The organism is Acinetobacter sp. YH12116 (assembly GCF_013418895.1).
Taxonomy (GTDB): domain Bacteria; phylum Pseudomonadota; class Gammaproteobacteria; order Pseudomonadales; family Moraxellaceae; genus Acinetobacter; species Acinetobacter indicus.
The window spans coordinates 57,672-115,342 of sequence record NZ_VPBE01000001.1; the positions used below are offsets into that span (position 1 = coordinate 57,672).

Sequence of the window (57,671 nt, forward strand, 5' to 3'; positions counted from 1 at the left end):
CAATCCGGTCTGGTACGGACTATCTTTTGGCATGGGCGCTATTGCCGGAATTGCCGGAGACAAATATAGCTTAGGTTTTGTCGCTGAAACTGAGCGTCAGGTCAGCCTGCATTTAGAAGATCATATTCGTCAATTGCCGGCACATGATGAACGCTCGCGCAAAATTCTGGAACAAATGAACGAGGATGAGCTGCATCATCGTGATACGGCGCTAAATGCAGGCGGGGTTGATCTCCCTGCGCCTGTACGTATTGCTATGACCGGTATTTCAAAACTGATGACCAAGACTAGTTATTATATTTAAGCGTTTTATCTTCATCATGTTTGATGAAAGATTCCAAAAACAGCCTGCATCCTCGCAGGCTATTTTATCATGCGTGTGCAAGCTTAAGTAAAATCAACACGACCAATTTATCTACTTAATTTAAAAAGCCCGGTATAAAACCGGGCTTGCTGATGAGTCATGTCATCTTCACGCTGAACATTGAATCACAGGAAATGGATGGGGCTGGTGGGCAAATGCCGCATTGTGCCACAGCTCAAACATCGGGATTTTTACATCCAGCGCCAGCGGTAATTTCTTTGGATTAAATTGCATTTGCTCTAGGCTTGTCCCCCAAGCAATTAAATCCACATCTAAACTGATTTGATGTGAAGGTCGTACCCGCCCGGAATCTGCTTCTAACTGTTTTAGCAAGGCCAGAATCTGCTCGACACTGTGTTCACTCTTGAGCAGACAGGCGGCATTCCAGTAATCCGCACCAATCCCATCCCGGCACGGAATCAGATAAATCGAGGAACACTGCAAACGCCCCAAACGCGACAGCGCAGCAAATGCCTGTTGAAAATGCTGTTCAGGATGAGAATTACTCGCCAGTGCTAGGGCGAAAATCGTTTCGGTGGCGTTCAAGACGAATTCCTACAGATTGGGCTTGCGGGATAATGGCAGGCTTGCGGATGCTAATCATAATCGATTCAACTGTAGGATAGTGAGCAAAAAGTGCATCCAGCACCAGCTTTGCTGCATGTTCAATCAATTTTGGCTGAGCGGCCTGAATCACTTGCGCAGAAATTTCGCAAATTTCGGCATAGTTCAGGGTATCTTCCAGTTCATCAGAACAGGCAGCCTGCTCCAGACTGCACTGAATGCTTAAGTCCAGCAGCAAAGGCTGGATAATCTGACGCTCCCAGTTAAAACAGCCCACCACTGTTTCGACCTTTAAGCCTTCAATAATAATTGCGTCCATCGGATTACTCGGGCGTGTATAACGTGAATCATCACCTGCTTGCTACATCAGCATCACGTGTGTCGCTTTGCGATGTAGCAGCAGCTTGCTTGTTATATAAAAGCTGGGCGATGTCTATAAATTAATGTTTGAGCAGCAGATTTGGGTCCATACTTTGTACCATCTGCAAGCGCTGGTCGGCATAAATGTCGGTATACGGCGCCAGGATACGCATGAAACGGTCAAAGTACAGCATTTGCTTGAACAGCAGCGCGAAATCACGCGGGAAACGGATGCCATGACGTTCACCAACCGCCACCATATCCATCATGATGTCATTTAAATCGGCCGGATTTGAACTGAGGATTTCCTGTGGATCGGCCAGCAGTACACCACTAAACAGACGTTCCAAATCTTGCGCCAGCACTTGGGTGTTAATCTGGGTATCGGTCATGCCCATTTTCAGCATGTTTTCCGCCATCAGCGTGTAGTCGGTATTCTGCAAGGCATCCATAAAGGCGATACAGGCCGTCCAGACTTCAGGCTTCAGCTGCCCGACAATACCAAAATCAATAAAACCGACGCGGCCATCTTCCAGCAGCATCAGGTTGCCAGCATGCAGGTCGGCATGGAAACTGTTACACATCATCAGGCTGCCAAACCAGGTATTCATGGCGGTAATTAACACCTGCGACGGGTCTTTGGCATACTGTTTTACCACTTCAAAATCGGTTAAAGGCACCCCGAAAAGACGCTGCATGGTCAACACCCGGCGAGTGGAATACTGATGATAAACCTTCGGCGCTGTTGCAGCCTGATTCTGGGTCAGGTTCAGATAATTGACAAAATCATCCAGGTTTTTGGCTTCTTCAATAAAGTCGACTTCGCGCACCATACGGACTTTAATTTCTTCGACAATATCGGCCAGAGAGGCGAATTTTACTTTTGGTACGGCTTTTTCCAGCAGCTTGGTGGCCCAGTGCAGCACATTCAGGTCAGTATATAAAATGGTTTCCACACCCGGTTTCTGGACTTTAATCACCACATCTTCGCCCGAGACCAGCTTGGCAGCATGCACCTGGGCAATGGAAGCCGAAGCCAGCGGGGTTTCATCAATCGAGGCAAAAATTTCGCCTAAATCACGCCCGGCGAATTCTGAAGCCAGCACCTGCTGTACATAGCTAAACGGCAATGATGGAGTTTGATCTAAACAGCCCTGAAACTCTTCCACATACTCACGTGGAAACAAAGACGGCGTGCTGGCAATAAACTGTCCCAGCTTGATATAGGTTGAACCGAGCGATTCAAAGGTTTCACGCATCAGTTTGGCATTGCTGGGTTTTTCAGTCGCATATTTCAGGCCGGCTTTGGCCGCCACGACCGCCGTTTCGCCCATACGCGCCACGGAACGAAGGCCATCTAACCAGATATTGTTTTTCATAATGTCTTCGATGAAATTAAATTTGAGTCAGTGTAGCAAAAAATTGATGTCAGATAGATTTATCTTGCCTGACAGCATGGGCAATTTCGGTCTTTTTCAAACGCCAGCAGGCGCTGTTTTAAACTCAGCCCATCCCAGAGCAGCAGCTTCTGTTTTAACGCAGCAATTCCCAGACCTAAATAGATCAAGGTATGATGCGCCTGTAAACTGGCCATCACATTCGGAGTCGTGGCCAGCACACCAGAATCGGCGCAGCGCAGGCTTTCATTGGCCTGATCTTCTTTTGGAAACAGGCATTCATAGCAGGCCGAATCACCTTCTACCATAAACAACTGGCCCTGAAAACCAATGGCCGAGGCACTAATCAGCGCCACCTGATGCTGCACACAAACACGGTTGACCAGATAGCGGGTACTGAAATTATCGCAGCCATCTAAAACCAGATCCTGCTGGGCAATCAGTCCGATAGCATTGCTGTCATCCAGTTTGGCTGTGATGGCCTGTACCTGAATATGCGGATTAATCTTTTGCAGACGCTTGGCCAGAATGTCGGCCTTATAGAAGCCTAAATCTTCTGCGCTATAGGCAATTTGACGTTGCAGGTTACTGATTTCAATCGTATCTGCATCAATGAGGGTGATTTTTCCGACCCCGGCGCGCGCCAACAGTTCAGCACTGCTACAGCCGATACCACCACAGCCGACAATCAGCACATTGGCCAGTTTTAATTTTTCCTGCGCTTCGATGTCCCAGCCATCCAGCAAAATCTGGCGACTATATAAATGCATTTCTGCATCGCTCAGTTCCTGCCAGTTATCCTCAAGTGTCACCATTTATCTTCCTGTTTTTTGCTGGCTATAGTGTAATTCGATTGATTTTTTTTAACAGCCTTACCCACCGTTTTTTTGGTTTTCGCCGCCCTTCGTTTTATATATGACCTCTTGGTCTGGATGATATGTAAACAACTGTCTTGCCTGATGCGCTTTTGTTGAGCGCAGATATTGTTTTACCCTGAATCTGTATGAGTTAGGTGAGACCGCTACGCGAAGCACAAAAATCGTTTTACTCTGCTTGTGAATGAGTTCTTTTGCGTAAAAGCGCATTTACTGACATCAGGAGCAAAGCACATGAACGATCAACATAACCGCGACAAATTATGGGAACTGATTAAAGATGTACGCTTCACCATGATCAGTCACCACACCGAAACCCAAGAAATTCATGCACAGCCAATGACCATGCTCAATTCTGAAAAGCTGCATGAACGTCAGAATTTGTATTTTATTTTGCGTGACAGCAATGATCTGGTTACAGCTGTGACCAGCGGCCGTAACCAGATTGGTCTGGCGTTCTCCAAACCCTCAGACGGGATTTATGTGTCGATGAGTGCACATGCACAAATCAGTACAGATCGTGCCCTGATTGATCAGCTCTGGAATCCATGGGCGGAAAACTGGTTTAACGGCAAGGATGATCCTTCGGTGCGTGTTCTGGTGGCAGAAGCGATTAGTGCCGAATACTGGAATGTCACCGACAATAAAGTCACCCAGTTATTTAAAGTACTGAAAGGCAATCTGACCGGTAAAACTGGTGAACCCAATTCTGAACACCAGAAAATGGATTTATAACAGCCACATATACGCCTTGAAATAGCCATAAAAAAAGTCACGCTTTGACCTGTATTTTGCAGATTCTTGCGTGACTTTTTATAGATAAAAATAAAACTGATAAAAATCAATACCAAGAAACCAAATGTAATGACATACAAATTACATAAATTAAATAATTTTAATTGTCTTCTATCTCCTCTTAACTGACTTTTTCCAACAGTATCTGTTTATCAATTTCCTGCTGCTTAAGGATATTGCGTTGAATCTTGCCGCTGGAGGTTTTGGGTAAAGCCTCGACAAATTCAATCTCTTTCGGATAAGCATGTTTGGATAAACGTGAACGCACATAATGCTGTAGTTTTTGTTCCAGTGCCGGACTTGCAGCAAATTGTGCTTTTAGCACCACAAAGGCTTTAACGATTTCAGTACGCGCCGGGTCCGGTTTACCCACCACGGCTGATTCCAGCACTTCCTCACATTCCAGCAAGGTGCTTTCGACATCAAACGGTCCGACCCGATAGCCCGAAGTTGTAATGACATCGTCTGCACGCCCAATAAAATCAATTCCGCCCAGCTCATTTAAACGCACCGTATCACCGGTTAAATAGTACTGGCCCACAAAGGATTTACGGTTATGTCCGGCATAGCCTTTAAACCACATTAATGGAGATTGTGATTCATCCAGCGCCAGCGTGCCAATTTCACCCGCGGCAACTTCCTGATGCTGTGCATTTAATACCGCAAAACGATGTCCCGGAATGGCATAACCGGCCGAGCCCACTTTTTTGTGATGTTCCAGCGCATGATGATTGGCAATCACCATGCCCAGTTCAGTTTGTCCGTACTGATCGTAAACATTGACCTCGAGATCCTGTTTAAACCAGTGAATAACTTCTGGGGTTAGTGGCTCACCGGCACTGCTGACCACGCGCAAGGTTTTAGGTACACCGGCAAATTTTTCTTTAAAGCCAAAGAACATACGAAATGCTGTTGGTGAACCGGCCAAATTGCTGACCTGATATTTTTGAATGACTTCCAGTGCATGATCGACACTAAATGGTCGTTCATCCATGATAATACTGTGCCCCAGACTGAGCGGCCCGGTAATGCCATAATACAGCCCATAGGCCCAGCCCGGATCGGCCAGATTCCAGAACGAATCTTCAGCACGTAAATCGACCGCATACTGCATATAACCTTTAAAGGCCAGCAAGGCTTTTAAAGGCACCGGCACCGATTTTGCCAGACCCGTGGTGCCCGAAGTAAACATCATCAGGAAGTCATCTTCAAAGCTGCGCAGTACCGGCTCAAAACTGGCAGAATGCAGATTCAGCTGCTGCCAGAAATCGGCATCACTTGTTCCAGCGGCTTCGGCACCGACGGTTAATATACCAATCTGCTGCAACGAACTGAGTTTGGCGCGTTGCTCGGTATGGGTCACAATAAAGCGGGTATTGGCAGTCTCCAGTCGATGTCCAATCGCTTTCGATTCAAATGCCGTAAATAGCGGCTGATAGACCGCGCCCATCCGCCAGGTGGCCAATACGGTAATCAGTAATTCCGGAGTACGTGGCAGCAGACCGGCAATACAGTCGCCTGCTTTTAAACCCTTTTCTTGAAAATAATTGGCCAGCTTGCCTGAAGCCTCAGCCAGCTGATCAAAGCTCCAACGGGCTGATTCACCCTGCTTACCCTCCCAGATCAAAGCGGTGTGCTGCTGTCCAGAATATCGACCACAGCATTCGGTATAGGCATTCAGCGCCTGTGCCGTTCCCTGTAACTGGGTAGCAATCAGTTGTTCCAAATTAAAATCTTGATAGGCGTCTTGCAACGTTTTCATGGGGGCAACCTCTTATCCTTCGGGGCGATTGATCTGCAAAAACATCCGTATTGCAGAACGTGTTCCTTGTTGTTTTCATGCCATCGGGCTGATGGTCTGCAGTCCATCCGACTGCAGGGTTATTTCTTATACTGCTGTTTTTAGGTTGTGCCCATGCAAAGTGGTCTTCACATGGGAGATGGGTTAGATGATGAATAACATCTTATGCTTCAGTTCAGCATAAGGACGGCGCGACTGCAATTTCCATTGGCCTCAATCGTGATGCCGTGTTTGAACATATTGCTGTATCAACGCCGGTTTAAGGCTGGGTCACAGCCCGGGCAATCACCAAACGCTGAATATCCGAAGCACCTTCATAAATCTGGCTAACCCGAACATCGCGGTAAATCCGTTCTACCGGGAAGTCGGACACATAACCATAACCACCATGAATCTGGATGGCATCGGAGCAGACGCGCTCTGCCATGGTTGAAGCAAACAGTTTGGCCATCGAAGCCTCTTTTAAACACGGTAAACCGGCATCTTTTAAGCTGGCTGCATGCAAAATCAACTGACGCGCCGCTTCAATTTGCGTGGCCATATCGGCCAGACGAAAAGCCACTGCCTGATGTTGCACGATCTCAACCCCAAAGGCTTTACGTTCATTGGCATATTCCACGGCGGCATCTAAAGCAGCACGCGCCATCCCCACCGATTGGGCAGCAATCCCGATCCGGCCTGACTCCAGATTGGACAAAGCAATTTTATAGCCTTCGCCTTCCTGACCGAGCAGATGATCAGCTGGAATACGGCATTGATCCAGCACAATAGTCGCCGTATCGGAACAATGCTGCCCCATTTTGTCTTCTAAGCGCGACACGATATATCCGGGGTTCTCGGTCGGGACCAAAAAGCAGGAAATGCCTTTTTTGCCGGCAGATTTATCGGTCACGGCAAAGACTAAAGCCAGCTGGGCGTGTTTACCGGTGGTAATAAACTGCTTGGTGCCATTTAATATCCAGCTGTCACCATCACGTTCAGCCTTACATTCGATGGCACTGGCATCGGAACCGACTTGCGGTTCGGTCAGGCAAAAACAGCCTAACCATTCACCGGTCGCCAGTTTGGTCAGATAATGCTGTTTTTGCGCTTCAGTGCCATAGCGCTGGATGATGCCGCACGGCAAGGAGTTTTGCACACTCACAATCGTCGAAATCGCACCATCTCCTGCGGCAATTTCCTCTAAAGCCAGCACCAGCGAAATATAGTCCAGACCGGCACCGCCCCACTGTTCCGATACGGTCATGCCCAGTGCACCTAAAGCGCCCAGCTCTTTCAGTTCCTGTGCCGGAAACTGTGCGGTTTTATCGCGTTCGGCCGCGGTCGGTTTCAATTTCTCCTGCGCATAGCTACGCATCATGTCCTGAACCATTTTTTGTTGTTCATTTAAAATCATTGCTTTCTCGTTCTCATTACGTTGGATTCGGCTGAAGTACGCTGGCTGATCTAAAAACTTGGGGGATGGTCTAGCTGCAGCATCAGCACGACAACCAGACCAGATGGGTTTATCTTATTTTTATTTACTTAGGCTATTTATTTAACCCAGCAAAGGGCTGCTTTTTTAAGCATTGTACTTATTTAGGCTGCATCCGGATCGCACCATCCAGACGAATCACCTCACCATTCAAATAGCCATTTTCAAAAATCTGTCCTACCAACTGGGCAAATTCATGTGGCTTAGCCAGACGCGGTGGATATGGCACCATCTGTCCTAAGGCATCCTGCACATGCTGTGGAAAGGCTTTCAGCATTGGTGTTTCCATAATCCCCGGTGCAATGGTCATCACGCGGATCGATTCACGGGCCAGTTCACGCGCTAGCGGCAAAGTCATCGCCACAATTGCACCTTTGGACGCAGAATAGGCCGCCTGACCAATCTGTCCTTCATACGCCGCCACTGAAGCGGTATTGACAATTACACCGCGCTCTTCTTCACCAGCTTGCAGTTGATATTTGGCCATCAGCTGCGCAGCAAAACGAATCATGTTAAAGCTGCCACTGACATTAATGTCCAGCACTTTCTGGAACATGCTTAAGCTATGTAAGCCTTCTTTGCCCAGCACTTTGGCTGAAGGTGCGATGCCGGCACAGTTGACCAGACCATTTAACTGGCCATAGTGCTGCTCAATCTCGGCAAAGAATTGCTCTACCGCGGCTTCATCGGTCACATCCAGCGCCTTAAACTGGGCTTTTTCACCCAATTGCTGTGCCATTTGCGTACCCAGCTCCTGATTCATATCGACCAGAATGACATTGGCCCCCTGCTCCACCAGATACTGTGCAGTAGCAGCGCCCAAACCAGATGCACCACCGGTAACCACACATACTTTTCCTTGAATCTTCATTTTATTTTCCCAAATAGTTTTGTTATCAATGACACATACTCGACTTAAGATGCAGAGTAATCAGACTCCAGCTTGAGTACAATTTCCAAATACAGCATCCTGCATGATGCCTTTGAACAATAGCATTTTTAACATAATTTTAAATTGAATAGACACGCGATGACGCCATCCCATTTGCATTATAGTAAAGGCACCATTTCTATTGCACTGGTGCATGAAGCACTGCAAGCCGCCCAGCAGCAAGGGGTGGAAATTCACTCCATTCTGACCCGGGCCGGTATTCCGCTGGAGCTGATGCATTCGGCCAAAGCGCGGGTGTCGGTGCTGCAATATGGGCAGCTGTGGATTGCCCTGGCCGATGCCATGAATGATGAGTTTTTTGGTATGGACAGCCATCCGCTGCGCCGTGGCAGTTATCGTTTATTGTCCAAATGGGTCTACTCTGCCGATACCATTGAAACCGCACTGAAAGAGATTCTAAAGTTTTTCAACCTGATTCTGGATGATCTGCGCGGGGAACTGCAGCTCAACAAAGATGCTGCTGTGCTGACCCTTCATGATCGGGCGCAGCCCAAAGCCATGTTCAGTTATGCGACTTATTTAATGCTGGTGCATAGCCTGATCTGCTGGCTCAGTGGACAGCGCATTGCCATTCAAAAAATCGAACTAAAATGCCCGGCTCCAAGCGATGATGCAGATTATCGGGTGCGCTTTTGTGAAAACATTCGCTATGAACAACCCGACAACCGAATCTATTTTGATGCGCAGGCTTTGGGTCTAAAAATCAAGCAGGATGAGCGCAGCTGGAAACGCTTTTTACAGCAAACCCCGTATAACCTGCTGGTGCGTTTTAAAAATCCGCATGCGTTAAGCACGATGATTCGCAAACAACTGATGCAGCGTCCGCCAAGTGAATGGCTGGAACTGCATGAACTGACCCGACAACTGAATATGTCAGGCGCCACTTTTCAGCGCCGTTTAAAACAGGAAGGTACCAGCTATCAGCAACTGAAAAATGAAATCCGCCGCGATACCGCGATTGAACTGCTCTCGAAAACCGAGCTATCGCTACAAGATATTAGTGAACGGCTGAATTTTCATGATCCAAGTGCCTTTCACCGAGCCTTTAAAAAGTGGACTGGCTTAAATCCGGGGGCCTACCGGCAGAATCAAAGCTAGCCGTTATTTATGCTGATATTTTTAACTCAGAACTTTTAAATATAAGTTGCAATATGAAGCACTTGGCATTTCAAGTGCAGTATTTGAACCGGTCATTCATCGTAACAGCATTGCCAATCACACCAAAATAGATTAATTTTCACTCAATTTATCGCATAGATTCTATGCAATTTTGGCTGTAATCCCTCCTCCTCCTTGTTGTACTCCATCTTTAGAGGTTCCCATGCTTAAGATGATTGATGTGCTTGCACAAAATCTGGTTCAAAATTTTAATCACGCACTTTCTACTCCTTCAGAGCAACTTGATGAATTGCTGAATCAAGGCATTCTCAACACCTCTGAAGATCAGTTACGTAATGCGATGGCGGCATTTTTTGATCGTGAAGATGCGCTAGAAGCGGCACAAGCCTTAGATATTCCTCAGGAAGATCTGCACGCCTTACAAGCAGGCTTAGCACTTAAAGATGAAAACCTGAGCGAAACGGCAAAAATTGTAGCGCTGTGTCTGGCTTTAGAAACCGATAGCCTGGCTCAAGTGGAAGTATCTGACTGTCTGCAAGATTACCCAATGTAAATCTTGGACAGTTACCCAACGCTCTATTCAAGTGACGCTACGGTGTCACTTTTTTGCTTGGATTATACTGAATCATCCCAACGTATACGGCTTGCATTGCCTTGTCCGGCTATGGAACACTACGGCTGAGCATCCGGGCAGAAGCACTATGATTATTCGGGATAAAAGCAACAGTTTCGCATTACTTTTTGCATGGTCAGGCACCATCTTGCCCAAGGTCATGCCGGCCTTAATGATGGTGGTGTTCATTTCCACCGTGCTGGTCTATCTGTCCTCGCATCATTATGTACAGGCGCCGGCTGTGCCCGCAATTGGCTTTACCATTTTCGGGGTAATCCTGTCGATTTTCCTCAGTTTCAGAAATACCGCCAGTTATGAACGCTGGTGGGAAGGCCGCAAATTATGGGGTCAGCTGATTGCCACCTCACGCCATCTTGCCCGTGATTCCTATGTGTTGCCGCCCGCCGAACGTCAGGTGCTGATGTATCGGGTAATGCTGTTTAGCAATTTACTGAAAAACCGGCTGCGCACCCAGAATGAGCCGATTGATTTTTATCATAACAAGGTCAATTTAAGCCCAGCCGATTATCAGGCGCTGTTTGGGCATATCAATGCCGCCCAGTTTATTCTGGAACAGATTCAAAAAGATCTGGTCAAGGTCCTGCACAGCGGCGAACTGTCAGATATTGTCTATCATGGTCTAAACAAGCACATTATTGCCTTGGGGGATATTCAGGCTGGCTGTGACCGAATTCTGACCACGCCGTTACCGTTTTCGTATTCGGTACTGCTACACCGTACCGTGTACTGTTTCTGCTTTATTCTGCCTTTTAGTTTAGAGGCGAATTTAGGTATCTGGACCCCCATTCTGGTGGGATTAATTGCCTATCTGTTTTTGGGTTTGGATGCCTTAAGCGAACAACTGGAAGAGCCATTTGGCCTGCAAGATAATGACCTGCCACTGAGTGCCATGGTCCGGCTGATTGAACGGGAAATGCTTAGTGCCTTGGGTGAGGAGTTACCTCCGGCCATTCAGGCGATTAAAGGCAACCTGACTTAATCGCCGAGTTGGCCGATAGTCACCCGATCATTACCGCCATAATCCAGAATGGTGCGTACCGCAACAAAACCGGCATCGTTAAAGATATTTTGCACAGCTACTGCCTGATCATAACCATGCTCTACAGCAATCCAGCCTTGCGGTTTTAACCAGTGCTTGCCTTGCTGAATAATAATCTCAAGATCAGATAAGCCCTGCTTGGCCGCCACTAAGGCCCGTTCAGGTTCGGTGGCCAAATCTTTCATATGTACATCATCAGCCGCAATATACGGTGGATTCGACACAATCAGATCAAACCTCGGCTCGGCAGGAACGCCTAAAGCAGCAAACCAGGCGCCCAGCTTAAACTCTACCCGCTCCAAGTTATGCGTCTGCGCATTTTCTTTGGCAACCGCCAGAGTCGGCGGATAAATATCGGTTGCAGTCACCTGCCAATCCGGACGTTCCGATGCCAAGGCCAAGGCAATCGCACCGGTGCCAGTTCCCAGGTCGATAATCGCCGCTTGTGCCGGTAAATCCAGTTGCAAACAGCTTTCTACCAGTACTTCGGTATCTGGTCTTGGCACCAGGGTATCTGGTGTGACTTTTAAATCCAGTGTCCAGAATGGCTGTGAACCGGTGACATAGGCCAAGGGTTCACCTGCTTCAATCCGGGCAATACCCGCAAGATATTGCTGTTCCTGTTCTGGGCTTAGCTCACGATCGGCCTGATATTTCAGCGCCAAGGCAGATAAACCTAGAATATGCTCCAGTAGCCAGAGATTTTCCTGACGTTCGTAGCTGTCTGCTACGCCACGAATGGCCAGTGCATCGGCAATTTTCATTAGCCACCATTTTGCTGGGCAAGTAACGCCAGCTGATCGGCCTGATATTCACGGTGCAGGCTGTCCAGCAATTCGGTTAAATCACCTTCCATCACTGCATCTAACTTATATAAAGTTAAGTTAATACGATGATCGGTCATCCGCCCTTGCGGATAGTTATAGGTGCGAATACGCTCGGAACGGTCGCCGGAACCGACCAGGTCACGACGCATTTCCGAAGTGGCGGCATCTGCTGCGGCACGTTTGGCATTTTCCAGACGCGAGGCCAATAAGGCCATGGCTTTGGCTTTGTTCTTGTGCTGCGAACGCTCTTCCTGACATTCCACCACCGTGCCGGTTGGAATATGGGTAATACGCACCGCAGAGTCAGTTTTGTTGACGTGCTGACCACCGGCACCCGAAGCGCGGTAGGTATCAATACGTAAATCTGCCGGGTTAATATCCACCGTGGTATCGACATCAATTTCAGGCAAAATAGCCACGGTACAGGCGGACGTATGTACACGGCCTTGCGATTCAGTTGCCGGAACACGCTGGACACGATGTGCGCCACTTTCAAATTTCAGGCGGCCATAGACCCCGTCACCATTAACCAGACAAATCACTTCTTTATAGCCGCCGTGTTCGCCTTCGTTTTCTGACAGCACTTCAATACGCCAGCCTTGAGATTCGGCATATTTGCTGTACATGCGGAATAAATCGCCGGAGAAAATTGCTGCTTCATCACCACCGGTGCCGGCACGAATTTCCAGATAGGCCGAGTTGGCATCATTCGGATCTTTAGGAATCATCAGGATGTTTAAATCCGCTTCCAGCTGTTCAATCAGTGCCTTGTTTTCCTTGATCTCTTCCTGCGCCATCTCTTTAAAGTCAGGATCGGACAGCATTGCTTCAGCCGTTTCAATATCGGCTTCGGCCTGGGTATATTTGCCCCAGACTTCGGTAATTTCGCTCAGGTCATTGTGTTCGCGCGACAGCTGGCGAAAGCGTTTGTTATCGGAAATGACTTCAGCATCGGCCAAGAGTGCTGTTAATTCTTCGTGACGGTCAGAAAGTTGATCTAATCGTAAACGTAACGATTCTTTCATTGTGCAAATTATCTCAATATACAGGCTGTCGCCCTAATTCAATAAGGCCAGCGAAATCAAAAAATTGCCATAGTTTAACGATTCTGGCCAGCAAATAACATCTTTATTCGTAGCAGAAACTGCGTGGTTGATGGTCAAATCCGGCAAATACGCTACAGCGTGCAAGAGATGCATCCTGCCTCTTTCAATTTAAAGTCTGGGCTGCCGATAAAATCGACAGTTTTAATACAACTTATACAAAGCCGAAACCAAAGCACTGAATTATGAAGGTGCCTCTCCATATTTGCAGGGAATCCTTTTGTTACATTTACTGCCATCAAATGACATTAAAAAGTCCGCTCTTGGACATGGAGTGAATATGAAACTCAATGCTGTTTTATTAAGTGCAACGCTTGCTGCCACTTCTTTCATGACGGTGAATGCACATGCTGACAATGCGACCCGTGTAGCTGCAGCCAGTGCCTTAGGTAGTGTCGCAGGTACAGCCTTAGGTAAAAACATGGGCGGTACCACGGGTGCAACCATTGGTGCGGCTTTAGGTGGTGCAGGTGGCGCAGCTGTAGCCAGTAACAAACGCCATCGTACTGAATCTGCCATTGGCGGTGCCTTAGGTGGCGGTGCGGGTTATACCGTGGGTCAGAACATGGGCGGTACGAATGGTGGTTATATTGGTGCAGCACTTGGTTCAGCCGGTGGTGCAGCGCTGGGTAACAAAATTTCCAAAGATAAAGAATACGACCGTTACCAGGAACGTAAATGGAAGAAAAAACGTCGTCGTTAATTCTCCCCTTGTAAAAAAGCATCTTCAGGATGCTTTTTTTACGCCTGGGATTTCATTTTTTCAGTAGATGGATGAGGAGGCAATTATGAAGAGATTCGACAGAAAAATTACACAGCGTTGACCAAAATTAGCATTTTGACACCTGTGCCCTCCACGATCTTTTCTCAAAGTTTTTCTACATTAAAGTCAAGACAAATTGAATGTGCTCTTTGGAGTGTAACCATGAAGATCAACAAAATTTTATTGAGTACAGTACTGGCCAGCTCAGCACTTATGATGGGTACAGCACACGCCGATAACAACACCCGTGTCGCAGTAGGTTCGGCCTTGGGTGGTGTGGTCGGTGCAGCCATTGGCCAGCAAATGGGCGGCTCAACCGGTGCATTAATTGGTTCGGCCTTGGGTGGTGCCGGTGGTGCAGCGGTCTCTGCCGATAAACGTGACCGCAATGGTGCAGCCATTGGTGCCGCTTTAGGCAGTGCCGGTGGTTATAGTGTCGGTAAAAACATGGCCGGCAGCAATGGCGGTTATATTGGCGCAGCCTTAGGTGGTGGCGCCGGAGCAGTGTTAGGTACCAAAGTCAGCGAAGATCGCCGTTATGATGACCGTTATGACCGTCGCTACGACAGCCGTGGCTACCGTTACAACGATTACCGTTATAATGACCGTTACCGCGGTGATAATGGCTTGCATCTGGGTCATTACAAAAACGGGAAACGCCGTTAATTTCAAAGTTCAGAATCTGAACCTATCACAAGCACCTTCGGGTGCTTGTATTGTTTTACACGCTAAAACTTTATATCGAAAAAAAACGATATACAAATACCGGGACACAACGTATGCTGTGAGCCATATATATGTGAATAGAGAACGCCAATGCGCAGTTTAAAAGACACACAATTTTCCATTCTGGAACTGGCACCGGTTCGTGACGATAAAACCATTCAATTTTCCCTGCATCATGCGCTAGAGCTGGCGCAACGGGCAGAAAAACTGGGCTATGCCCGCTTCTGGCTGGCTGAACATCATAATATGGACGGAATTGCCAGCTCGGCCACAGCGGTGCTGCTCGGCTATATTCTGGCCAACACCCAGACTTTAAAAGTGGGTTCTGGCGGGATTATGTTGCCCAACCACGCCCCTTTAGTGGTGGCAGAACAGTTCGGTACACTGGCTACACTCTATCCGGACCGGATTGAGCTGGGTCTTGGTCGTGCGCCCGGCACCGATCAGACCACCATGCGTGCCTTGCGCCGTGGCCGTCAGGAAACTGAAGACCAGTTCCCGCAAGATGTGCTGGAAATTCTGCACTATTTCAAAGAACCTGAACCGCAGCAACGCATTGTAGCGACGCCGGGACAAGGCACCCATGTTCCGGTCTGGTTACTCGGTTCCAGCCTGTTTAGTGCCCAGCTGGCAGCCCGATTGGGTCTGCCCTACTCGTTTGCCTCACACTTTGCGCCGCGGATGCTCGGTCAGGCCATTCAGCTGTATCGGGATAACTTCCAGCCGTCTGAATATCTAGATCGGCCTTATGTATCGATGGGCGTGCCAACGGTCGTGGCGGCCACCGATGAAGAAGCGCAGTTTTTGGCTACCAGTGCCTATCAGCGGGTCTTAGGTTTAATGCGTGGTCAGAGCCTGAAATTAAAAGCGCCAGTCGCCAGCATGGACGGTTTATGGTCACCGGCTGAAAAAATGTCAGTCGATAACTTCTATGCCATGGGGCAAATTGGCTCACCGGCGACTGTTAAAGCCGGCTTAGAACAGTTATTGAGCCGTTATGAGGTCGATGAGTTTATCTTTACCTGTGATGTCTATGACACTGAAAAACGTCTGCAAAACTTTGACTACCTGATGCAGCTCAAATAAGTTTCATCGAGCTGTGATGGCGCCTGTAAACCATATGGATTTGCAGGCTTTTTTATTGTGATGGTGAATCTATTCTCGCCCCATCCTGCACCGATATTTTAGTCACCGTGACCGAAATGACTGGCCAGATAGTTAAAGCGCTTTACCTTCCAGCAAGAGCTGACTAAAAATAGAGTAAAACATCTAAATTGATAAAACCAAGAATGAAAGGATGCCCTCATGGTCGTTAAACAGCAGGATACCGGCAAAAGCGTATTTGAAAATTGTGCAGCAGACTTTCATGCCTTTCAGGGGCTTTGCATCAGTGCCAAAGACAGTAAACAGCATGACTTCAGTCAACGCAGCGTGGCGATTATTGGTGCCAATCAGGACAGTGTCTCGCAGCTGGACAAAATTGCCCAGGTCGCCAGTCAGGTCAAAGTCTTTCAGATTGAACCGCACTTTGTATTACCAGGTACCGAACGCGGTATCCATCGTTTAATCAGCCATCCGCTGGTATTTAAAAACCGCCGGCTGTTTAATAACCGGGTCAAGAATATTCTGGCCTTGCGCTTTTTAGATGCGCAAGTGGTAGATACCTGGCTAAAACGTCAGCTGACCCCGAATATTGCCGATACCCAGCACGCCTATTTTAAATCGGACAGTTATTATGCTGCGCTGCAACGCGACAACTGTCAGTTAATTACCTGGCCCATTGCCCGAATTGCAGAACACAGTATTTATACCATTGATGGCAGTGAATATAAGGTCGATGTAATTATTACCACCCACCGTAATCCAGAAAAGTAAATACAGGTACAAGTAAATTAAAAGAGCGGTAAATTAAGAGAAAAGTGTTATTAATTTTCAAGTCGATTAGAGCAGTGGATGAAATAGGATTTTAGACCGTTTTTTTAGTTTTTGAATTTGATTTCAGTCTAATATCCACTGGAATACTGCAGCCTGCAGTATTCCAGTGTTAACCACAATTACTTAACCAATACGACGTTTCAGACCGGTCATTTGCAGGACACGGGTCGAAATTTCTTCAATCGACATTTCAGACACATTCAGGTATTTAATCCCTTCAGAAATATAAATGCCTTCAATGGCGCGTAATTCCATCTGGCACTGGTTAAAGCTGGCATAACGGCTATTGGCCTTACGTTCGGTACGAATTGCCACCAGACGCTCGGCATCAATCATCAAACCAAATAATTTATGTTTATGTGGGCGCAACACGGCTGGCAAACGGTTATCATCCAGATCTTCTTCGGTCAGTGGATAGTTGGCCACACGTATACCAAACTGTAATGACAAATAAATCGAGGTTGGGGTTTTACCGGAACGGGATACGCCAATGAGAATCAGATCAGCTTTGTCATAGTGACGGGTACGCGCACCATCATCATTGTCCAAAGCAAAATGCACCGCATCAATACGTGCTTTATACGATTCTGAATCAGTTACAGCATGGGTCTGCCCCACCAGCGTGGTTGGCTGTGTGCCCAGCACATCGGCCAGTTTGCTGATCAGCCCCTCAAATACGTCCAGATTGACGGCATTGGCGGTGTTGATAATATCGCGCACATACGGATCGACCAAAGTATCAAATACCAGTGGCGGCTGACCATCTAATTCGGCACGTCGGTTAATTTCTGACACCACATCGGTGGCTGCTTCTTCCGAGCTAATATAGGGAATAATATGAATGTCAAAATCGACATTCGGAAACTGCGCTAAAAGGGAGTGTCCCAAGGTTTCGGCTGTAATTGCGGTTCCATCGGAAATAAAGAACACACTCCGCTTAATTTGTTTACCTTCGGACATTAAAATTCTCCTTAAACATTTGTCTTAGTGCTATATAATCTTTATAGTAAACTGATCTTACATGACTGTCGCTTAGTTAAATTAAAAAGCTAAGCATATTCAATATAATTTCATGACAAGATAGTGATTAATACTGCAAAAGTGGAGTAACAACTTTGGAAGCGCGCGTAATTGGTCTAGAAAAATTAGGGAAACACGACGTTGAGCTCGTAGGTGGGAAAAACTCATCTCTGGGCGAAATGATCAGCCATTTGTCTAATGCTGGCGTCTCTGTACCAGGTGGCTTTGCGACAACGGCTCAAGCTTATCGTGAATTTCTCGAGCAAAGTGGCCTAAACGCTAAAATTCAAGCCGAGCTTAAAACGTTAAATGTAGATGACGTCAATGCTCTTGCTGAGACAGGCGCAAAAATCCGTCAATGGATTGTCGACACTCCGCTTACGGCAGAACTTGAAAAAGAAATCCGCGATGCTTTCGCAGAACTTTCTAACGGCAACCCTGACATCGCGGTTGCCGTTCGTTCATCTGCTACCGCAGAAGATTTGCCAGATGCTTCTTTCGCGGGTCAACAGGAAACTTTCCTGAACATCCGTGGCATCGACAACGTCCTGATTGCCATTAAAGAAGTATTTGCCTCTTTGTACAACGACCGCGCAATTTCTTACCGTGTACACCAAAACTTTGACCATGATGTTGTTGCCCTGTCTGCTGGCGTACAACGCATGGTGCGCTCAGAAACAGGTGCCGCAGGTGTAATGTTCACCCTGGATACAGAATCTGGTTTCCGTGATGCAGTCTTTATTACGGCTTCTTACGGTCTGGGTGAAATGGTGGTACAAGGTGCGGTCAACCCGGACGAATTCTATATCTCTAAGCCACTGTTAAGAGCAGGTAAACACGCAGTTCTACGTCGTAACCTCGGTTCTAAACACCAGAAAATGATTTATGGTGAAGAAGGTGCGGCTGGTAAATCTGTGGTTGTGGTTGATGTTGAAAAAGCCGACCGTCAACAGTTCGCCTTAAACGATCACGAACTGCAAGAACTGGCAAAACAGGCGTTAATCATTGAAGAGCACTACGGTGCACCAATGGACATCGAATGGGCCAAAGATGGTGATGACGGTTTAATTTATATTGTTCAGGCGCGTCCGGAAACAGTGAAAAGTCGTCAAAACGTGGGCACCATGGAGCGTTACCTGCTGAAACAACGCGGCACGGTATTGTGTGAAGGCCGTTCAATTGGTCAGCGTATCGGGTCTGGTAAAGTTCGCATCGTAACCTCGATTAAAGAAATGGACAAAGTCCAAGACGGTGATGTACTGGTTTCTGACATGACCGACCCGGATTGGGAACCAGTGATGAAACGTGCCGCTGCCATTGTCACGAACCGTGGTGGTCGTACCTGTCACGCTGCGATTATTGCGCGTGAATTAGGTGTTCCTGCAATTGTGGGTTGTGGTAATGCCACTGAAGTCTTGACTGACGGTCAGGAAGTGACAGTATCTTGTGCTGAAGGTGATACCGGTTTCATTTACGAAGGTGCTTTAGATTTTGAAGTACAACGTAACTCAATCGAGTCGATGCCTGCGCTGCCGTTCAAGATCATGATGAACGTGGGTAACCCGGACCGTGCGTTTGACTTCGCGCAAATTCCAAACGAAGGCATTGGCCTGGCACGTCTTGAGTTCATCATTAACCGTATGATTGGTGTGCATCCAAAAGCACTACTGAATATTGACAGCTTGCCACGTGAAACACGTGCAGCCGTAATGGCACGTACTGCGGGTTATACTTCTCCAGTTGAATTCTATGTGGAAAAACTGGTGGAAGGTATTTCAACGCTGGCAGCCGCGTTTGCAGACAAGCCAGTCATCGTGCGTATGTCTGACTTCAAATCAAACGAATATGCCAACCTGATTGGCGGTAAGTTATACGAGCCGGAAGAAGAAAACCCGATGCTGGGCTTCCGTGGTGCAAGCCGTTATGTATCAGACAACTTCCGTGACTGCTTCGAGCTTGAATGTCGCGCACTGAAAAAAGTCCGTGATGAAATGGGCTTGACCAACGTACAAATCATGATTCCATTTGTACGTACTGTGGCTGAAGCGAAACGCGTGATGGAACTGCTGGCACAAAATGGCCTGAAACGTGGTGAAAATGGTCTGAAAGTGATCATGATGTGTGAATTACCAACCAACGCCCTGTTGGCTGAGCAATTCCTTGAACACTTCGATGGCTTCTCAATCGGTTCAAACGACTTGACCCAGTTAACCCTTGGTTTAGACCGTGACTCAGGTATTGTTTCTCATCTGTTTGATGAACGTGATGCAGCGGTAAAAGCCCTGCTGTCGATGGCGATTCATGCTTGCCGTAAAGCCGGTAAATATGTCGGCATCTGTGGTCAAGGTCCTTCTGACCACCCTGACCTGGCAAAATGGCTGATGGAACAAGGGATTGAATCTGTATCGCTGAACCCAGACTCAGTATTAGACACCTGGTTCTTCCTTGCTGAAGAAAAAGCTCAACAAGCTTAATAAAACATGTTAAAAAAGACCCATTCATTGGGTCTTTTTTATTTATAGATTTGAGATTTAAACTTTATGCAGATTTACTTGGCACGAAATAATCAACAAGCCGGTCCATATACCCTGGAGCAAGTAAACCAGATGCTTGCCAGCCAGCAAGTGTTACTGACAGATCTTGCATGGCATCAAGGGATGACAGAATGGAAAGCTTTAGGTGAGCTCACCCAAGGTAAACTTGTATATCAACCTGAAGGCTATGAGCCTGCGCCGGCCGCACCGGAAGCATCACCGTTTCAGCAGCCGCAGAATACTGCCAGCTATAACAATTCAAGCCTGAACCAGCCGCAAGCAAAAGCCGCTCAAACCGAACTGGCCTCTATCGGCACCCGTGCACTGGCGAAAATTATTGACCTGTTGCTGTGGTTACCGGCTGCCGCCATTCCATCTTTCTTTTTAACGCAGGACCAGTTTGGTCAACTGTCTGAACTGCAACAAAAAATGCAGTCAGCCACCAGCTCTGATCAGGCCGTGCAACTACAGTCGGAACTGTTTCGCCTGATTCCTGCCGATGCCTGGCAAATGATGGCTATTTACCTGCTGATTATGCTCGGGATTCAGGCATTTCTACTGGCCAAAAGTGGCCAGAGTATTGGTAAACGTTTAACCAAAATCAAGATTGTTGATGCTGAAGACCATAGCAAAGTAGGCCTGACCCGCGTGTTCGCCCTGCGTACCCTGGTTTTCATTATTTTGAATCTATTATTCATGCCGTTTATTACAATTGCCGATTATATCTTCGCTTTGGGTGAAAAACGTCAGACCTTGCATGACAAACTGGCCAAAACCAAAGTCGTAAAGCAAGAAAAATAAAAGATCAAAAAAAGGGATGAAATTTCATCCCTTTTTTATTCATTACATTGATATACAAATAAAAATATTTCGTAAAAAAGTTAATTCCGAGTGACAAAATCGGTTTTTATTACAGTCCTTTAAAGGCGCTTTTTGAGTAGCTTAGTTTGTCGATATCAGGCATAATGCCCTACAACGTAGCGGTGTATCATGATTGACAAGGATTTTTGCGTCAAAAAAAACTTATCAATCATGCGACACTATAATCGCTATCCCATAATTAAATTAGGGAATGGGACTCTTCACCGAGGTTGTAAAATGAGACAAACGATTTTAGCTGTATTGTCTTTATCTACGATGGCTGCACTCTTAACCGGGTGTGGCGGTGATATGGTACTTCTAAACTCGCAAGGTCCAGTTGCTGAAGGTCAATCGAACCTGATGATGACTGCGATCTACTTGATGCTATTAGTGGTGATTCCTTCAATCATCATGGCATTATGGTTTGGTTGGAAATATCGCGCATCAAATAAAGATGCAGACTATAAACCAACATGGGCACACTCTACTGCGATTGAAATCGTGGTTTGGGGTATCCCGGTTATTATTATTGGTATTCTAGCTTGGTTAACTTGGTGGGGTTCCCACAAGTATGACCCATACCGTCCAATCGAGTCAGATAAGGCTCCATTAACTGTTCAGGTTATTGCTGAACAATTCAAATGGATCTTCATCTACCCAGAACAGAACATTGCGACTGTTAACGAAATCCGCTTCCCAGAGCAAACGCCGGTAAGCCTTCGCTTAACATCCAACTTTACAATGAACTCGTTCTTTATCCCTGCATTGTCTGGTCAGATTTATGCAATGGCGGGTATGCAGACTCACCTGAACCTATTAGCGAACAGCACCGGTCAATACCGCGGCTTCTCGTCTAACTACTCAGGTTACGGTTTCTCTCAAATGCGCTTCCTTGCTCACTCTGTAACTGAAGCTGATTTTGATCAATGGGTAACTGCGGTTAAAGCCGGACAAGGCACAACGATCAATCCTGAAGCTGTTCAAAAAACAGTTCTAGATCAAGCTGAATTTGCATCTTTACGTGACGGTAACCGTTCACAGAAACAAATTGATGCAATGGTTCGTAACGCGAAAACAGAACTAGAGAAAAAACTTGCTGCAACTGCTGAAGCAGAAGGTCCTTATAAGACTCAGCCACATCCTGTGACTTATTACTCTTCTGTAGAGCAAGGCTTGTTTGAATCTGTGATCAATAAATACATGAGTAACTACCATGGTGCAGACCATTCAGCTCAAGCTGAAACTGCGCTTGAAGCGCCTGCTTCAGAAGCTCATGTAAACGTTGAACATGCGACTGCTTCTGTAGAGGAATAAGACATGTTTGGTAAGTTAGGACTAGATGCAATTCCGTACGATCCAATCGTACAGGCTACAGTTGTAATGATGATCCTGGGCGGTCTCGTTCTTGTTGCGGGTATTACCTACTTCAAGAAATGGGGTTACCTGTGGAATGAATGGTTCACATCTGTAGACCATAAAAAAATTGGTATCATGTATATCATCGTGTCTGTGGTCATGCTGCTGCGTGGTTTCGCCGATGCGATCATGATGCGTCTTCAGCAATTCCTTGCACGAGGTGGTGGCGAAGGTTATTTACACCCTGAGCACTACGACCAGATCTTCACCGCGCACGGTGTGATCATGATCTTCTTCGTGGCAATGGGTCTTGTAGTAGGCTTGATGAACATCTCTGTACCTTTACAGATTGGTGCTCGTGACGTTGCCTTCCCATTATTAAACTCTTTAAGCTTCTGGCTGTTCGCTGGTGCTGCGGGTCTAATCATGGTTTCACTTGCACTTGGTGAGTTCGCTGCAACAGGCTGGATGGCTTATCCTCCACTGTCAGGTATTGAATACTCTCCAGGCGTAGGTATGGACTACTACATCTGGGCATTACAGATCTCCGGTTTAGGTACGCTTCTAACGGGTGTTAACTTCTTCGTTACCATCATCAAGATGCGTGCGCCTGGCATGAAATTAATGGACATGCCGATCTTTACCTGGACATCTTTATGTACAGCGGTACTGATCATTGCTTCATTCCCAGTGTTAACTGCAACAATTGCAATGTTATCACTTGACCGTTACTTCGGTTTCCACTTCTTTACAAACGATATGGGTGGTAGCCCAATGTTGTATGTAAACCTGATCTGGACTTGGGGTCACCCTGAAGTTTATATCTTGGTATTACCAGCATTTGGTATTTACTCAGAAGTTGTTGCGACGTTCTCTCGTAAAACGTTGTTCGGCTACAAGTCAATGGTGTATGCAACTGTAGCAATTACTGTATTGTCTTTCGTTGTATGGGTTCACCACTTCTTTACCATGGGTGCAGGTGCCAACGTTAACGCGTTCTTCGGTATCATGACCATGATTATTGCGATCCCGACGGGTGTGAAAATCTTCTCTTGGTTATTCACCATGTACAAGGGCCGCATCACCTACACAACTCCAATGCTGTGGACACTTGGCTTCCTGGTGACTTTCGGTATCGGTGGTTTAACAGGTGTATTAATGGCAGTTCCACCAGCGGACTTCCTGGTACACAACTCTTTATTCCTGATCGCTCACTTCCATAACGTAATTATTGGTGGTGTAGTATTCGCGATGTTCGCAGGTATCATTTTCTACTGGCCAAAAATGTTTGGTTGGAGACTGAATGAAACTTGGGGTAAAGCTGCATTCTGGTTCTGGTTCTTAGGTTTCTACTTTGCGTTCATGCCGCTGTATATCCTTGGTTTCATGGGTATGACGCGTCGTCTGAACACATATGACAACCCAGATTGGGACCCATATGTCATGATCGCGATGGTGGGTTCGGTAATGATTGCCATTGGTATTGCATGCTTCTTGATGCAAATCATTGTTGGCTTCTTGCAACGTAACCAGCGTCTTGACCACACTGGCGACCCTTGGGATGGCCGTACCCTTGAATGGGCGACTTCATCTCCTGCTCCGTTCTATAACTTTGCGCATCTTCCAAAGATCAATGGCATTGATACTTTCTGGACTGACAAAGAGAATGGCGTAGCTTACGCGAAACCAGCGAAGTACGAAGACATCCACATGCCAACCAACCGTGCTGCGGGCTTTGTGATTGCTATGTTTATCACAGTAATGGGCTTTGCACTTATCTGGCACATCTGGTGGTTAGTAGTTGTAACGTTTATCGCGTCTATCATTTCGTTCATCGTGAGCTCGTTCACGAAGAAAGTGGACTACTATGTTCCTGCAGCAGAAGTAGAACGCATTGAAAACGAACGTTATGCCTTACTTGAAAAACACTTGAAGAAGGACTAAGACAATGGCTGAGGTACTTCATCACGACAACCACGGACACGATGAGCATCATCATCACGATGATACTGACATCACTGTCTTTGGTTTCTGGACTTACTTGATGAGTGACTTGATCATTTTCGGTACACTCTTCATTGCATTCGCTGTATTAAGCAGCCACGTTCCAGTTGGTACTCCAAGTGCAAAAGATCTTTTTGGCGAGTCTTTAGGTTTCGTTTTAACTGAAACCTTCGCCCTGCTGATCTCTTCAGTAACCTTTGGTTTTGCAGTTCTGGCTGCATACAAAAAAGATGTTGCTAAAGTTTTAACTTGGTTAGGCATCACATGGATCTTCGGTGCGATCTTTATTGGCATGGAACTATATGAGTTCAATCATTTAGTTCACGCTGGTCATGGCCCAAGCGTTAGTGCGTTCTTATCTGCGTTCTTTACTTTAGTTGGTACGCACGGTATTCACGTTACTTCTGGTCTGGTATGGATGATCGTGTTAATGATTCAAATCAAGAAATATGGTTTGACTCTACCTAACATGCGTCGTCTTGCTTGCCTAAGCTTGTTCTGGCACTTCCTTGACATCGTATGGATCTGTGTATTCAGCGTCGTTTACTTGATGGGAGTTCTATAATGGGTCACGATCACAACGCTGCTGGCGCATCACACGGTAACTTCAAGCAGTACTCTGTTGGCTTTATCCTGTCTGTTATTTTAACCGTTATTCCTTTTGGTATGGTTATGGCAGGTGGTTTTAGCCGCAGTCTGCTGGTCACAGTTATTGCGATTACTGCGGTTGCTCAGGTTCTTGTACAGTTAGTTTACTTCCTGCACATGAACTCGTCTTCAGAACAACGCTGGAACGTGATTGCGTTTATTTATACAATCCTCTGTATCGCTATTCTGTTAGTCGGTTCAGTATGGATTATGAACTACCTTCACTACAACATGATGATCTAAACTGGTTGTCATGCTGAAAAAGTATTTATTCCTGACTAAGCCAGGAATTCTCTTCGGTAACTTCGTTACCACTTTGGGTGGCTACTTTGTAGCCACTCAAGGTTCTGTAGATTTCCTTCTCCTGCTTCTTACCCTTCTGGGCACTACCCTGGTAGTGGCATCTGGATGTGTGGTTAATAACGTAATTGACCAAGACATCGACCAAAAAATGCAACGTACACAAAATCGTGCGATGGTAAAAAAAACCATTTCAGTTCCGGTTGCTTTAGTGTTTGCTTTAGTGCTGGGTGTACTGGGTTTTAGCATTTTATGGTTTGGGGTAAATGCGTACGCTTTCCTTTTTGCCGTGATTGGTTTTGTAGTTTATGTCGGCTTTTATAGCTTATGGACCAAACGCACCACCATTCATCAGACCATTATTGGTAGTATTTCGGGCGCAAGCCCACCAGTTATTGGTTATACTGCGGTTGCAAACCAGTTTGACCTGGCTGCCCTGCTTATTTTTCTGGGCTATGCACTGTGGCAAATGCCGCATTCCTGGGCGATTGCCATTTACCGCTTCGATGACTACAAAAATGCAGGTATTCCAATTTTACCTGTGGCGCGTTCTGTGTATCGCACCAAAGTAGAGTCGCTAATTTATGTGATTCTGTTTACGGTGGTCATGAATGCCTTATTTGTATTTGGATATGCCAACTGGTTATATCTGCTGATTTTAAATGCCCTGTGTATTTACTGGCTGTACATTGCCATCCTCGGCTTTAAAGCAGAAAATGATCAGCTGTGGGCAAAACGCTTTTTCCTGTTCTCTGTAATTTTAATTACCGTGATCAGTTTAAGCTTCAGCATTACTGCACAAGCTCCTGCAAATTCAATCATCCTCTTTTAAAAGATAGAGCCCTCTCTATCTTTTAAGATGGAACTCCCCTTCTAATTCCAGTTTTCTTTTCTTCGATCTCTTTTTCTGATTTATAGATACTTACTCTCTATTAGTAAGCTTATTACCATAATTCCCCCACCTCACTCTTTTGTTGAAATAAGTGATCAAGCTCTTTGTTCAATGGCTTGTATTTCGTTAGCAAAAGCACTAAAATTCACGCTTCGCAATTTTGCGACACAACCCTGGTTGTGACTCCTTGCTTCTGGCTATTTGGTCAGGGGCTGCATAAACCGTAAGGAGCTGACAATGCGTCACTACGAAATCGTACTTTTGGTACACCCAGACCAAAGCGATCAAGTTGTGGGTATGGTAGAACGTTACCTGACTCACATCAAAGAAGCTGAAGGTCAAATTCACCGTTTAGAAGATTGGGGCCGTCGTCAATTGGCTTACCCAATTAACAAAATTCACAAAGCGCACTACATTTTAATGAACGTTGAATGTGGTCAAACGACTCTTGATGAACTTGAAGAATTGTTCCGTTATAACGACGCGATCCTTCGTAGCTTAATCATCCGTCGTGAAAACGCTATCACTGAAGAGTCTTTACTGGCTAAGAGTGCTGAAGAAAAACGTGCGCGTAAAGCTCAACGTGAAGAAGCACAACAAGTTAACCAAGACTCTGCTGAAGCATAAGGAGAACATCAATGGCACGTTTTTACCGTCGTCGCAAGTTCTGCCGCTTTACAGCTGAGAACGTTACGTACATCGACTACAAAGATATCGATACTTTAAAACAGTACATCACTGAAAACGGCAAGATCGTTCCTAGCCGTATTACAGGTACTAAAGCTCGTTACCAACGTCAATTAGCGCTTGCGATCAAACAAGCTCGCTACTTAGCGTTGATCCCTTACACTGACAATCATAAGTGAGGTTGAGCTGTGGATATTATCTTATTACAACGCATTAAAAACCTTGGTAAATTAGGCGATAAAGTATCAGTTAAAGCTGGTTACGGCCGTAACTTCCTTATCCCTCAAGGTAAAGCAGTTGCTGCGACTGAAGCAAACACTGCTGCTTTTGAAGCTCGTCGTGCTGAACTTGAGAAGCAAGAAGCTGAAGTATTGGCTGCTGCTCAAGCACGTGCTGACCAACTGAACGAAGTAAATATCGTAATCACTGCGAAAGCGGGTGACGAAGGTAAATTATTCGGTTCAATCGGTACTCGTGACATCGCTGACGCGTTAACGAACGCTGGTTTAGAAGTAGACCGTTCAGAAGTTCGTTTACCAAACGGTGCGCTTCGTCACACTGGTGAATTCAACATCGCAATCCAATTGCACCATGATGTTGTTGCTGAAGTTCTCGTTACTATCGTATCTGAGTAATTTCTCGCAAGAAAAAAGGGCATGCCTTGGCATGCTCTTTTTTTATTTCTGTAAAAATCTTCTCACCTTTTTTGTAAGCTATCCGTTCTTAAAATCTGCTCGCTTTTTTTGCCAGAGCGCGTATGATTTGTGGTTACACCGTTTATTGAATTCATGCTATAAGACCACCGGTTTTATTTGGTATTCATCGTATTAAAATCAGGGAATTATATGTCACAGGCGCTGGCCAACACCAAACCAACTCCAGTCAAAACAGAGAGTTCCAGCAACGATTCCGGTGCACTCAAAGAGTTTCGCACCCCGCCGCATAACCTGGCCATTGAGCAGGCCGTTCTGGCTGCCCTCATGACCGTGGCCGAATCACTGGAACAGGTCGGAGATGTATTACAGGAATCCGATTTCTACGCCACGCGACACAAATATATTTACCGTGCCATTGATACCCTGGCCAAAGAAAACTCCCCTTATGATGCCGTTCTGGTCAATGACTGGCTGATCAAGCACAATCTGCTTGATGCCATTGGTGGTGAAGAATATCTCATGCAGCTGATGGCCGATTCACCATCGAGTTTCTATAACCTGGAAACTTATGCGGCTAAAATTAAAGAGTTTTCGACCTTAAGAAACATGATTAAAGTCAGCTCGGAAATTCTGCAAAATGCCTATGACACCAAAGGCCGCACTGTCAGTGAAATTCTAGACCTCGCTGAAACCAATATTTTCCAGATTGCCGAGCAGCACAATAACAACAAGAAAAATGCCGGTCCGAAAGCCATTAATACCGTCGTGGCCGATGTCTTCGACAAGTTAAATGAACTGTCGCAAATGGATGGCAATATTACCGGTCTGACCACCGGCTTTGTCGAGCTGGACAATAAAACTTCGGGGATGCAAGCTGGCGACCTGATTATTGTTGCGGCCCGTCCGTCAATGGGTAAAACCACCTTTGCCATGAACCTGGTTGAAAGTGTACTGTTCAATAACGACCTGCCGGCGCTGGTTTACTCCATGGAAATGCCAGCCGATTCAATTGCCATGCGTCTGATTTCCTCGTATGGCAAAGTGCATCAGGGGAATTTACGTTCCGGCAAACTCAGCGGCGATGAATGGTCCAAAGTCACCGGCACCATTTTACAGCTACAAGAAAAGCATTTATATATTGATGACTCATCAGCACTGCCTCCAACCGAAGTACGTTCGCGTGCACGCCGAATTGCCAAACAGCACGGCGGCAAACTCGGCTGTATCATGGTCGACTATTTGCAGCTGATGAAAGTACCGGGCATGGGCGATAACCGTGTCGGCGAGATTTCAGAAATTTCGCGTAGCTTGAAAGCCCTGGCCAAAGAAATGCAATGTCCGGTCATTGCCCTCTCTCAGCTCAACCGCTCGCTGGAAAACCGTCCCAACAAACGCCCGGTAATGTCCGACTTACGTGAATCGGGTGCGATTGAGCAGGATGCCGACTTGATCATGTTCATTTACCGTGATGAGGTCTATAACAAGGAATCTAAAGAAGCCGGTACTGCCGAAATTATTATTGGTAAACAGCGTAACGGCCCGATTGGCACCGTGCGTCTGGCGTTTGAAGGCCAATACACCCGCTTTAGTAACCTTTCCCCTGAGTTTTATGCTCAGTACGATGATGATGAATAATTCAGCCATCATTGCCTTTTCATGACCCTGTAGGAGTAAATAAGGGTGCGCCAAGCTACAGTTTATATTGATCGCGCTGCGCTTCAATATAATTTAAACCGTGTCAGACAACTTGCCCCGACTGCCAAAATTGTCAGTATGGTCAAAGCCAATGCTTATGGACATGGCGTTAAAGACTGCTTAGCAGCCTTACAAAACAGCGATGCCTTTGGTGTCGCCTGTTTACAAGAAGCACTAGAAATTCGTGAACTGGGGTTCCAGCAACCCATCACCTTGATTGAAGGCGTGTTCACTGAAGATGAAATGCCAATTGTCATTGAACAGAATATCGAGATTGTGGTGCATCAGCCTGAACAGGTTACATGGCTCATTGCGCACAAAGATGCCTATATCTCTAAAAATCTGAAAGTCTGGGTTAAGCTCAACAGCGGCATGAACCGTCTGGGCTTTAAACTTGAGGTGATTAAAGAGGTCATTCAGCAATTAAAATCGGCCGGCTTTACCTGTGTTCTGGCGATGCACTTTGCCAATGCAGATGCTGATCATCCACTGAATGATGAACAGATCCGTCAGTTTCTGGAAGTAAAAAACGACTGCGCACCGATTTTAGCTTCGTGCTGTAATTCTGCTGCTATTTATAAATATCCGGAACTGCATTTTGATTTTGTCCGTCCCGGCATCATGCTTTATGGCGCAACTCCGTTTGCAGACCGAGATATTTATGCACTAGATTTAAAACCGGTGATGACCTTTAGCGCAGAAATTATTGCCTTAAATGAGATTCAGGCCGGTGAACAGGTTGGTTATGGCTCGACCTTTACTGCCGATAAAGCTATGCAACTGGCTATTGTGTCCATTGGCTACGGTGATGGCTATCCACGTGCCTTCTTTGCGCAGAATTTTGTCGCCATTAAAGGCCAAAAAGCAGCTGTAGTCGGTCGTGTTGCCATGGATATGATTGCTATTGATGTAACTGGATTGGATGTTCAGTTAGGCACGGAAGTCGAGCTTTGGGGCAAGCAACGATTAGTGGATGATGTCGCAGCAGCCAATGGCACCATTGGTTATGAGCTGTTGTGCCGCTTAACCCAGCGTCCGGACCGTAAAGTTATTTAATCTTTTCAATAAAAGAGAATCTCAATGGAGGTTCTTTTTTTATTCTTTTTATAACGCAGGCAGCAGATTTAAGCCACCTCATCTACCACCGAATGATTTAGCGCCTCATATAGCACCTGAAGCAATCCATCAACCTGTGTGGCATTTAATTGATGCGGTAAAAATTGCGCATGACCGAGTTGCTGAAAATAGGCTTTGATCTCGCTATTACGCATCACATATTTCATGGCCCAATCCTGAAAACGCTGCTGGGCAACATGATTCTCGGTAAAAATCTGGATATTCTGATGACGCGGATCACCAACAATCCCGGCAAAAATTTCCTGAACGGCCTGTTCATCACCTTGCAGACATTGAAAAAAATAACCCTCTGCATAGCACAGCACACCCGATACCTGATGCTGGGTATTAGCATTGCGCGCTTCGATCAGAATATTGCGTAAATCTTGCAGTAAATTTTCAGCCGTCGAGGTACTCTGGCTGGCATAGCAAAGCTGAAACATATTCAAGTCCTTATCATGATCTGTACGAATATTTTTTGATTTTCTTAAGGATTTATCATTCAAGGAAAACTTGATTAAAATAAAGGGACTGAGCTTTTAAGTCAAATAATCTTCGGTTGGCACCGGCAATTCCTGCAACCCGCGTCTTAAGGTATCGGACCACTGCTTGCTAATATATTCAAAGTACGGGTCTTCTTCGCAAATACGTTTGCCCAAAGGAATATGCAGGCTGTCTTTATGATAAACCATACAGTCCAGCGGCATACCCACGGACACATTGGAACGTAAAGTGGAATCAAAAGAAATCAGGCCGCAGCGTAAGGCATCTTCCAGCGACATATCATAGCGTAAGGCCCGGTCAAGAATTGGTTTGCCATATTTGCTTTCTCCAATCTGGAAAAACGGCGTATCACGCGTGGCGCAAATAAAATTCCCTTGCGGATAAATATGATACAGTTGCATCGGCTCGCCTTTAATCTGCCCGCCCACCAGTAAATTGCAATAATAATTATGCTGCTCGTCTTTATCGTCGGTAACATCCTGAATGACTTTTTTCAGCAAACAACCCACCAATTCTGCCACTTCAAACATGGTTTTGACACTATATAAATGCGGTTCCTGGTTTAAAGTCAGATGATTTTTTAAATGACCGATGACTGCCTGTGTGGTCGCTAGGTTGCCCGAGGTCTGAATGGTAATCAGGCGCTCGCCTTCCACCCCAAAGGTATACAGCTTGCGAAATACCGAAATGTGATCGACCCCGGCATTGGTACGCGAATCACTAATAAACACCAGACCATCTTTTAAACGCAGCGCACAGCAATACGTCATAGCATTATCCTTTTAATTGTCATCCATTACTTAGCAGGCCAGAACCTGCACCATGGTCTGCATGTGCTCGATGCCGCCTTTTTCTCTTACGCCACGGACCGGCGCCACATCCCAATAATCCCGCCCGACGGCCAGATAGACATGCGAGTCTGGCTGAAAAGCCAGATTGCTGACATCAAAACAGTACCAGTGCTGTTCTAAAAATACCTCTACCCAGGCATGGCTGGCAAGATGTGAACTGTTGCTGCTATATAAATAACCGGAAACATAACGTGCCGGGATGCCTAAAGATTTACACATGGCAATCAGCACATGGGCATGGTCCTGACAGACGCCCTGTTTGGCCTGAAAGGCTTCAATGGCGGTGGTCTGCACCGAAGTTTGGGCCGGACGGTATGGCATATGGCTTAAAATCGCTTCTGACAAACGGATCAGGTTGTCACGATTCACCTGCAACACATACTGCCGTGCAAAACACTGCATTTCAGGGCTGCACAGCGTGCTGGCTGTTGGTTGTAAAAATAGATAGGGATTCAGCTGATCTTGCAGGCCCCATCGCATCTGCGGACGCAACTCGACAATGCCCTGCGCCATAATACTCAGACTTTGATAGCTAAAGCGCTGGGTGCTGGTCATCCAGATATTCTGAAAAGCATCCTGTTTAATCTCGGATTCCCCTGGCACACTAATCGCCCAATGATGAACCTGTTGATGGGCATTGTTCGGCGGGGTCATTTTAATATATTGAATACTGTTACAGGCCGGTGCCGAATAATGATAATGGGTCTGGTGATTAATCATGAGCCTCATGCATCGGCCTCGAACAGTTGCTGGATATGGTCACTAAACTGGTAAAAATGCATGCTGTCGGGCTGCTGCTTCAGCTTCATCCAGATTTCGGATAAAGAATCCCAGCCGGCTTGGGTCAATAATCCCACCACCACTTCAATATAATAGACCGTGCCCTGAATATCCTGCTTTAAGCGCAATTGCCGGTCCAGTTGCTCGAGATGCTGGCCCAATTTAAAGAACAGAAAAATATCAGATGCTTCAGCTTCTAAGACTTCATGACAATCTCCGACCACATCACAGATATAGGCCGGATTTTCTTTGGCATTTTTAATGTACTGGTTTAATTCGGCATAGGCATGTGCCGACAAGACCCCGCGTAAATCCTGAATATTATCTTTGGCATACTGAAACTGCTGATGAAAAGAGGCGGGCTGTTCCGGATTTAGAATCAGCTCATTTAAAGATGCCGCATCAAAGGCTGGCAAACAGAAGGCGTGTGCATACTGCAAGGCATCATCATTATATTTAAATGGAAACTGACTGCATAAATACTGGATGCGGGTCAAATAACGACCCAACCAGAAAATCTGCTGTGCATTACGACTCAGTAAAATCACATGATTCTCCTTGGGAGTTGTTATGAATGTAAGGGATCAACCACCCAGGTATCTTTAATGCCACCACCTTGAGATGAATTGACCACCAGCGAACCGGCCTGCATGGCTACACGGGTTAAACCACCGGGAACAATTTCAGTGCGATAAGGCGAGCTGAGCACAAAAGGACGTAAATCAATATGCCGTTCGGCAATGCCCTGTTCGGTTAAGGTCGGACTCACCGACAGATTCAGGGTCGGCTGGGCAATGTAGGCTTGCGGTGCGGCCAGAATTTTCATTTTAAACTCGGCCAGTTGCTCCTCGGAGGCTTGAGGACCAATCAGCATGCCATATCCGCCTGAACCTTGTGCTTCTTTCACCACCAACTGTTCCAGATGTTCCAGCACATAGGCCAGATCATCTGCTTCGCGGCATTGATAGGTCGGGACATTATTTAAGATTGGTTGTTCACCCAAATAGAAATGAATCATTTTATCGACATAAGGATAAATGGATTTGTCATCGGCCACCCCGGTTCCCGGCGCATTGGCGATGACGACGTGATGCTGTAAATAGGCCGACATCAGGCCCGGCACACCCAGGGTGCTGTCCGGTCTGAAACAGAGCGGGTCTAAAAATGCATCATCTACCCTGCGATAAATTACATCAACCTGCTGTTTGCCCCGCACCGTTTTCACATAAACCTTGTCATTTAATACAAACAGGTCACTCGATGTTACCAAAGGTACACCCATCTCACAGGCTAAAAATGCATGTTCATAATAGGCACTGTTATAGCGCCCCGGGGTCAGCACCACAATAAAAGGCTGATCGACATAGGCATTTTCGGCCAGAATTTCTTTTAAAAGCTGCGGATAATGCTCGATGCCCTGAATATTATTCTGCTGATACAGCTGGGGAATCAGTTTCTGGCTAATCTTACGGCTTTCCAGCATATAAGACACACCCGATGGCGTTCTTAAATTGTCTTCCAGCACAAAAAATTCACCGTGCTGATCACGAATAATGTCAATGCCACTAATCTGACTATAGACCTTACCCTTCAGACCATGACCAAGCATATGTGGCTGATAGGCTTCGTGGGTCAGCACCTGCAGTTCCGGTACGATACCGGCTTTTAGAATATCCTGTTGATGATAAATATCATGTAAAAACAGATTTAGCGCCCGGGTACGCTGGGCACAGCCCAAGGCCACTGTATTCCATTGCTGCCGGGCCATAACCCGCGGAATAATATCAAAAGGAATGGTGCGCTCGGCGCCTTCCTGATCGCCATACACGGTAAAGGTAATTCCCTGATACAGAAAATGTGCTTTGGCGGCATCATTCAGTGCTGTCAGTTCTTCTAAACTGTGCTGGGTCAGCCATTGTTCGATTTTCTGCGCGGCACTATCGGCAAGGCTCTGTTCGCCCGACAATTCATTAAAAAATTCAGATTTCAATTGTTCGAATAATACAGATGATTTTTGCTGCGGCAGCGAAATATCGGTCACCGAGACCTGCACCCGCTCTAAAAGATGGTCTGATGTTATTGTATCTATTGAATTTGTATCTTGATTTTCTTTCAGCATACAAACCTCATCATTGTTATCCTTTCTAATTTTATATAAGCAATTCCAGTGCCAATAATTGTGACTTAGCATTCACTCTTTCTTTATCGCCGATCTGTACAGATAAAACAAATCTTATTTTGCTTCATCTTGTATCAATTTATCGCCAGACCTCGTGCCTGCCACTTGCCAAAAAGCATGACATTTCTTATTGTGTGGACTATAGCCATGTACTCTCCAATATTTATCTCAGCGCTGATTCCAATATGTCGACACAAGAAAAAGAAACGTCCAATAGCCTCTATCGCCAGTGGCAAATCCTGTCCCGCCTTTCTACCGGAAAATGGATGGGCACCCGTGAATTACAAGAAATTCTGCAACGTGAAGGCATTGATATCAGCCTACGTACCATCCAGCGTGATTTAAACCAGATTTCGCAGCGCTTCCCGATTGAAAATAATGGCACCGTCCCGCAAGGCTGGCGCTGGCGCTCCGATGCACCGCTACAAAGCCTGCCGCACATGACCAGCTCACAGGCAGTCACCTTTATGATGGTGGAAGAACATCTCAAACATCTGTTACCACCTAGCCTGATTGAGGAAATGACTCCGTGGTTTGATCTGGCACGGCGCAGCCTGTCGACCCAGAACAATGTCCGCCAGTGGATTAACCGGGTGCGGATTGTGCCGGCCATTCAGCCGCTGATTCCGCCAGTGGTCGATAAAAGCGCACAACAGGCTATTTATGAAGGTCTGCTACAGGACAAACAGCTGGAATGTGTTTACCATCCACGTACCACCGCTTCGGAAGAAAAGACCTATATTCTGAATCCGCTGGCGCTGGTACAAAAAGGTGCAGTGATTTATCTGATTTGCACTCGACACGACAAAACCGATATTCAGACCTTTGCCCTGCATCGCTTTAAATCGGCGGAGGTATTAAATTCCCGCGCCCTGCATCCGGTTAATTTTGATATTGATGCCTATATTGAATCCGGCGCGCTGGGCTTTAGAGTCGATTACAGCAAGCCGACTGAAAATATCGAGTTGAAACTGACCATGTCAGAAGCCGATGCGCATTATTTTGAAGAAACCCGTTTAAGCAAAGATCAGCAGATTATCCAGCTGAACAATGGCTTGTATCAGGTCATTTCCAATGTGCCATTTACCTCGCAACTGGTGTGGTGGCTGCGCAGTTTTGGCAAAAAACTGGTACAGATTGAACCGGCAGAAGTGTCTGACGCTGTGCATCAAGTCAATGAATAAAAAAGGTCCCAAGTCTGGGACCTAACATTTACTTATTTTCTTTTCAATTTTGTTGTTATCGCTGCTGATTTTAGGGAAGTTGAACAGGATGCGATTATCGTTAGCATGCCAGTTCAGCCGTATTATAACGAATGGTTTTTAAGGTCATCATCTACTCCTCTCTGTTTAGATAAGATGACTGTAACGCTTCCAACATCATCTGTGAAATCATAAGATCTGCAGCTTAAATCTATTTTTTTCTTAAATTCAATTTCCACTATATTTATTCAATGCATAAAAAAAGCCCGCGATCTCAACCGCGGGCTTTTTACAGATTAGGTTCTTTTAAGCAGATTTACGGGCTTGAGCATTTTTACGGATGGTGATCATCACCAATTGAACTGCCGCAGGAGTCACGCCCGGAATACGGCTGGCCTGCGCCAGAGTTTCCGGCAATACCTGTTTCAGCTTCATGGTGATTTCACGCGACAGACCGGATACACCGTCATAATCAAAATCAGCCGGGATTTTGGTTTCTTCCAGACGTTTCATCTGCGCCACATCTTCATGCTGACGGTTGATATACCCTTCGTATTTCACCGCAATTTCAATCTGGTCACCGACTTGCTGCGATACTTCTGAACCAGTCAGTTCAGCAATTTGCGCAAAAGTGATGTTTGGACGTTTTAGCAGGTCAATTGCAGAACACTCTTTAGAAAGGTCTGCACCCGTCATTTCAACGAATTTTTTACCCATCGGGTTATTTGGCGCAGCCCACAAGTGCTGTAAACGGCCTTTCTCACGCTCAACTGCATCCATTTTTTCACAGTAAGCATTCCAGCGTGCATCATCCACCAGACCCAGTTCACGGCCAATCGCGGTTAAACGCTGATCTGCGTTATCTTCACGCAGCATTAAACGGTATTCGGCACGTGAGGTGAACATCCGGTACGGTTCTTTGGTTCCCAAGGTAATCAGGTCGTCAACCAGTACGCCCATATACGCTTCATCACGTTTTGGCGTCCACTGTTCCTGATCCCAGGCACGGCGTGCAGCGTTCAAACCTGCAAGCAGACCTTGCGCACCGGCTTCTTCATAACCAGTAGTCCCGTTGATTTGACCAGCAAAATACAGGTTATTAATGGCTTTGGTTTCCAAAGTGAATTTCAACGCTTGTGGGTTAAAGTAATCATATTCAATCGCATAACCCGGACGCAGAATATGGGCATTTTCCATACCACGGATTGAGCGTACCAATTCAAACTGCACATCAAAAGGCAGTGAAGTTGAAATACCGTTTGGATACAGCTCGTGGGTATCTAAGCCTTCAGGCTCCAAGAACACTTGGTGCGAATCTTTGTCGGCAAAACGGTGAATTTTATCTTCAATCGAAGGACAGTAACGTGGACCTACCCCTTCAATCACGCCGGTATACATTGGCGAACGATCCAAACCACCACGAATAATGTCATGGGTTTTTTCATTGGTATGGGTGATATAGCAGTTAACCTGTTCAGGATGCATCGACGCATCGCCCATAAATGACATCACTGGAGACGGGAAATCACCCGGCTGCGGCGTCATCACCGAAAAATCAACTGAACGTGCATCAATACGCGGTGGAGTCCCGGTTTTTAAACGGCCCACCGGCAGCTGCAATTCACGTAAACGGTGTGCCAGAGAAATAGAGGGTGGATCACCGGCACGACCACCGCTGGATTTTTCCAGACCGACGTGAATCACACCACCCAGGAAGGTCCCGGCAGTCAATACTACCGTTTTGGCGTCAAAGCGAATGCCCATTTGGGTGACCACACCTTTAACGGTATCGCCTTCTACAATCAGGTCATCCGCCGCTTGCTGGAAAATATCCAAATTGGCCTGGTTTTCCAAAGTCTCACGAATGGCAGCTTTATAGCGAACCCGATCAGCCTGTGCACGTGTGGCACGCACTGCAGCACCTTTACGCGAGTTCAGAATACGGAATTGAATCCCGCCTTTATCGGCAGCCAGCGCCATCGCACCGCCCAAGGCATCAATTTCACGCACCAGATGCGATTTACCAATACCACCAATGGCCGGGTTACAGCTCATCTGCCCCAAAGTCTCAATGTTATGAGTTAAGAGCAAGGTTTGTCGGCCCATACGCGCCGCAGCCAAAGCCGCTTCCGTACCCGCGTGACCGCCGCCGATAACAATGACATCGTAAACTTTAGGATAATGCATAGTGGTAAATTGAGAGATAAAAAGAAATGACAGAATATTATAGCAAAAGCCGGCGTATAAGTTGACAGATTAAGTCAATTTTATTTGGATTTTCTCGTGGTTTTTCACCTGATTGATCGCCTGGCAATGTAAATGAACGTTGCAGATATACCGCAAATAAAAACATTTCATATTAAAAATTAACCAGATATAGGTTGTTTTATTTTGATTATTTTTTATCCTAAATCATGTACTCATTACAAACAAGCACAGGTACGAATTATGAATAAGAAGATACTCCTCTCATCCATCCTCTGCGGTTTATGTTTATCTCCATTTGCAGCTGTACAGGCAAATGACAAAGTTGAAAAAGTGTACGATTCACAGCGCTATCAGAATGTCTGTAAAGGCAAATCTCAAGGTGCTGCGGTCAGCTTTGCCTATCGTGGCATTATCTGGAACGGTACCTGCCAGCCACAGTTCTTCCCGGCAGACAGAAAACTCGATATTCAGGGTGATGAAGCTGCACTGTATACCACCTGTGGCCAAGACATGAATGCAACCACGGCAACCATTTCCGGTGCAGAAGTTCGTGGTAAATGTGCCCTTGGATTTACCCCGCCGCGTCCTGCTCAAATGTAAACTCCAACCCGATTCACATCTAGCTAAAATATGTGAACTCAATCAAGAAAACAGCCATTTATTACCAAGTAAATGGCTGTTTTTATTATTTTTATGGTTGATTTAAAACTCAACTCAATTACACTGAAACTGGGGAAAATAAGAATTAAATAGGATGATGCCATGCAAAGCGGCATTTTTACCTTCTTTCTACCGCTAACCTTGGCGGTATTAATGATGGGTTTGGGCTTGCTACTCAGCCCTAAAGATTTTATTCGGGTCAATCAGCAACCGAAAGTCATTTTTATTGCCTTGTTTACCCGGCAGGTCTTGCTGGTTGGACTGGCATTTATTCTCTGCCTGTTTTTAGAACTACCTCCTTTGCTGGCAGTGGGGTTAATGTTGCTGTCAGCTACCCCTAGTGGTTCCACCTCTGCCCTGTTCAGCTATGTCTATAAAGGCGATGTGGCTTTAAATATTGTTGTGGTCGCCATTAATTCGGTGATGGCCATTTTAACCCTGCCTTTTGTGATTAGTATTGCCATGCGCTATTTCATGGCCGATCAGACCGAAATCAGCATGCCGATTGAGCGGATTGCCTATACCTTCCTGCTAATTTTAGTACCAGTCTGTTTAGGGATGGCCATTCGCTCCTCTTTTCCAGAGCTTGCCAAACGGCTGAGTAAACCGATTCGGCGCATGTCGGTGTATTTTATTTTTGCCCTGTTCTTTTTCGCGCTCTTTCAGGAACGCTATCAGCTGGCGCAGTATATGGAACAGGTCGGACTGGCCACTGCGCTGTATGCTTTTGTTAGTCTGGTGGCCGGTTATGTGCTGCCACAACTAATGGACATTCCCGAACAGCAGGCGCGCTCCTGTGGTTTCTTTATGAGTATTCATAACACCGCGCTGTCTTTAACCCTGGCACTGTCGGTACTGCAAAGCACCCAGATTGCCATTCCTGCCGCTATTTACACCATCTTCATGTATATGTTTGCCTTGATCTTTGGACATTTACTGGCTAGACGAATGCCGTTAAATTCGGTAAAACAGAAAGTCATAGAGTAATTTGAATAAACAGTAAAAGATATTTTGCATGAAGCAACTGTCTTTTCTCACAAGGATAAATTTGACAGGAAGGTCATATGGATTCAGGCATTATTACCGTTATGCTGCCCTTGGCGCTGGCCATTATTATGGTTGGGCTGGGGCTGGAACTCACGCCCAAAGATTTCGCACGCGTTACCAAACACCCCAAAGCAGTCCTGGTCGCACTATTTTGCCAGCTGGTATTGCTGGTCGGGATTGCCTTTTTATTATGTAAAATTCTGGCACTACCGCCGTTACTGGCCGTCGGCATGATGCTGCTGGCTGCTTCGCCGGGTGGCAGTACCGCCAACCTGTTCAGTTATTTATTTAAGGGCGATCTGGCGCTCAACATTACCTTAACCGCAATTAACTCGGTGATTGCAGCACTGACCTTACCCATTATCGTCAATTTCGCAATTGCCCACTTTTTACAGGCTGACCAAAGCATTGGCCTGCAATTCAGTAAAATCTTGCAGGTATTCGGGATTATTATTGTGCCGGTGATTATTGGCATGTTAATTCGTCATTATGCCCCGCGACTGACCGAGAAACTGAACAAGCCCTTACGGATTTTTGCAGTGATCTTTCTGATTTTAATTATCATCGGGGCTATTGTGCAGGAGCGACACAATATCCTGAATTATATTGGTGATATTGGCCTGGCTACCGCACTGTTCTGTATTTCCAGTCTGGTGATTGGTTACTTCGTCCCACGCCTGTTTGGGATTAATAGCGCCCAGGCCCGTGCCAGTGCCTTTGAAATTGGGATTCATAACAGCACGCTTGCCATGACCATTGCCTTAACCGTTATGGCCAGTTCAACCGTGGCCATGCCGGCGGCAGTCTATTCTATTTTCATGTATATCTTCGCCGCCATCTTTGGCATGTTATTAAACCGCTTTGTGCCGATTGCCGAACCCAAGCCTGTGGTGGCAAACAGTTAAGTACTTTTTTCACCCAAGGATGTCGCGCTGGCATCCTTTTTATTTTGTACATTGGTAGGCGAAACCGATTGCCTTCCGCTACAATATCCTTTTGAAAAAACAAATTAGGTTATTCCTGTGAAGTGGTTACAAATACATATTACTGTTGATCAAGCTCAAGTCGACTTTACTGAAACATTACTCAGCTCACTTGGCGCCGTGAGTGTAACGCTGGATGATGCTGAAAATCAGGACTTGCTTGAACCACTTCCAGGCGAAACACCGCTGTGGAACAAGGTGATTGTGACCGGTATTTATGCACAGGACGAAAACGAAGAAATTGATGTGGCTGCGCTGGAAACTTTCATTCGCACTCAACTGCCAGATGCACCAATGCGTAGCGAATTCCTGGAAGATCAGGTCTGGGAACGCTCATGGATGGATTATTACGAGCCAATCCAGATTGCTGAAAAATTCTGGATTGTACCGGAATGGCTAGAGCCCCCTGAAGCAGATGCGGTGAATATTAAACTGGATCCGGGTCTGGCCTTTGGTACCGGTAACCATGCCTCAACGTTCCTGTGCCTGCAATGGTTAGGTAAAACCGATGTTAAAGATAAAATCGTCATCGACTATGGTTGCGGTTCTGGCATTTTAGGTGTTGCTGCCCTACTTTTAGGTGCGAAAAAAGTCTATGCCACTGATATTGACCCACAAGCGGTTTTAGCCACCCAGCAAAATGCTGAATTGAATGGCGTACTGGATCGTCTGTTTGTCGGTCTGCCTGAAGAGTTTAATGAAACCTTAAAAGATCAGAAAGCCGATGTACTGGTTGCCAACATTCTGGCTGGCCCGTTAATGATGCTTGCGCCTGAATTCGCAACTTTAACCAAATCTGAGGGAGAGTTCGCACTTGCAGGTGTAATCGAAGAGCAAGTTGCTGAAGTTTCTAGTGTTTATTCTGAATTTTTTGATATATTAGAGGTCGAAAAACGTGAAGAAAACTGGTGCCGAATTTCCGGGAAGCGCCAGCCGCATTAATCAACCTCTATAGATCTTATGAGTGAAAAGCAGACCAAGTGCCCCGAGTGTTTAACCACCTATAAAGTTTCTGTTGCACAGCTTACAGTGGCTCAGGGCATGGTTTGCTGTCCCAAATGTGCCTCTACCTTTAATGCACTCTCGCATCTGGTGCAGCCAAAGCCTGCGCCAACCCAGCTCGAATACAACGGTTTTACTGGTGGACAGGTCAGTTCGCCGGTTCTGGCCGATCATGGTCTGGCTTTTGACGACACACATGAAACCCATCTGCTGGATATTTTTGACCGTAAGGTTGAACATTCCAATATTGATTTAAAGACCTACTTAAACAATCTGAATTATTTCAGTACCGAACCGATTGCCAGTATTCCTTCGATGAATCTGTCTGAAAATGAACTGCAGCAAGAACGCAAGAAACATGGTGCGGGCTATTACACGCTGTGGGGTATTGTCAATTTTAGTCTGGTCGGTTTGCTGATTTTCCAGATTCTATGGTTTAACCCGAAATTCATGAACAACAGCCCTGCCCTGACTGTGGCTTTTAACGGGGTCTGCCAGCTGTTTAACTGTGAAACCTTTGAAAAGCAGTACAGCCTGATTTCAATTAACCGTGTGCGGGTGAAACGCTATGACCATGAACATACCTTGTTCTCCGGCGAGCTGATCAATTTTCATGACAAGAGTTTGGTATTGCCAAAACTGAAAATCACCTTAAAAGATGATAATGAAGAAGTGGCGTCCTATGTACTCGAACCGAAAGAGTATTTAATTAAAAGTCTGGCCAGCATTGAGCGGATTCCAAAAAATACCCCATTCAAGTTTGAAATTCAGCTGCCAGTGACCCGAAAAAGCTTTGATACCTATAATTTAGAAATTATCAAGCCTTAAAAATTAAAAAAAAATGTAAAAAAAGTGCAGTTTTCTTGCTCACTTTTTCTAAGACAATGGTATGATACGCGCCACGTAAGCTTAGTGCTGCATACTCCTCAGTAATTCAAAACAAATAGAAACTCGCAGAATGCGCCTTATTTTCAATAACGCGTATTGAGCAGGTTTTTTCGTTTCGATTTTTGGTCTGTAACAATTATTAATCTATTGTTACGCTTATTTTTCGACCAGCGCTGTGAGTTGTGGCAAGCTAAATGTTCCAGTTTTAGAACTCTCGTTTTAGGATCTAAAACGGGGTTCATTTATTTATAGACCACATTTATATATCACTTTACCCAAGTGATATCTGATTTTTCGGATTAATTCGCATGAATAGCAAATCTCCTATTTTTACTGCACAATCTGATGTCGCTCTTCGTATCCACGTTGATCGCGCAGTTCGCCATTACTTTGCTCAATTGCAAGGCGAGCAACCTTCTCAGGTGTATGACATGGTGCTAGCAGAAATGGAGAAACCTCTTTTATCTGTAGTTCTAGAATATACACGTGGTAACCAGACACGTGCTGCCGAGATTCTAGGCTTAAACCGTGGTACTTTACGTAAAAAGTTAAAAGCTCACGGTTTAATGAGTGAATAAATGATAAAATGCTCGCGGCTTTCGTGGGCATTTTTTTTAACCGCATTTTGCTAATGTTTTAATCTGTTTTTTGATAACTGTGACGAAAATCATGACTATTAAACGCGCTTTAATCTCTGTTTCTGACAAAACTGGAATTGTTGAATTTGCACAAAATCTAGTGGCTCTTGGGGTAGAAATTTTATCTACAGGCGGTACATATAAGTTGCTTAAAGACAACAATATCGCTGTAGTTGAAGTTTCAGAGCACACCGGTTTTCCAGAAATGATGGATGGTCGTGTAAAAACTTTACATCCTAAAATTCATGGCGGCATTCTGGCTCGTCGCGGTCTAGACGAAGCTGTAATGGCAGAACACAACATCGATGCAATCGATTTAGTGGTAGTGAACCTTTATCCATTTGCAGCAACGGTTGCAAAACCTGACTGTACCCTGCCAGATGCGATTGAAAACATCGACATCGGTGGTCCAACTATGGTGCGTGCTGCGGCGAAAAACCATGCATCGGTTGGTATCGTAGTGAATGCTTCTGACTATGCGACTGTTATTGCCGAGCTTAAAGCTGAAGGTGGCCTGTCATACGCAACCCGTTTTGACCTGGCAGTGAAAGCATTTGAACATACTGCACAATACGACGGTATGATCGCATCTTACTTAGGCGCTCGCGTTGGTAAAGAACAAGGCGAAGCAGACAAATTTGCGCGTACGTTCAATACACAATTGAACAAAGCACAAGATTTACGTTACGGTGAAAACCCGCATCAATCTGCTGCATTCTATGTAGACCCGGCAGCAACTGAAGCGTCTGTTTCAACGGCTAAACAGCTGCAAGGTAAAGAACTTTCTTATAACAACATCGCCGACACTGATGCTGCGCTTGAATGCGTGAAATCATTCGCGAAACCTGCTTGTGTGATCGTAAAACACGCCAACCCATGTGGTGTTGCGGTATCTTTAGACGGCATTCAAGCGGCTTACGACTTGGCTTATGCAACCGATCCTGAATCTGCATTCGGTGGCATCATTGCATTCAACCGTGAATTAGACGTTGCAACTGCACAAGCCATTGTTGACCGTCAATTCGTTGAAGTGATTATTGCACCAAGCGTTGCTGAAGGTGTTTTGGACGTGACTGGCGCGAAGAAAAACGTACGTGTACTGGTCTGTGGCGAATTACCAGCAATTGACGAACGTGCGCCACAAATGGACTACAAACGTGTCAACGGTGGTTTGCTGGTGCAAGACCAAGACTTGGGCATGATCACCAAAGATGATCTTAAAGTGGTGACCAAACGTGCTCCAACCGAGCAAGAAATTGACGACATGATCTTTGCCTGGAAAGTGGCGAAATACGTGAAGTCTAACGCGATTGTGTATGCGAAAAACCGTCAAACCATCGGTGTGGGCGCAGGCCAAATGAGCCGTGTAAACTCTGCGCGTATTGCAGCAATTAAAGCTGAACATGCAGGCCTCGTGGTTGAAGGTGCAGTGATGGCATCTGACGCATTCTTCCCGTTCCGTGATGGTATTGATAACGCTGCGAAAGCAGGGATCAAATGCATTATCCAGCCGGGTGGTTCTATGCGTGATGAAGAAACCATTGCAGCAGCTGACGAAGCTGGTATTGCCATGGTGTTCACTGGCATGCGTCACTTCCGTCACTAATTAACTAAATTAATTAGAAGTCGTATTTAATCATCCCCCTAAATCCCCCTTTGTAAAAAGGGGGGACTTTTCGCGTAAGAGAACAGTGTTTTTCGCGATTCCCCTCCCTTTCTTAAAGGGAGGTTGGGAGGGATTCAATTTTGAGGGATTTTTTAAATGAACATTTTAGTTTTGGGTAATGGCGGTCGTGAACATGCATTGGCATGGAAAATCGCACAAGATGAAAAAGTTGCTAAAGTTTTTGTTGCACCAGGCAACGCAGGTACAGCAACCGAAGCTAAATGTGAAAACATCAATTTAAGCATTTTAGACAATGCGGCGATTATCGACTTTGCAAAAAACAATGCGGTAGATTTAATCGTGGTTGGTCCTGAAGCACCGCTGGTCAATGGTGTGGTGGATGCTTGCCGTGAAGCAGGTTTAAAAATCTGGGGTCCAACCCAGTTTGCAGCGCAGCTTGAAGGCTCTAAAGCATTTGCCAAGCATTTCTTAAAACGCCATAACATTCCAACTGCATTCTATGACGTATTCACTGAAGTTGATGCAGCCAAAGCCTTTGTTGAAAAAAATGGTGCGCCGATTGTGATCAAGGCGGATGGTCTTGCTGCAGGTAAAGGCGTAATCGTGGCGATGACCAACGAAGAAGCATTTGCAGCCATTGATGACATGCTGGCAGGCAACAAATTTGGTGATGCCGGTTCTCGCGTAGTCATCGAAGAATTCCTTGCAGGTGAAGAAGCATCATTCATTTGTATGATTGATGGCGACAACATCTTGCCAATGGCCACTTCTCAAGACCATAAACGTATTTTTGAAGGCGACCAAGGTCCAAACACAGGCGGTATGGGTGCCTACTCTCCTGCGCCTGTGGTGACTGCAGACGTATTTGAGCGCGTGATGAAAGAAGTAATGCGCCCAACCGTTGACGGTATGAAAGCAGATGGTCACGTATACACCGGTTTCTTGTACGCTGGCTTGATGATTGATGAACAAGGTCAACCAAAGGTAATCGAGTTTAACTGTCGTTTCGGTGATCCTGAAACTCAACCAATCATGATGCGTTTAAAATCATCTTTGGTTGATCTGGTTGAGGCTGGTATTGCAGGTAACTTGCCAGCAGAAGCTGAATGGGATGAGCGTAAGACTGTCGGTATTGTTTTAGCATCTAAAGGCTACCCAGAAACGTCTAGCAATGGCGATGTGATTTCTGGTCTAAACACCGAAATGACCGATGCCAAAGTGTTCCATGCCGGTACTAAAGCCAATGAAAATGGTGAGATTGTCACTGCTGGTGGTCGTGTACTTTGCGTAACTGCACTAGGCAACACCATTGGTGAAGCACAAGCAAAAGCTTTAGAACTTTGCCAAAAAGTAACCTTCGACGGCGTTCAATATCGTAAAGATATTGGTTACCGTGCAATTGCGCGTGAAAATGCTTAATCTATATTTAGATTAAATAAAAACCCTGCTATGTGCGGGGTTTTTAAATGCTCTCATTTTAAACAATAGGCTCTAATCCATTGCCAGAGCATCTTGGACATCTACCATTCAGCCCCCCATCACCACCACATTGTTTACAAAAAATTGTATCTACAGTATTAAATGTTTGTTTGTAAATATCTCTTAAATCTTTTTCTTCTAATTGGTTAGGATTTTTTGTATCTAATAAAATTGATGTATCTTTGTTGGCATTTATAAATCCCTTAATCCATTCCAGACTAACAGAACGTCCTTTATATTTTCTAGTTAAAACTTCAGTTCTATGCTTATATAATTTTAAGCCATTATTTAATTCAATCTCCAACAGCACACACTTTTTATCATTCATACGTGATAATTTCAGAAGTCTTCCATCATCGATACAATAACGATGACTAGAATTTTCTAAAAATATTTTACTTTTCTTGCCAGAAATATAAGCATATAAATTTTTTTCTTGTGCTAAATCCTTTATATTTTCTAATGTTTTTTCTAATAGATCCATTTTTCTACTCTTAATTTGCTCTCATACAATTATTACTTCAAATTTACAAATTTCAAGATAAACATGATTTCAATTATAAAAACCCCTCGCCTGATCCTCCGCCAATGGCAAGACAGTGATGCATCCCCATTTATCCAAATGTGTGCCGATCCTGAAGTCATGCGCTATTTCCTCAATCCCTTGACCGAGCAGCAAAGTCTGGCTTTTATGCAACGTATCCAAAATTTTATTGCCACACACGGCTGGGGCCTGTTTGCTGTCGAACTAAAAAGCAGCAGTGAATTTATCGGGTTTATTGGCTTACATCAGCATCTGGAACACTATGATTTTGCCCCATGTATTGAAATTGGCTGGCGACTAGCCAAGCAATACTAGCACAACGGTTATGCCACCGAAGGCTCAAAAGCCGTACTGGATTATGCTTTTCGTGAGCTACAGCTGGACAACGTAGTTTCCTTTACTACCGTGCTCAACACGCCCTCGGAAAAAGTCATGCAAAAAATTGGCTTAAGCAAAGTCAAAACCTTTGCGCATCCGCTGGTGCCGGCAGATCATCCTTTACTCATGCATGTGTCTATCAAATTGATCGCCAAAGCTATCTGCAAGCGCATTAAAAATCTCAAGTTTGGATGAAAACTGTCATAGGATTGAAGGAAATAATCATTATAAAGATCTATCATCCTACCCCATCTGTGCTATATCTATTTTTACGATTTAGATTGGATAATTTTTTATATAAACATCTATAAGATTTTTTCATAGATTTAGCCCTTTCAATTCAAAATAGTAAATTGATTTATTTATTCTTTTCTTATTTTATGAACTTTACTTATGCAGGAATACGGCTAAAGGTCTAGTTTCTATACACTATTTTGTATATCAATTTATTGTTATGATGTAGGCCATTTTTTCGCTATCTTCTAAAAATAAAGTTTTCAATTACATGGCTTTAAGCGTTTTTAAAGTCAATTGAAAAATACAGCAGATAGCTAAAAGCCTAAACGAATTCGCGCACTGGACGGACTTGAATCTCGCCTCTTCCGGCTCAAGTGAAACCCCGGCGCTTAAAATTATCAATAAAGTAACAGCCTGGCTGCTTCACTTTATTTGGGATGGACACATGAAAAAGTTCCTTGGCCTGGTTCTAGGTCTTTCTGTTGGTTTAGCTGGCTGTGCAAAACAGGAAACGCCGGCAACTGACGCCGCACAAACTGATGCTGCAACTGTACAAACCGTCACCATGGCATCTACCGGTTCCGATGCTGACATCTGGCGCTATATTGCGACTTTGCCTGAAACTGAAGCGGCGGGTATCAAGCTGGAAGTGAAAAACTTCACCGATTACGTTTCAATGAACACCGCTGTGGCAAACAACGAAATTGATGTGAACGCATTCCAGTCTTATGCTTATCTGGTGGCTTACAATGCCAACAATGAGCAGAAGATTGCGCCGGTTTCGACCACCTATCTTGAGCCAATGGGTATTTACTCAAGCAAAGTGAAAAAAGTGGAAGAGTTCCAGAACGGCGCGACCATTGCTATTCCGAATGATGCAGCCAATGAAGCGCGTGCCCTGCTGTTATTGCAATCTGCAGGTCTGATCAAGCTGAAAGCAGGCTTCTCTCCTGCAACGGGCACTCCAAATGACATTACTGAAAATGCCAAAGCAATTGTCATCAAGCCAATTCAAATGGCGACTGCAGTTCGTGTTAAAGATGAAGTGGATGCCATTGTGCTAGGCAATACCCTAGCGATGGAAGGCGGTTTAAACGTACTGAAAGATTCAATCTTCTACGAACCAATTGACCAGAGCACCAAGCTGAACGTCAACGTATTGGCAGTTGCAGAAGCACGTAAAGATGACCCGATCCTGAAAAAAGTCGGTGAGCTTTATCACACTGAAGCGGTGAAACAGTATGTAGATCAAAACTTCGGTGGCACAAAAGTTGCGGTAAATAAACCAGTCAGCTATTTAACTGAAACCAATTAAGCATATAATGCTGAGTTAACAAACAGGCAAAGTGTACTTTGCCTGTTTTTCATTTTTGTACAGTTTCTTGACGCTATGATCGAATTTAAGAATATTTCCAAACATTATCAGCTTAAAGGCCAGACCATTCGCGCGCTGGATCAGGTCAATCTGCAAATTCCAGATGGCAGTATCTTTGGAATTATTGGTTATAGTGGTGCAGGAAAAAGTACCCTCATTCGCCTGATTAATTTGCTGGAGCGCCCGAATGAAGGTCAGGTAATCATCAATAACACTGACTTTACCGCTTTAAGTGCCAAGGCGCTGCGTCAGGAACGTGCCAATATCGGCATGATTTTCCAGCACTTTAACCTGCTGCAAACCAAAACCGTAGCGGCCAATATTGAAATGCCGATGAAACTGCTCGGCTGGTCAGCGGCAGAGCGTGAAAAACGCCTGAATGAACTGCTCGAATTTATTGATCTGAAACATAAAAAAGATGCCTATCCAGATGAGCTGTCTGGCGGTCAAAAACAGCGGGTCGGGATTGCCCGTGCCCTGGCCAATCATCCTAAAATCTTACTTTGTGATGAAGCCACCAGTGCGCTGGATCCGCAAACCACGCAATCGGTGCTGGAACTGCTAAAAAAAATTAATCGTGAACAAGGCATTACTATTGTCATGGTCACCCATGAAATGGATGTAATTGAATCAGTCTGTGATTATGTGGCCGTTATGGAACATGGCCAGGTGATTGAAACCGGTTCTACCCTGGACATTTTTAGCCAGCCGCAGCATCCAACCACCAAGAATTTTATTCAAACCGTGCTGCAACAGCAGTTACCGGTGAATATTTTAAACAATCTGGAAAACCAGAATCAGCACAGTATTTACTGCCTGAAATTTTTAGGGAAATCGGCGCAGGAAACCGTGATTCAGGCAGTAATTAAACAGTTTGATTTAAGCCTGAATATTTTATTTGCCAACATGACTGAAATTAATGGCGCGGTGATTGGGCAGATGTTTATTCAGTTGCTAGGGGACCCGGCCATTATTCAGCAAGCACTTCAGTTCCTCGAACAAAATGGGGTTCAGGTTGAACAAGCAGGAGTACAAGGATGAGAGATTTAATTGTCCAGTGGCTCACCAGCCTGACCGCGCCGTTCTGGAAAAGCGCCCTGTCGATGGACCAGTTTGTCACAGCCTTACAAGAAACTTTCCACATGGTGTTTTTTGCCATGCTGTTTGGCTGTATCTGGGGCTTTATTCAGGGGATTACCCTGGTCGCCACCCGTCCGGGCGGTATTTTACCGAACCGCGCGATTTATCATGGCCTGAACCCGATTGTAAATGCGCTACGTTCCCTGCCGTTTATTATCCTGTTAATTGCCGTTATTCCTTTAACCAAGTTTCTGGTCGGTACCTCAATTGGCACCTGGGCTGCCATTGTCCCGCTGACCATTTATGTCGGTCCATATATTGGCCGTCTGGTGGAAACCTCATTGCTGGAAGTGAATGAAGGGATTATTGAGTCAGCACAAGCCATGGGTGCGACACCGCTGCAGATTATTTTCAAGTTTATTTTGCCGGAAGCACGTAGCTCGCTGATTCTAAACCTGACCACCGCCACCATCAGCCTGATTGGTGCAACTGCAATGGCCGGTGCCGTCGGTGCCGGTGGTATTGGTGATCTGGCCATTTCTTACGGTTACCAGCGTTTTGATACCAGCGTGGTGATTCTGACCGTCATTGTACTGCTGATTCTGGTGCAAATTGTGCAGATGCTGGGTGAATGGCTGGCTAAACTCAGATAAGGATTCACCTCTCTATCCAGAACGAGACAGATTACTCATTCTCAAATTAATCACCCTCTACGGAGGGTTTTATTTTGGCTGTTAATCACCCTCATAGCAGCCCGAAAACGCTGGTTTTCAGCCCATGCAGATTACTGTTCAAGTGATGAGAAACCAATCCGCTACGTTGGTTTACATATCTAAAACTTCGCCATTTCCCCTTAATTTCAAACTGAAAGCCAAAATCCCGTGCTAAAATGTGCAGTGGTTTTTGCAGGGACTGATTTATGCACTTTGTTCATCTTGGTATTCATACTGAATTTTCGATTACAGAATCTATCGTACGTATACCTGATTTAGTCAAAGCCGCAGCCAGTGAAGAAATGCCTGCCCTGGCCATCACCGACCTGTCCAACCTGCATGCCGCCGTCAAATTCTATGGCAAATGTCTGGGCAAAGGCATCAAGCCGATCATGGGTTCGGAAATCCGCCTGAATGATGCCGAACATCGCATGACCTTACTGGCCATGAACAATCATGGCTGGCGTAATCTGACCGAAATCGTGTCGCGCGGTTTTATTGAAGGCCAGCAGCTGGATATTCCCTGCGTACAGAAAGACTGGGTCTTGGAGCAGCATGACGATTTAATCGCCCTGCTCGGCATTCACTCCGATGTCGGTAAAATGCTCTGTACCTCTAACCCGCAAAAAGCCGAACCTTTACTTGAAGAATGGATTGCCAAGTTTGGAAACCGGGTTTATCTGGCCCTGACCCGCACCAATCGCCCGAATGAAGAAGACTTCATTTATGAAGCGGTACAGCTGGCGAAAAAATATAATATTGGCGTGGTGGCACATAATGATGTGCACTTCATCAGCCGTGAAGATTTTGAAGCGCATGAAGCGCGCGTCTGTATTGCCGATGGTTATGTTTTGGGCGATAGCCGCCGACCAAAAAACTACAGCCCGGAGCAGTATTTTAAAACCGCTGCAGAAATGACCGAGCTGTTTGCCGACATTCCGTCTGCCATTGAAAACACCTATCACATTGCCAAGCGCTGTAATGTGACGCTGCAACTGGGCAAATACTTCCTGCCGGATTACCCGATTCCGGAAGGCCATACCATTGAAACCTTCTTTGCGCATTTATCCAAGGAAGGTCTGGAAGAGCGCCTGAACCATCTTTATCCGGTAGCGCAGCGCGATGAAGACTGGCCTGAAATCCGCAAACCGTATGATGAGCGGATTGAATACGAAATTAATATTATTAACTCGATGGGATTCCCGGGTTACTTTCTGATCGTGATGGACTTCATTCAGTGGTCGAAGAATAACGGCGTGCCGGTCGGTCCGGGTCGTGGTTCGGGTGCCGGCTCGCTGGTGGCGTACAGTTTAAAAATTACCGATCTGGATCCGCTGCGCTATGAACTGCTGTTCGAACGTTTCCTGAACCCGGAACGTGTCTCGATGCCCGACTTTGACGTCGACTTCTGTATTGCCGGCCGTGACCGCGTGATTGACTACGTGGCCCGTACCTATGGCCGTGATGCGGTATCGCAGATTGCCACCTTCGGTACCATGGCCGCTAAAGGCGCGATTCGTGACGTGGCCCGGGTTTTGGGTAAATCTTATGGTCTGGCCGACCGTATTTCCAAAATGATTCCGACCAAACCTTTGGGTCTGAGTCTGGAAGAGTCGCTGGCGGCTGAACCGCAGTTAAAAGATATTGTCACCAATCCGGGTAACCCGGACTATGACGATGCTTCTGAAATCTGGGAAATGGCATTAAAGCTCGAAGGCATTACCCGAAATACTGGTAAACACGCCGGTGGTGTGGTCATTGCACCGACCAAAATTACCGACTTCTCTGCGGTGCTGTGCGATGCCGATGGCACCGGCCGGGTGGCCCAATACGATAAAGATGACGTTGAAGCCGCCGGTCTGGTCAAGTTCGACTTCTTGGGGCTGCGTAACCTGACCGTAATTGAAGATGCGGTGCAGAATATTAATAAACGGGTTAAACCCGAGATCCCGCTGGATATTGCGCATATTCCGCTGGATGACAAAGATGCCTATTTGGTCTTTGCCAATGCTAATACTACTGCGGTATTCCAGTTTGAATCCGTGGGCATGAAAAAGATGCTGAAAGAAGCACGCCCAAGCAAGTTTGAAGAAATTATTGCCTTCGTATCTTTGTATCGTCCGGGTCCAATGGACCTGATTCCGGACTTTATTCACCGTATGCATGGCGGTGAATTTGAATACCTGCATCCGCTGCTCGAAGGTGTACTGGAACCGACTTACGGCATTATGGTGTATCAGGAACAGGTGATGCAGGCCGCACAGTACTGTGCCGGCTATACGCTTGGTGGTGCGGACTTGCTGCGCCGTGCCATGGGTAAGAAAAAACCCGAAGAAATGGTCAAGCAGCGTAAAATCTTTATTGAAGGTGCGGCCCAAAAAGATATTGATGAAGCCACCGCCAACCATATTTTCGACTATATGGAAAAATTCGCCGGCTATGGTTTTAACAAATCACACGCCGCTGCCTATGCGTTAGTGGCCTACCAGACCGCCTGGCTCAAAGCCCATTACCCGGCCGAGTTCCTGGCTGCCGTCATGTCCTCGGAAATGCAGAATACCGATAACGTGGTGTTCCTGATTGATGACTGCCGCCACAATGGTCTGGAAGTATTACCACCGTCGGTGAATATGTCGCTGTATCATTTCCATGCCACCGACGACAAAACCATTGTGTATGGTTTAGGCGCAATTAAAGGCGTGGGTGAACAGGCCATGCAATCGGTGATTGATTCGCGTATCCAGCAAGGACCATATAAAGACCTGTTTGATTTCTGTCACCGGATTGACCTGAAAAAAATCAATAAACGCACCTTAGAGGCCCTGATTCGTGCCGGTGCGCTAGACTGTTTAGGCATTGAACGTTCCAGCCTGATGGTGCAGTTACCGGAAGCGGTGCAAGCTGCAGAACAGGCCCGTTCTAACCGTGAAACCGGGATTATGGACCTGTTTGGTGAAGTCGAAGAAGTGCAGCGCAAACCGGCCAAACCGGTTAAACCGTGGTCCGATGAAGTCCGCTTAAAAGGTGAAAAAGATACTTTAGGCCTGTACCTGACCGGCCACCCGATTGATGTATACCGGGCTGAGCTGAAATCCTTTATTCCGGCGCGAATTAATGAACTGAGTCCGACCCGCCGTGGGGTCACCACAGTCTTTGCCGGACTGGTGCTGGATGTGGCCAACTTCCCGAACCGGGTGGTGGTGACCTTAGATGATGGCACCGCACGAATTGAAGTATCAGCCAATCACGAGCGTTTCCAGCGCTTTAAAGACATCATCCAGGTTGAAAAAGTGGTGGTGATTGAAGGCGAAATTTATGAGCGCGAAGGTTTTGACCGTCCAATGGGGCGTCTGACCAAAGCCTTTAGCCTGAATGAAATCCGTCAGAAACGGGCTAACAGTATCAAGATTACGCTATCTGCCGAACATGACAGTAAAACGCTGAGTCGTGATGTACAGCAGATTTTGATGCCGTATACCAATATTGATATGAGCACGCATATTCCTGTGATTCTGTATGTAGATTATGGTTATGCCACTGCTGAACTGCATTTAGGCGTGCAATGGAAAGTCGCGCCAATGGATGAACTGCTGATCAAGCTACGTGATTATTTTGGTAAAGATGCTCTGCATATCGAATATCAGGTGAAATCTAAAGCCGCCCAAGCGGTGGCGCATGAGCCCAAGCCTGCCCACGTTCCGGCACCTCCAGCGGACATGAGCATGGATGATGCGCTCGATTTATATCAGGCCGAAATGGGTCAATATTCTTAATTTAAAATTTTCTTTATTCTGGACCTTGTATGAGTCAAGTCGACAATGCTGCCTTGTCAGCACATCTCTCCCATGTGCGTATTGTCATGGTCAATACCACTCTGCCCGCCAATATCGGCAGCGCCTTACGCGCCATGAAAACCATGGGCCTGTCCAAACTGGTGCTGGTCGCACCGAAGACCTATCCGCATCCGGATATTGACGCACTGGCGGCCGGTGCCACCGATCTGATTGAACAGATTGAAATTGTCGACACCCTGGAACAGGCCATTCAGGACTGTCATCTGGTGTTTGGTACCAGTGCGCGCAGCCGCACCATTCCCTGGCCGCTGCTGGATGTCCGCCCGGCTGCGGAAAAAGCCATGCAGGCCGTCACGGCATCGCATCAGGAAATTGCGGTGATTTTTGGCCGTGAAGATCGTGGTCTGACCAATGAAGAACTGGCCCTAGCCAATTACCATGTCACCATTCCGGTGAATAGCGATTACGGCGTGTTAAACGTGGCCCAGGCCATTCAGATTATCTGTTATGAAATGCGGATGGCAGCCATGGCCCGGGTAGAACAGCAGCCAGACCCTAAAGCCACCATGCAGGTTCTTGATGGTATCGAAATGGAATGGGATGAGCCTCTGGTGACCCATGCCCAGATGGAACAGTTCTATCCGCATATTGAAAAAATGCTGGCCGAGATTGAATTTATGGATCCGAAAAATCCAAGATTATTACCTTTGCGCTTGCGTCGGCTTTTTGGACGTATACAATTAGATCGTATGGAATATCACTTATTACGTGGCATTTTTAGTCGCGTACAGGCATTGAATAACGGTTCATGGAAAAAATCATCAACAACATCGACACAGGACGAGGATCAAGATAATGCTTAAACAGCTCAAAGAAGATATACAAGCTGTCTTTGCGCGCGATCCTGCTGCACGCAATACCTTGGAAGTCTTAACCACCTATCCCGGCATTCATGCCCTGATCATGCATCGGGTTGCACATGAACTCTGGAACAAAGACTGCAAGGGTTCGGCGCGCCTGCTGTCTTCATTTAGCCGCTTTGCCACCGGTATTGAAATTCATCCAGGTGCGAAAATTGGTCGCCGTTTTTTTATTGACCACGGTATGGGTGTGGTGATTGGTGAAACAGCCGAAATTGGCGATGATGTGACCCTGTATCATGGCGTGACCCTTGGGGGGACCACCTGGAACAAAGGCAAACGTCACCCGACTTTAGAAGATGGCGTGATTGTTGGTGCTGGCGCGAAAATTCTCGGGCCATTTACCGTGGGTAAAAATGCCAAAGTCGGTTCCAATGCAGTGGTGACCAAAGCGGTACCGGCCAATACCACCGCGGTCGGCAATCCGGCGCGTTTTATTACCAAAGATCAGCCGAAAGATGAAGCCGAAGCACGTCGCCGTGACTATGCTGAAAGCATCGGTTTCCAGCCCTATGCGGCCACCCAGGATCAGTCTGATCCGATTCTAGACGGTATGCGGGTCTTGCTAGACCGTATTCAGCACAATGAAAAACGCATGAATACCTTATGCCAGCGTCTGTCTTTACTCGACCCAAGCTTTAAAAAGCAGCAGCAAAACGAACAGCCGTTTAGTGCTGAAGAATTAAAAATTATTGAAGATGTGCGCCGTGAATGTGAAGCACAAAGCAGCCAGTCCAAAGCTTAACAACACGGTAACAGCAAACTTCTTGCCTTCTCTTGCATGTTCGTCACAGATTTTTTAGACTGACGAACATGCTCAGCCATTTTAAAATAAATTAACGGATGAATATTATGACGCTTAAGCCTTTGGCATTTGCTCTGATTGCGACCACTTTAGTTTCAGCCTGTTCCACTGCACCAAAACAACAAAACCCAGCCAATGCACCAATTGTGTTTACCGAGCCTGATCTGACCCCTCCATTTTATGCTTTAAATCCGTTTAATTATGATGCACCTCCTCCATTTGAACTGAACCTGCAACAGGCTGCGGCCCAGCCAGTGACTAAAATGGAAGTAACTGCCCCGGATAATCCATCGAAAAAAATTACTTTAGACACCAACCGTCTGATTATTCCGACCATCAACAACAACCAGCGCAGCTTGAAGTTTGCGGTGCTGGCCGGTGAAAATGAAATTGACATCACCGAAATTGATGACTTTTTACAGATGGTCGAAGGTAAAGCACGTCACTATCCACCACGTTTTACTGACCGTCAGGAACGCCGCGGTTTTGAAGCTAAACTCAAAGAAGTCACCCAACAACTGGACAGCCTGGCGGTACAGGAAAATGCCTCTTTTGATGTGCTGATTCGTGCCTTTAAAGCCAGCGTAATGGCACGTAACCTGGACTTAGGTTCAATTTATACCACCCGTTCTCTGGCTTATGCGCAGCGCATCCTGAAAATTAACAAGGAAGATGCCGAAGCCAATTTCTGGTTTGGTTTTGCCCTGTCTGAAGGTGGCGGTCATCGTGAAGCAATTTCTTATTTAGATAAAGCCATGAAGGCTGGCGTACAGGAAGCCTATCTGGCTGCTGCCAACAACTATATTGCTTTAGAGCAGAAGAAAAATGCGGTACAGACCTTGAAAAACTACAAGATCAAGTATCCGCAAGAAGCAGCTGTGGCCGACCGTTTAATTACTGAAATTGAAAAACAGGGCCGCTGGAATGTCTGGCAAATCATGACACCGAAGGCTTAAGTCTGGTGCAAGAAAAAATAGGTCATGTTAGATGGCCTATTTTTTTGTCAATTGAAAAAACCAAGAAATTCAGTATGATTAAAAAAAACTTATAAAATACGATGCGAATTCACATGACCACTATGACGTATAAGATGATGCTGGCCACCGCGCTCAGCAGTTCCATTCTCGTTGGCTGCCAAACGGTCAGTGTTAAACAGCAAGCATTAAATGTCAGCATTGCCAACGAGCGGGAAAGTATTTTATCTCGTGACCGCTTGAGCGAGGCCAGCCTCAATGTCTTGTCCATGACTGGCCGTGAAGCGCAAATCTGTACCGAAAACC

Annotated in this window: 55 protein-coding genes and 1 pseudogene (2 of these 56 cut by a window edge); 39 read left to right on the forward strand and 17 right to left on the reverse strand. The window is 46.0% G+C overall.

Annotation, left to right across the window (positions count from 1 at the left end):
• Positions 1 to 304, forward strand: partial view of a 2-polyprenyl-3-methyl-6-methoxy-1,4-benzoquinone monooxygenase gene (gene coq7, locus FTU54_RS00235; protein ID WP_005178679.1) — the 3' end only. It extends 332 nt beyond the left edge of the window; only the last 304 of its 636 coding nucleotides appear in the window; its start codon lies off the left edge, out of view; it ends in the stop codon at positions 302 to 304.
• Between the two features lie 168 nt (positions 305 to 472).
• Here the strand turns inward: coq7 and FTU54_RS00240 are convergent, their stop codons facing one another.
• From FTU54_RS00240 to FTU54_RS00255, 4 genes are all read right to left on the reverse strand, one after another.
• Positions 473 to 910 (reverse strand): 2-amino-4-hydroxy-6-hydroxymethyldihydropteridine diphosphokinase, encoded by a 438-nt coding sequence (locus tag FTU54_RS00240; RefSeq protein ID WP_005178682.1) that lies wholly within the window; start codon positions 908 to 910, stop codon positions 473 to 475.
• Positions 867 to 1,247, reverse strand: a complete 381-nt coding sequence (gene folB, locus FTU54_RS00245; RefSeq protein ID WP_016659086.1) for a dihydroneopterin aldolase — start codon at positions 1,245 to 1,247, stop codon at positions 867 to 869. Before folB ends, FTU54_RS00240 begins: the two co-directional genes overlap by 44 nt.
• Positions 1,248 to 1,368: 121 nt before the next feature.
• Positions 1,369 to 2,667 (reverse strand): AarF/ABC1/UbiB kinase family protein, encoded by a 1,299-nt coding sequence (locus tag FTU54_RS00250; RefSeq protein WP_016659087.1) that lies wholly within the window; start codon positions 2,665 to 2,667, stop codon positions 1,369 to 1,371.
• A gap of 59 nt (positions 2,668 to 2,726) precedes the next feature.
• The gene (locus tag FTU54_RS00255) at positions 2,727 to 3,500 is read right to left on the reverse strand and encodes a HesA/MoeB/ThiF family protein (RefSeq protein WP_180069658.1); all 774 of its coding nucleotides are present in this window, start codon (positions 3,498 to 3,500) and stop codon (positions 2,727 to 2,729) included.
• 294 nt (positions 3,501 to 3,794) lie between these two features.
• On the opposite strand from FTU54_RS00255, the gene FTU54_RS00260 reads away from it, so the two are divergent.
• Positions 3,795 to 4,295 carry a pyridoxamine 5'-phosphate oxidase family protein gene (locus FTU54_RS00260; protein WP_005178694.1) on the forward strand — a complete coding sequence of 167 codons (501 nt, stop codon included), beginning with the start codon at positions 3,795 to 3,797 and terminating at the stop codon, positions 4,293 to 4,295.
• 181 nt (positions 4,296 to 4,476) lie between these two features.
• Here FTU54_RS00260 and FTU54_RS00265 read toward each other — a convergent pair whose 3' ends face one another.
• The 3 genes from FTU54_RS00265 to FTU54_RS00275 all read right to left on the reverse strand — a co-directional run bounded on the left by FTU54_RS00265 (position 4,477) and on the right by FTU54_RS00275 (position 8,501).
• The gene (locus FTU54_RS00265) at positions 4,477 to 6,117 is read right to left on the reverse strand and encodes an AMP-binding protein (protein WP_180074231.1); all 1,641 of its coding nucleotides are present in this window, start codon (positions 6,115 to 6,117) and stop codon (positions 4,477 to 4,479) included.
• A 298-nt stretch (positions 6,118 to 6,415) separates the two neighbouring features.
• On the reverse strand, positions 6,416 to 7,552 hold the full coding sequence (locus FTU54_RS00270; RefSeq protein WP_016659090.1) for an acyl-CoA dehydrogenase family protein: 1,137 nt from the start codon (positions 7,550 to 7,552) through the stop codon (positions 6,416 to 6,418).
• 178 nt (positions 7,553 to 7,730) lie between these two features.
• Positions 7,731 to 8,501 carry a 3-hydroxyacyl-CoA dehydrogenase gene (locus tag FTU54_RS00275; RefSeq protein WP_005178702.1) on the reverse strand — a complete coding sequence of 257 codons (771 nt, stop codon included), beginning with the start codon at positions 8,499 to 8,501 and terminating at the stop codon, positions 7,731 to 7,733.
• 159 nt (positions 8,502 to 8,660) lie between these two features.
• Here FTU54_RS00275 and FTU54_RS00280 point away from each other — a divergent pair, with 159 nt between their 5' ends.
• From FTU54_RS00280 to FTU54_RS00290, 3 genes are all read left to right on the forward strand, one after another.
• On the forward strand, positions 8,661 to 9,680 hold the full coding sequence (locus tag FTU54_RS00280) for an AraC family transcriptional regulator (RefSeq protein ID WP_016659091.1): 1,020 nt from the start codon (positions 8,661 to 8,663) through the stop codon (positions 9,678 to 9,680).
• 223 nt (positions 9,681 to 9,903) lie between these two features.
• On the forward strand, positions 9,904 to 10,254 hold the full coding sequence (locus tag FTU54_RS00285; RefSeq protein ID WP_005178707.1) for a hypothetical protein: 351 nt from the start codon (positions 9,904 to 9,906) through the stop codon (positions 10,252 to 10,254).
• Between the two features lie 148 nt (positions 10,255 to 10,402).
• On the forward strand, positions 10,403 to 11,314 hold the full coding sequence (locus FTU54_RS00290; protein WP_127801223.1) for a bestrophin family protein: 912 nt from the start codon (positions 10,403 to 10,405) through the stop codon (positions 11,312 to 11,314).
• Here FTU54_RS00290 and prmC read toward each other — a convergent pair.
• Together prmC and prfA are read right to left on the reverse strand one after the other, a co-directional pair.
• The gene (prmC, locus tag FTU54_RS00295; protein WP_075166875.1) at positions 11,311 to 12,138 is read right to left on the reverse strand and encodes a peptide chain release factor N(5)-glutamine methyltransferase; all 828 of its coding nucleotides are present in this window, start codon (positions 12,136 to 12,138) and stop codon (positions 11,311 to 11,313) included. The genes FTU54_RS00290 and prmC overlap by 4 nt on opposite strands.
• Positions 12,138 to 13,226: a peptide chain release factor 1 gene (gene prfA / locus FTU54_RS00300; RefSeq protein WP_005178710.1), complete on the reverse strand. Its 1,089-nt coding sequence runs from the start codon at positions 13,224 to 13,226 to the stop codon at positions 12,138 to 12,140. The genes prmC and prfA overlap by 1 nt, the downstream gene beginning before the upstream one ends.
• A 358-nt stretch (positions 13,227 to 13,584) precedes the next feature.
• Here prfA and FTU54_RS00305 point away from each other — a divergent pair, with 358 nt between their 5' ends.
• The 4 genes from FTU54_RS00305 (at position 13,585) to FTU54_RS00320 (ending at position 16,668) form a co-directional block, all read left to right on the forward strand.
• Positions 13,585 to 14,007 (forward strand): glycine zipper domain-containing protein, encoded by a 423-nt coding sequence (locus tag FTU54_RS00305; protein WP_127801222.1) that lies wholly within the window; start codon positions 13,585 to 13,587, stop codon positions 14,005 to 14,007.
• Positions 14,008 to 14,229: 222 nt separating this feature from the next.
• A complete protein-coding gene (locus FTU54_RS00310) occupies positions 14,230 to 14,733 on the forward strand; it encodes a glycine zipper domain-containing protein (protein WP_045794933.1) in 504 nt (167 codons plus the stop codon).
• A gap of 150 nt (positions 14,734 to 14,883) precedes the next feature.
• Positions 14,884 to 15,879: an LLM class flavin-dependent oxidoreductase gene (locus FTU54_RS00315; protein ID WP_127801221.1), complete on the forward strand. Its 996-nt coding sequence runs from the start codon at positions 14,884 to 14,886 to the stop codon at positions 15,877 to 15,879.
• Between the two features lie 219 nt (positions 15,880 to 16,098).
• Positions 16,099 to 16,668 (forward strand): flavoprotein, encoded by a 570-nt coding sequence (locus FTU54_RS00320; protein WP_180074233.1) that lies wholly within the window; start codon positions 16,099 to 16,101, stop codon positions 16,666 to 16,668.
• Positions 16,669 to 16,851: 183 nt separating this feature from the next.
• On the opposite strand, the gene FTU54_RS00325 is transcribed toward FTU54_RS00320, so the two are convergent.
• Entirely contained in the window at positions 16,852 to 17,688 is an 837-nt protein-coding gene (locus FTU54_RS00325; RefSeq protein ID WP_127801219.1) for a pyruvate, water dikinase regulatory protein, read from the reverse strand.
• Positions 17,689 to 17,843: 155 nt separating this feature from the next.
• Between FTU54_RS00325 and ppsA the strand changes: the two genes are divergently transcribed.
• The 12 genes from ppsA to alr all read left to right on the forward strand — a co-directional run bounded on the left by ppsA (position 17,844) and on the right by alr (position 30,437).
• Positions 17,844 to 20,222, forward strand: a complete 2,379-nt coding sequence (gene ppsA, locus FTU54_RS00330) for a phosphoenolpyruvate synthase (protein WP_005178721.1) — start codon at positions 17,844 to 17,846, stop codon at positions 20,220 to 20,222.
• Positions 20,223 to 20,288: 66 nt separating this feature from the next.
• Positions 20,289 to 21,083 (forward strand): RDD family protein, encoded by a 795-nt coding sequence (locus FTU54_RS00335; protein ID WP_104488924.1) that lies wholly within the window; start codon positions 20,289 to 20,291, stop codon positions 21,081 to 21,083.
• Positions 21,084 to 21,380: 297 nt separating this feature from the next.
• Positions 21,381 to 22,457, forward strand: a complete 1,077-nt coding sequence (gene cyoA, locus FTU54_RS00340) for a ubiquinol oxidase subunit II (RefSeq protein WP_005178724.1) — start codon at positions 21,381 to 21,383, stop codon at positions 22,455 to 22,457.
• A gap of 3 nt (positions 22,458 to 22,460) precedes the next feature.
• Positions 22,461 to 24,443 carry a cytochrome o ubiquinol oxidase subunit I gene (gene cyoB / locus FTU54_RS00345; RefSeq protein WP_180074235.1) on the forward strand — a complete coding sequence of 661 codons (1,983 nt, stop codon included), beginning with the start codon at positions 22,461 to 22,463 and terminating at the stop codon, positions 24,441 to 24,443.
• Positions 24,444 to 24,447: 4 nt separating this feature from the next.
• A complete protein-coding gene (gene cyoC, locus FTU54_RS00350; protein ID WP_005178726.1) occupies positions 24,448 to 25,068 on the forward strand; it encodes a cytochrome o ubiquinol oxidase subunit III in 621 nt (206 codons plus the stop codon).
• On the forward strand, positions 25,065 to 25,394 hold the full coding sequence (locus FTU54_RS00355) for a cytochrome o ubiquinol oxidase subunit IV (protein ID WP_171301768.1): 330 nt from the start codon (positions 25,065 to 25,067) through the stop codon (positions 25,392 to 25,394). Before cyoC ends, FTU54_RS00355 begins: the two co-directional genes overlap by 4 nt.
• Positions 25,395 to 25,404: 10 nt before the next feature.
• A complete protein-coding gene (gene cyoE / locus FTU54_RS00360; protein ID WP_016659096.1) occupies positions 25,405 to 26,283 on the forward strand; it encodes a heme o synthase in 879 nt (292 codons plus the stop codon).
• A 297-nt stretch (positions 26,284 to 26,580) separates the two neighbouring features.
• On the forward strand, positions 26,581 to 26,970 hold the full coding sequence (rpsF, locus tag FTU54_RS00365) for a 30S ribosomal protein S6 (protein WP_005178734.1): 390 nt from the start codon (positions 26,581 to 26,583) through the stop codon (positions 26,968 to 26,970).
• A gap of 11 nt (positions 26,971 to 26,981) precedes the next feature.
• Complete coding sequence (gene rpsR, locus FTU54_RS00370; RefSeq protein WP_004719336.1) at positions 26,982 to 27,209, forward strand: 30S ribosomal protein S18; 228 nt, start codon at positions 26,982 to 26,984, stop codon at positions 27,207 to 27,209.
• A 9-nt stretch (positions 27,210 to 27,218) separates the two neighbouring features.
• Complete coding sequence (gene rplI, locus FTU54_RS00375) at positions 27,219 to 27,665, forward strand: 50S ribosomal protein L9 (protein WP_005178742.1); 447 nt, start codon at positions 27,219 to 27,221, stop codon at positions 27,663 to 27,665.
• Between the two features lie 210 nt (positions 27,666 to 27,875).
• Entirely contained in the window at positions 27,876 to 29,321 is a 1,446-nt protein-coding gene (gene dnaB / locus FTU54_RS00380; RefSeq protein ID WP_005178744.1) for a replicative DNA helicase, read from the forward strand.
• A 45-nt stretch (positions 29,322 to 29,366) separates the two neighbouring features.
• Positions 29,367 to 30,437, forward strand: coding sequence for an alanine racemase (gene alr / locus FTU54_RS00385; RefSeq protein ID WP_005178746.1), 1,071 nt, complete (start codon positions 29,367 to 29,369; stop codon positions 30,435 to 30,437).
• A gap of 68 nt (positions 30,438 to 30,505) precedes the next feature.
• On the opposite strand, the gene FTU54_RS00390 is transcribed toward alr, so the two are convergent.
• From FTU54_RS00390 to FTU54_RS00410, 5 genes are all read right to left on the reverse strand, one after another.
• Positions 30,506 to 30,940 (reverse strand): BLUF domain-containing protein, encoded by a 435-nt coding sequence (locus FTU54_RS00390; protein WP_016659098.1) that lies wholly within the window; start codon positions 30,938 to 30,940, stop codon positions 30,506 to 30,508.
• Positions 30,941 to 31,036: 96 nt separating this feature from the next.
• Positions 31,037 to 31,771: a proteasome-type protease gene (locus FTU54_RS00395; RefSeq protein ID WP_005178750.1), complete on the reverse strand. Its 735-nt coding sequence runs from the start codon at positions 31,769 to 31,771 to the stop codon at positions 31,037 to 31,039.
• Positions 31,772 to 31,801: 30 nt separating this feature from the next.
• Positions 31,802 to 32,581 (reverse strand): transglutaminase family protein, encoded by a 780-nt coding sequence (locus FTU54_RS00400; protein ID WP_005178754.1) that lies wholly within the window; start codon positions 32,579 to 32,581, stop codon positions 31,802 to 31,804.
• Positions 32,578 to 33,180, reverse strand: a complete 603-nt coding sequence (locus FTU54_RS00405; protein WP_045794921.1) for an alpha-E domain-containing protein — start codon at positions 33,178 to 33,180, stop codon at positions 32,578 to 32,580. The genes FTU54_RS00400 and FTU54_RS00405 overlap by 4 nt, the downstream gene beginning before the upstream one ends.
• 20 nt (positions 33,181 to 33,200) lie before the next feature.
• Complete coding sequence (locus tag FTU54_RS00410) at positions 33,201 to 34,751, reverse strand: circularly permuted type 2 ATP-grasp protein (RefSeq protein WP_180074237.1); 1,551 nt, start codon at positions 34,749 to 34,751, stop codon at positions 33,201 to 33,203.
• A gap of 245 nt (positions 34,752 to 34,996) precedes the next feature.
• On the opposite strand from FTU54_RS00410, the gene FTU54_RS00415 reads away from it, so the two are divergent.
• Entirely contained in the window at positions 34,997 to 35,995 is a 999-nt protein-coding gene (locus FTU54_RS00415; RefSeq protein WP_168383707.1) for a YafY family protein, read from the forward strand.
• 324 nt (positions 35,996 to 36,319) lie between these two features.
• Here the strand turns inward: FTU54_RS00415 and mnmG are convergent, their stop codons facing one another.
• A complete protein-coding gene (gene mnmG, locus FTU54_RS00420) occupies positions 36,320 to 38,200 on the reverse strand; it encodes a tRNA uridine-5-carboxymethylaminomethyl(34) synthesis enzyme MnmG (protein WP_016659103.1) in 1,881 nt (626 codons plus the stop codon).
• A 261-nt stretch (positions 38,201 to 38,461) separates the two neighbouring features.
• On the opposite strand from mnmG, the gene FTU54_RS00425 reads away from it, so the two are divergent.
• The 8 genes from FTU54_RS00425 (at position 38,462) to purD (ending at position 46,485) form a co-directional block, all read left to right on the forward strand.
• Complete coding sequence (locus tag FTU54_RS00425) at positions 38,462 to 38,821, forward strand: hypothetical protein (RefSeq protein ID WP_045794918.1); 360 nt, start codon at positions 38,462 to 38,464, stop codon at positions 38,819 to 38,821.
• A 162-nt stretch (positions 38,822 to 38,983) separates the two neighbouring features.
• Positions 38,984 to 39,868, forward strand: coding sequence for a bile acid:sodium symporter family protein (locus tag FTU54_RS00430; RefSeq protein WP_127798754.1), 885 nt, complete (start codon positions 38,984 to 38,986; stop codon positions 39,866 to 39,868).
• A gap of 77 nt (positions 39,869 to 39,945) precedes the next feature.
• Positions 39,946 to 40,833: a bile acid:sodium symporter family protein gene (locus FTU54_RS00435; protein WP_016659105.1), complete on the forward strand. Its 888-nt coding sequence runs from the start codon at positions 39,946 to 39,948 to the stop codon at positions 40,831 to 40,833.
• 117 nt (positions 40,834 to 40,950) lie between these two features.
• Positions 40,951 to 41,853, forward strand: a complete 903-nt coding sequence (gene prmA, locus FTU54_RS00440) for a 50S ribosomal protein L11 methyltransferase (protein ID WP_005178769.1) — start codon at positions 40,951 to 40,953, stop codon at positions 41,851 to 41,853.
• Positions 41,854 to 41,871: 18 nt separating this feature from the next.
• Complete coding sequence (locus FTU54_RS00445) at positions 41,872 to 42,741, forward strand: DUF3426 domain-containing protein (protein WP_104491618.1); 870 nt, start codon at positions 41,872 to 41,874, stop codon at positions 42,739 to 42,741.
• Positions 42,742 to 43,109: 368 nt separating this feature from the next.
• A complete protein-coding gene (gene fis / locus FTU54_RS00450) occupies positions 43,110 to 43,379 on the forward strand; it encodes a DNA-binding transcriptional regulator Fis (RefSeq protein ID WP_001086304.1) in 270 nt (89 codons plus the stop codon).
• Positions 43,380 to 43,470: 91 nt separating this feature from the next.
• Positions 43,471 to 45,045, forward strand: a complete 1,575-nt coding sequence (gene purH / locus FTU54_RS00455; protein WP_104505392.1) for a bifunctional phosphoribosylaminoimidazolecarboxamide formyltransferase/IMP cyclohydrolase — start codon at positions 43,471 to 43,473, stop codon at positions 45,043 to 45,045.
• A 156-nt stretch (positions 45,046 to 45,201) separates the two neighbouring features.
• Entirely contained in the window at positions 45,202 to 46,485 is a 1,284-nt protein-coding gene (purD, locus tag FTU54_RS00460; protein ID WP_016659107.1) for a phosphoribosylamine--glycine ligase, read from the forward strand.
• A gap of 58 nt (positions 46,486 to 46,543) precedes the next feature.
• Here the strand turns inward: purD and FTU54_RS00465 are convergent, their stop codons facing one another.
• Complete coding sequence (locus tag FTU54_RS00465; RefSeq protein ID WP_104490495.1) at positions 46,544 to 47,029, reverse strand: hypothetical protein; 486 nt, start codon at positions 47,027 to 47,029, stop codon at positions 46,544 to 46,546.
• A gap of 63 nt (positions 47,030 to 47,092) precedes the next feature.
• On the opposite strand from FTU54_RS00465, the pseudogene FTU54_RS00470 reads away from it, so the two are divergent.
• The 9 genes and pseudogenes from FTU54_RS00470 to FTU54_RS00510 all read left to right on the forward strand — a co-directional run.
• A pseudogene (locus FTU54_RS00470) lies at positions 47,093 to 47,662 on the forward strand (GNAT family N-acetyltransferase).
• A gap of 487 nt (positions 47,663 to 48,149) precedes the next feature.
• Positions 48,150 to 49,019: a MetQ/NlpA family ABC transporter substrate-binding protein gene (locus FTU54_RS00475; protein WP_075166892.1), complete on the forward strand. Its 870-nt coding sequence runs from the start codon at positions 48,150 to 48,152 to the stop codon at positions 49,017 to 49,019.
• A gap of 75 nt (positions 49,020 to 49,094) precedes the next feature.
• Positions 49,095 to 50,120, forward strand: coding sequence for a methionine ABC transporter ATP-binding protein (locus FTU54_RS00480; RefSeq protein ID WP_075174374.1), 1,026 nt, complete (start codon positions 49,095 to 49,097; stop codon positions 50,118 to 50,120).
• Complete coding sequence (locus FTU54_RS00485) at positions 50,117 to 50,812, forward strand: methionine ABC transporter permease (protein ID WP_005178793.1); 696 nt, start codon at positions 50,117 to 50,119, stop codon at positions 50,810 to 50,812. Before FTU54_RS00480 ends, FTU54_RS00485 begins: the two co-directional genes overlap by 4 nt.
• 266 nt (positions 50,813 to 51,078) lie before the next feature.
• Positions 51,079 to 54,645, forward strand: a complete 3,567-nt coding sequence (dnaE, locus tag FTU54_RS00490; protein ID WP_005178797.1) for a DNA polymerase III subunit alpha — start codon at positions 51,079 to 51,081, stop codon at positions 54,643 to 54,645.
• A gap of 29 nt (positions 54,646 to 54,674) precedes the next feature.
• Positions 54,675 to 55,529 (forward strand): RNA methyltransferase, encoded by an 855-nt coding sequence (locus FTU54_RS00495; protein ID WP_005178798.1) that lies wholly within the window; start codon positions 54,675 to 54,677, stop codon positions 55,527 to 55,529.
• Positions 55,522 to 56,331 (forward strand): serine O-acetyltransferase, encoded by an 810-nt coding sequence (cysE, locus tag FTU54_RS00500; RefSeq protein WP_005178800.1) that lies wholly within the window; start codon positions 55,522 to 55,524, stop codon positions 56,329 to 56,331. The genes FTU54_RS00495 and cysE overlap by 8 nt, the downstream gene beginning before the upstream one ends.
• Positions 56,332 to 56,438: 107 nt before the next feature.
• Positions 56,439 to 57,347 (forward strand): ABUW_2363 family tetratricopeptide repeat lipoprotein, encoded by a 909-nt coding sequence (locus FTU54_RS00505; protein WP_005178801.1) that lies wholly within the window; start codon positions 56,439 to 56,441, stop codon positions 57,345 to 57,347.
• Positions 57,348 to 57,460: 113 nt separating this feature from the next.
• Positions 57,461 to 57,671 carry the start of a triacylglycerol lipase gene (locus FTU54_RS00510; RefSeq protein ID WP_163145713.1) on the forward strand. 1,793 nt of this gene lie beyond the right edge of the window, so only the first 211 of its 2,004 coding nucleotides appear in the window; its start codon is at positions 57,461 to 57,463; its stop codon lies off the right edge, out of view.

What these genes read in the sequence shown, in the direction of transcription:
- folB (WP_016659086.1), bottom strand. Translation starts at nt 1,247, where the DNA reads ATGGACGCAATTATTATTGAAGGCTTAAAGGTCGAAACAGTGGTGGGC.
- FTU54_RS00250 (WP_016659087.1), bottom strand. Translation starts at nt 2,667, where the DNA reads ATGAAAAACAATATCTGGTTAGATGGCCTTCGTTCCGTGGCGCGTATG.
- FTU54_RS00255 (WP_180069658.1), bottom strand. Translation starts at nt 3,500, where the DNA reads ATGGTGACACTTGAGGATAACTGGCAGGAACTGAGCGATGCAGAAATG.
- FTU54_RS00260 (WP_005178694.1), top strand. Translation starts at nt 3,795, where the DNA reads ATGAACGATCAACATAACCGCGACAAATTATGGGAACTGATTAAAGAT.
- FTU54_RS00265 (WP_180074231.1), bottom strand. Translation starts at nt 6,117, where the DNA reads ATGAAAACGTTGCAAGACGCCTATCAAGATTTTAATTTGGAACAACTG.
- FTU54_RS00270 (WP_016659090.1), bottom strand. Translation starts at nt 7,552, where the DNA reads ATGATTTTAAATGAACAACAAAAAATGGTTCAGGACATGATGCGTAGC.
- FTU54_RS00275 (WP_005178702.1), bottom strand. Translation starts at nt 8,501, where the DNA reads ATGAAGATTCAAGGAAAAGTATGTGTGGTTACCGGTGGTGCATCTGGT.
- FTU54_RS00280 (WP_016659091.1), top strand. Translation starts at nt 8,661, where the DNA reads ATGACGCCATCCCATTTGCATTATAGTAAAGGCACCATTTCTATTGCA.
- FTU54_RS00285 (WP_005178707.1), top strand. Translation starts at nt 9,904, where the DNA reads ATGCTTAAGATGATTGATGTGCTTGCACAAAATCTGGTTCAAAATTTT.
- FTU54_RS00290 (WP_127801223.1), top strand. Translation starts at nt 10,403, where the DNA reads ATGATTATTCGGGATAAAAGCAACAGTTTCGCATTACTTTTTGCATGG.
- prmC (WP_075166875.1), bottom strand. Translation starts at nt 12,138, where the DNA reads ATGAAAATTGCCGATGCACTGGCCATTCGTGGCGTAGCAGACAGCTAC.
- prfA (WP_005178710.1), bottom strand. Translation starts at nt 13,226, where the DNA reads ATGAAAGAATCGTTACGTTTACGATTAGATCAACTTTCTGACCGTCAC.
- FTU54_RS00305 (WP_127801222.1), top strand. Translation starts at nt 13,585, where the DNA reads ATGAAACTCAATGCTGTTTTATTAAGTGCAACGCTTGCTGCCACTTCT.
- FTU54_RS00310 (WP_045794933.1), top strand. Translation starts at nt 14,230, where the DNA reads ATGAAGATCAACAAAATTTTATTGAGTACAGTACTGGCCAGCTCAGCA.
- FTU54_RS00315 (WP_127801221.1), top strand. Translation starts at nt 14,884, where the DNA reads ATGCGCAGTTTAAAAGACACACAATTTTCCATTCTGGAACTGGCACCG.
- FTU54_RS00320 (WP_180074233.1), top strand. Translation starts at nt 16,099, where the DNA reads ATGGTCGTTAAACAGCAGGATACCGGCAAAAGCGTATTTGAAAATTGT.
- FTU54_RS00325 (WP_127801219.1), bottom strand. Translation starts at nt 17,688, where the DNA reads ATGTCCGAAGGTAAACAAATTAAGCGGAGTGTGTTCTTTATTTCCGAT.
- FTU54_RS00335 (WP_104488924.1), top strand. Translation starts at nt 20,289, where the DNA reads ATGCAGATTTACTTGGCACGAAATAATCAACAAGCCGGTCCATATACC.
- cyoA (WP_005178724.1), top strand. Translation starts at nt 21,381, where the DNA reads ATGAGACAAACGATTTTAGCTGTATTGTCTTTATCTACGATGGCTGCA.
- cyoB (WP_180074235.1), top strand. Translation starts at nt 22,461, where the DNA reads ATGTTTGGTAAGTTAGGACTAGATGCAATTCCGTACGATCCAATCGTA.
- cyoC (WP_005178726.1), top strand. Translation starts at nt 24,448, where the DNA reads ATGGCTGAGGTACTTCATCACGACAACCACGGACACGATGAGCATCAT.
- cyoE (WP_016659096.1), top strand. Translation starts at nt 25,405, where the DNA reads ATGCTGAAAAAGTATTTATTCCTGACTAAGCCAGGAATTCTCTTCGGT.
- rpsF (WP_005178734.1), top strand. Translation starts at nt 26,581, where the DNA reads ATGCGTCACTACGAAATCGTACTTTTGGTACACCCAGACCAAAGCGAT.
- rpsR (WP_004719336.1), top strand. Translation starts at nt 26,982, where the DNA reads ATGGCACGTTTTTACCGTCGTCGCAAGTTCTGCCGCTTTACAGCTGAG.
- dnaB (WP_005178744.1), top strand. Translation starts at nt 27,876, where the DNA reads ATGTCACAGGCGCTGGCCAACACCAAACCAACTCCAGTCAAAACAGAG.
- FTU54_RS00390 (WP_016659098.1), bottom strand. Translation starts at nt 30,940, where the DNA reads ATGTTTCAGCTTTGCTATGCCAGCCAGAGTACCTCGACGGCTGAAAAT.
- FTU54_RS00395 (WP_005178750.1), bottom strand. Translation starts at nt 31,771, where the DNA reads ATGACGTATTGCTGTGCGCTGCGTTTAAAAGATGGTCTGGTGTTTATT.
- FTU54_RS00400 (WP_005178754.1), bottom strand. Translation starts at nt 32,581, where the DNA reads ATGAGGCTCATGATTAATCACCAGACCCATTATCATTATTCGGCACCG.
- FTU54_RS00410 (WP_180074237.1), bottom strand. Translation starts at nt 34,751, where the DNA reads ATGCTGAAAGAAAATCAAGATACAAATTCAATAGATACAATAACATCA.
- FTU54_RS00415 (WP_168383707.1), top strand. Translation starts at nt 34,997, where the DNA reads ATGTCGACACAAGAAAAAGAAACGTCCAATAGCCTCTATCGCCAGTGG.
- mnmG (WP_016659103.1), bottom strand. Translation starts at nt 38,200, where the DNA reads ATGCATTATCCTAAAGTTTACGATGTCATTGTTATCGGCGGCGGTCAC.
- FTU54_RS00425 (WP_045794918.1), top strand. Translation starts at nt 38,462, where the DNA reads ATGAATAAGAAGATACTCCTCTCATCCATCCTCTGCGGTTTATGTTTA.
- FTU54_RS00430 (WP_127798754.1), top strand. Translation starts at nt 38,984, where the DNA reads ATGCAAAGCGGCATTTTTACCTTCTTTCTACCGCTAACCTTGGCGGTA.
- FTU54_RS00435 (WP_016659105.1), top strand. Translation starts at nt 39,946, where the DNA reads ATGGATTCAGGCATTATTACCGTTATGCTGCCCTTGGCGCTGGCCATT.
- FTU54_RS00445 (WP_104491618.1), top strand. Translation starts at nt 41,872, where the DNA reads ATGAGTGAAAAGCAGACCAAGTGCCCCGAGTGTTTAACCACCTATAAA.
- fis (WP_001086304.1), top strand. Translation starts at nt 43,110, where the DNA reads ATGAATAGCAAATCTCCTATTTTTACTGCACAATCTGATGTCGCTCTT.
- purH (WP_104505392.1), top strand. Translation starts at nt 43,471, where the DNA reads ATGACTATTAAACGCGCTTTAATCTCTGTTTCTGACAAAACTGGAATT.
- purD (WP_016659107.1), top strand. Translation starts at nt 45,202, where the DNA reads ATGAACATTTTAGTTTTGGGTAATGGCGGTCGTGAACATGCATTGGCA.
- FTU54_RS00465 (WP_104490495.1), bottom strand. Translation starts at nt 47,029, where the DNA reads ATGGATCTATTAGAAAAAACATTAGAAAATATAAAGGATTTAGCACAA.
- FTU54_RS00475 (WP_075166892.1), top strand. Translation starts at nt 48,150, where the DNA reads ATGAAAAAGTTCCTTGGCCTGGTTCTAGGTCTTTCTGTTGGTTTAGCT.
- FTU54_RS00480 (WP_075174374.1), top strand. Translation starts at nt 49,095, where the DNA reads ATGATCGAATTTAAGAATATTTCCAAACATTATCAGCTTAAAGGCCAG.
- FTU54_RS00485 (WP_005178793.1), top strand. Translation starts at nt 50,117, where the DNA reads ATGAGAGATTTAATTGTCCAGTGGCTCACCAGCCTGACCGCGCCGTTC.
- dnaE (WP_005178797.1), top strand. Translation starts at nt 51,079, where the DNA reads ATGCACTTTGTTCATCTTGGTATTCATACTGAATTTTCGATTACAGAA.
- FTU54_RS00495 (WP_005178798.1), top strand. Translation starts at nt 54,675, where the DNA reads ATGAGTCAAGTCGACAATGCTGCCTTGTCAGCACATCTCTCCCATGTG.
- cysE (WP_005178800.1), top strand. Translation starts at nt 55,522, where the DNA reads ATGCTTAAACAGCTCAAAGAAGATATACAAGCTGTCTTTGCGCGCGAT.
- FTU54_RS00505 (WP_005178801.1), top strand. Translation starts at nt 56,439, where the DNA reads ATGACGCTTAAGCCTTTGGCATTTGCTCTGATTGCGACCACTTTAGTT.